Genomic DNA, 56,885 nt, shown 5'->3' on the forward strand with positions numbered 1-56,885 from the left:
ACTACTTCAGCTCCTGCGGCTATGATCCGGACTGAATGGAATCCGCTCTAATGTCATCCCGCTTTAGGGCCGGGCCGGCTCGCGTTCCAGCGCGTTCATCGCGGCGTGGACGCGCGCCTCGGCTTCCTCGCGGGGCAGGCCGGGGGGGACGGGGGCGCCGAAACGCAACGTCGCCACCCCCGGCCGCTTCAGCCCGCGCCGGGGCCAGAGCAGGCCGATATCGGTGGCGATCGGCACGGTCGGCAGCTTCAGCATCCGGTAGAGACCGGCGAAGCCGGGCTTGAGCGGCGGGCTTTCGCCGGGATCGACCCGGGTGCCTTCGGGAAAGATCAGGATCGAGCGGCCTTCGGCGCGGGCGGCGGTGGCGTCGCGCATCATCGATCGCATCGCCTGCGCCGATGCCTCGCGGTTCACCACGATCGCGCCGTAGCGCCGCGCCGACCATCCCCAGAAGGGCAGGCGGGCCAGTTCCTCCTTCAGCACGATCGCCGGGCCGTCCAGCCGGCTTTGCAGGTCCAGCGTCTCCCACATCGACTGGTGCTTGGCGGCGTAGAAGACCGGTCCGGCGGGGCGTTCCCCCTCCACCCGGATGCGGATGCCCAGCAGCCAGCGCACCGTCCAGCCGTGGAACCGGGTCCAGAAGCTGGCGTGGCGGATCATCGCACGCCGCCCGAACGCCGCCGACAGCGGCGTGCTGAGCACGATCGGCACCGACAGGGTGTAGAAGACGACGGCGAACAGGATATTGCGAATGAGGACGATCATGATCCGATCCCCAGCCACAAGGCGACCCGGCGCAGCAAGAATTTATTGTATTCGTTGACCAGCGTGCCGAGCCGCGGCGTGCCCGGCACCCCGTCGCCCAGCACGATGACATGGCTGCCCAGCACGGCGGCCAGCTCCATCCGCGCGCGGGGCAGATGCCAGTCCGAGGTGACCAGCCGCACGATGCGGTAGTCGTGCCTGCGGACCCAGGCGGCGGTCTCCTCCGCATTGGACCGGGTGTCGACCGCCTCCGCGCCCAGATCGATGCAGCAGGCGAACAGGGCGCGCGGCACCTGATAGGTATGGGCGAGATCGCGGGGCCGCACCCCCGGCCCGACCCCGGTGACGAGCATCCGCCGCGCCTGGTGCGCCTGCAACATCGCAAGGCCGCGATCGATGCGGCCCGGCCCGCCGGTGGGGACGACGATCGCATCGCTGGTGTTGTTCTCCAGCGGGCCGGGCAGCGACACGGTGAAGGCGACGAACCCGAAGCACCAGCCGAGCACCAGCAGGGACAGCAAGCGCAGCATCACGCCAGCCGCCCCAGCATGGCGGCCACCGCACGCCAGGCCGCCGCGATCGCCAGCGCCGCCAGCGCGACCGGCAGCACGGCCAGCACCGCCCAGTCGCGCGGGGCCAGCGCGGCACCGGCGATTAGGTCCGACCCCAGCGTGGCGACCGCGGCGTCGACCGGCACCAGGATCGCGAGCGCACCGATGCCGCCGATCGCCGCCCCCGCCAGCACCGTGCCCACGATCCGCCACCGGAACGGGGCCGCCAGCTGGCGATCGGTGGCGCCGAGCGCGTGGATCACCGCGATCGCATCATGCCGGCGCAGCAGGGCGTGCCGCATGGCCCGGCCGGCGATCACGGGGATCGCCGCCGCCGGGAGCAGCACAAGCGCGGCGGCGACCCACTGCAACCGGCGCAGCAGCCCGGCGACGGGGGCCAGCCAGCGATCGGCGCGGTCGATCCGGATCACCGCGACCGCGCCGCGCAGCCGGCGCTCGATCGCGGGCAGGGCGGCGGCATCGTCCAGATCGACATCGATCATGGCGGGGATCAGGGCGGCGATCGGCAGCCCGGCGCCGTCCTCCCCCAGCCAGGGCCGCAACAGCCGCCGCAGCGTGGCGGGATCGACCGGGGTGGCACGCACGACGCCCGGCGTGGCATGCAGCAGGCCGAGCGCGCGACCGGCGACGGCGGCGGGCACCTGCACCGTCAGCCGGGCGCCCTGCTGACGGTCGAGCGTGCGGGCGCTGCCGGCGACGCCCAGCCCGAACGCGGTGGCGACGATCGCCACGAAGACGAGCATCGCCAGCAACGCCGCGAGGGCGCGGTCGCCGCGCGCCTCGGTGGGAAACCACGCGGGTCCCGGCGTCATGCCGGCACCGGCGCGGCGGGATCGGGGATGGCGGCAGGCGGCCGGGCGGCGGGATCGTGCAGCCGCCCCCGGTCCAGCCGCAGCATCCGTGCGCGCGGCAGGCGGGTGAACAGCCGGCTGTCATGCGTCGCCATCACGACCGTGGTGGCATCATCGCCCAAGGTGCCGAGCAGGACCAGCAACCGGTCCGCGGCGGCGGGATCGACCATGCCGGCCGGCTCGTCCGCGACGACCAGCGCGGGGCGGGCGACGAAGGCGCGGGCGATCGCCACCTGCTGCCGCGCCCCCGCCGACAGGGTGGCGGGCAAGGCATGGGCCCGGTCGGCCATGTCGATCCGCGCGAGCATCCCCGCCACCGCGCGGTCGATCTCGTCCGGGGGGAGGCCGGCGACCCGCAGCGGCAGCGCGACGTTCTGGGCCACCGACAGGTGGGGCAGCAGCCGGCCGTCGCGGTGGACCATGCCGATGCGGCGGCGCAACGCCGGCAACCGCGCGCGCGGCAGCGCCGTCACCTCCTCGCCGAACAGGTGCAGCGTGCCGCGGGTCGGCCGGCGAACCAGGCCGAGCAGGTCGAGAAACGAGGTCTTGCCCGCGCCGCCGGGGCCGGTGAGCAGATAGAAGACGCCGGCGTGGAGCGAGACGGTGATGTCGGCCAGCACCTCGGGCGCGGTGTCGCTGTCGGGATCGTCCGGGGCGACCATGGCCGGCACCGGCCCCGGCACTGGCACCGACATCGGCCCCGGCTGGGCGCCGGGCGCCGGTTCCGTACCCGTCGCATGGCGCAGGCCGACATTCTCGAACTGCACGATCGTCGTCATGGATGGCACCAGCCTTCGCACGGGCGGGGCCGCGCTTCAAGCATGGCGGCGCGCTTGATGCTTGCCACGCGCCGAGGCCGCGTGGCACATCATGGCGCGAACGGCCATCATGGCCCCTTCCGTGAGCCATGCACCCCGCCCGATGATCCTCGAATGTCCCGAATGCAGCACCCGTTATCTGGTGCCGGATGCCGCGATCGGCCTGGAAGGGCGGACCGTGCGCTGCGCCAGCTGCCGGCACAGCTGGTTCCAGGCGCTGCCCGACACCGAACTGGAACTGGGCGCGGACCATGTGCTGCCGCCGTCCGATGCCGCCCCGCCCGAGCCGGAGCCCGGCCCGGCCGCCCCCGCCACCGTGGTGCCGACGATGGGGCCGGCAACCGGGAACGCCATCGGGAATGCCATCGGAAACGGGGACTGGGACGATACCGGGGCGGCGTCGCGCGGCGGGCGGGTCGCGGCGGGCAGCGCATCGGGTTCCTATCCGCTGCCGGTGGCGGTGCCGCAGCGGCGGCGACGGCGCCCGGCGCGACGCTGGGCGATCCTGGCGGTGCTGGCCGGGCTGGCGATGGTGGCGGCGGTGGCGGCGATCCTGTGGACGGGGGCGCCGGGCCTCGCCTCGCAATTCGGCCTGTCATTCGGGCCGGGGGAATCGCCGCTGCGGCTGCGCGACAATCCGATCGAGCGGCGCGAGCTGGAGAACGGATCGGAACTGTTCGCGGTGAGCGGGCAGGTGCTCAACCCCTCCACCACGCTGCAACGCATCCCCGATATCCGCGCGGAACTGCGCGATGCGGAGGGCAAGCTGGTCTATAGCTGGACGATCACGCCGGAACGGCGGACGCTGGCGCCGGGCGGGGCGATCGACTTCAATTCCGCCAAACTGGACGTACCGGCCACGTCGCGACGGCTGGAACTGAGCTTCGCGGGCGAGAACTGAGCAGGGGCGAACGCGGATAATATGGCACGGTTTCGCCGATCGGGCATTGCCGGGCCGGATACCCTCTGCTAGGGGCGCTCGCCTACCGGCCGCCGGGTTTCATCCGGCGTGCATGACATGGGCGGCCATGGCGGAATTGGTAGACGCGCAACGTTGAGGTCGTTGTGGGCGAAAGCCCGTGGAAGTTCGAGTCTTCTTGGCCGCACCATTCTCTTCCCCATCCGTATGAGTCGGTTCCCGTGCGGGGTATGACGGGCAAAATCGCTGATTTCGCTTCGATGCGACCATAGCGGTTCTTTCTTACCTACAATCACTCTCATCAATGGCTGACAGGATGGGGTGTTCGACGGGACCGGTAAGGGCCGGTACGCGCATGATCCATCCGTGTCGTGATGGTAAGGATCATGTGATGGACTGGTTTACCCGGGTTGCACCGATCAGGCAGAAGATGGCGATCGTCGTGATGACGATGGTGGCATCGGTTGCGGCGACGGCACTGATCGGACTGGGATCGGCGCTGGCAGGATATCCCTGGGCCGGATTCGCGGCGGCGCTGGTGCTGACGGCGATCGTCGCGGTCGCCGGCATGGCGATGCGTCGGGGCGTGTGCGACCCCTATGTCGGCACCGTCGTGCGCATGGAGGGGCTCGCCGCGGGCGATCTGGCATCGCCGATCGAGTTCACCGAATATCGCGACTGCGTCGGCCGGATGACCAAGGCGATGTTCACTTTCCGCGACACCGCGGTCGCCAATCAGGCCCATGCGAAGGCGCAGGCGGCGATCGTGACGCTGCTGGGCGAGCATCTCGGCCAGTTGCACAGTGGCGATCTGACGACGCGGATCGAGGTCGATCTGCCGACCGACTATGCGGTCCTGAAAGCCAACTTCAACGACGCGGTCGTCGCGATCCGCGACCTGATCGGCGCGGTGTCGGAAAGCGCGACCGCGATCCGTACCGGCTCCGGCGAGATCGCGCAGGCGTCCGAAGACCTGGCGCGGCGGACCGAAAGCAACGCCGCCTCGCTGGAGGAGACCGCTGCATCGGTGACGCAGATGGACGGCCGCCTGCGCGCTTCGGCGGTGGCGGCGACACGGACGGTGGAACGCGCCGATCAGGCGATCGCCACGGTCGGTGGCGGCCGCGCGGTGGCGGACGAGGCGGTGCAGGCGATGGGCCGGGTGTCGGACAGCGCCAAGGGCATCGACTCGGTGATCGAGGGTCTCGACAAGATCGCGTTCCAGACGCGGGTGCTGGCGATGAACGCCGCGGTCGAAGCGGGCCGGGCGGCGGATGCCGGTCGTGGCTTCGCGGTGGTGGCCGATCTGGTGTCGGCACTGGCGATGCGCGCCGAAGAGGAAGCCAAGCGCGCGCGTGACCAGCTGACGGTGACGCAGACCGATATCGTCACCGCGGTCGAGGCCGTCACCAAGGTCGACGGCGCGCTCGCCAACATCTCGGGCGACGTGGCGCAGGTGCACGAACTGCTGGCGACGATGGCGGCGGACAATCAGGCGCAGTCGGCCGCGATCACGGAGATATCCTCGGCGATCGGGACCATGGACCAGTCGACCCAGCAGAACGCCGCGATGGTCGAGCAAACCTCGGCCGCCGCGCGCAATCTGGCGGGCGAGGTCACCCATCTGTCGGAACAGGCCAATCGCTTCAAGATCGGCGAGTCCGCCGCCCCGCATCGCCCGGCCACCCCGGCACGGCCATCGATGGCGCAGAAGATCGCCTATGCCTCGCCCGTCCGGCCGCTGCCCGCCGCCGCCATCCCGGCGATGGTCCGCTCCGAGGACGACTGGAACGAGTTCTGACGACGCGGGAGCACCGGCGGATCAGGTCCGCCGGTGCTCCCCTTCGCCGGTCCCGTTACTGGTCCCGTTACTGGCCCCATCACTGGCGGCACGGCGCAGCAGGAGATAGCCGCAGCCCGCCGCCAGCAGCGATCCCGCCAGCACCCCCAGCTTCACCCGGTCGCCGAGCAGCGGGTCGCCGGGAAAGGCGAGCTGGCCGATGAACAGGCTCATCGTGAAGCCGATGCCGCCGAGCAGGGCGATGCCGTGAACCTGCCGCCACGATGCGCCGTCCGGTCGGGGCGCGAGGTCGAACCGGTCGGCCAGCCAGATGCTGCCCATGATCCCCACCTGCTTGCCGACGAACAACCCGGCCGCGATGCCCAGCACCAGCGGTTCGGCAAAGGTCGCCAGCCCGATCCCGCCCAGCGTGACGCCGGCATTGGCGAAGGCGAACAGCGGCACCACCACGAACGCGATCCACGGCTCCAGCGCATGTTCCAGCCTGACGAGCGGCGACCGGCCGCCGTCCCGGTCGGACAGCGGGATCGCGAACGCCGCCAGCACGCCGGCGACGGTGGCATGGATGCCCGATCGCAGCACGCAGACCCACAGCAACGCGGCGAGCAGCAGATAGGGCGTCAGCGTGGTGACGCCGCGCCGGTTGAGCGCCACCATCAGCGCCAGTAACCCCGCCGCCGCCGCGAGGGCGAACGCATCGAGCCCATGGCTATAGGCCAGCGCGATGATCGCGACCGCGCCCATGTCGTCGACCACCGCGACCGCCGTCAGGAAGACCTTGAGCGACGCCGGCACGCGCGGGCCGAGCAGCGCCATCACCCCGACCGCAAAGGCGATGTCGGTCGCCGCCGGGATCGCCCAGCCGCGCGCCAGCCCCGGCGTGCCGCCCGCGATCGCCAGATAGACCAAAGCCGGCACCGCCATCCCCGCCGCCGCCGCGATGAACGGCAGCGTCCGGGCCGCCGGGGTGGCGAGGCGCCCGACCAGCAGTTCGCGCTTGATCTCCAGCCCGACCAGCAGGAAGAACAGCGCCATCGCGCCGTCGTCGATCCACTGGTGGATCGTCAGCGGCCCGGCCGGGGCGTGGAGTAGCGCGGCATAGCCCGCCATCGTCGCGGACAGGTTGGCGGCGATCATCGCCAGCACCGCCGCCACGATCAGCACGATCCCGCCCGCCGCCTCGCCTTTGAGGAGCCTGCGCAGGGACGGGGCGGGGCGCGGCAGCGGGATCAATCCGCCTTCGCCAGTGCTTCGGCGATCAGTCGGCGCGAATTGTCGATGCCGTAAAGCGCGAAGAAGCTGCCCATGCGCGGCCCCTGTTCCGATCCCAGCAGCGTTTCGTACAACACCCTGAACCAGTCGCGCAGCGCCTCCTTGCCGTAATGCGCCTTGCCGATCTCGTAGACGTGGTTCTGCAGCGTGACGGCGGGGTCCTCGCCCTCGCGCGCGGTGCCGTCCTCGCTGGCCAGCGCCGCGTCCAGGTCGCGCAGCGCCTGCGCCTCCGATGCGGTCGGCGCGCGGCGGTTGAGCGTCGGTGCGACGAAATCGCGGCCATAGGCGACGGCATAGCCGATCAGCTTGTCGAGCGCGGGGTGGGTTTCCGTCGACAGGGCGGGATCGTAGCGATGCAGGAACGCCCACATCGTATCGCGATCGCCGACGCCGGGCAGGCTGGCGAGATTGAGCAGCAGGCCGAAGGTCACCGGCAACGTCTCGTCCGGCACCTTGCCGTCATGGATGTGGTGGACGGGGTTGCCCAGCCGCTGCTTCAAGTCCTGCCCCGCATAATTGCCCCGGAACTGCCAATATTCGTCCACCGCGCGCGGGATCACGCCCATGTGGAGCTGCTTGGCCTTCTTGGGTTCGCGATACGCGTAGAAGGCGAGGCTTTCGTCCGGGCCATAGGTCAGCCACTGGTCGATCGACAGGCCGTTGCCCTTCGACTTCGAGATCTTCTGGCCGTGTTCGTCGAGGAACATCTCGTAGTTGAACCCCTCGGGCGGGCGGCCGCCGAGCACGCGGGCGATCTTCGACGACTGCGTCACCGAATCGATCAGGTCCTTGCCCGCCATCTCGTAATCGACGCCCAGCGCGACCCAGCGCATCGCCCAGTCGACCTTCCATTGCAGCTTGGACAGGCCGCCCAGCGCGGACTGGACGATGCGTTCGCCATCGTCGTCGGTGAAGGCGATCGTGCCGGCGTCCGCATCCAGCACCTCGACGGGTACCTGCAACACGATGCCGGTCTTCGGGCTGATCGGCAGGACGGGCGAATAGGTCTCGCGCCGTTCCGCGCGCAGCGTCGGCAGCATCACGTCCATGATGCCCTGGTAATGGCGCAGCACCAGCCGCAGCGCATCGTCGAACCGGCCGCCGGTGTAGTATTCGGTCGACGAGGCGAAGTCGTAGTCGAAGCCGAACTGGTCGAGGAAGCTGCGCAGCCGGGCGTTGTTGTGCGCGGCGAAACTGTCATGGGTGCCGAACGGATCGGGGATCCGCGTCAGCGGCTTGCCGAGATGTGTCCGAAGCATGTCGCCGTTGGGCACGTTGTCGGGCACCTTGCGCAGGCCGTCCATGTCGTCGCTGAACGCGATCAGCCGGGTCGGCTGGTCGCTGAGCGCGTGGAAGGCGTTGCGGACCATGGTGGTGCGCAGCACTTCGTTGAAGGTGCCGATATGCGGCAGGCCGGAGGGGCCGTAGCCCGTCTCGAACAGGATCGGCGCGGGCGTGCCGTCGGTGGCGGGCTTGCCGTTCGGATAGCGCTTGAGAAGCTTGCGCGCCTCCTCGTAAGGCCATGCCTTGGAATCGTGGGCGGCGGTGCGCAGGTCTGGATCGGTCATGATGCCCCTGCCTCTGCCGCCTTGGGGACCGAAGCGCAAATCCGCCGAAAATTATTTCAACGGGTGGGAACCAATGTCGCCGCCGGGATTTGGTACCTCTTGGTTTTCCGGCCATTCGGAACAGGGATACATTATGATGAAGAAGACGTTCGCTCTCGGTATCGCAGCCGGCCTGATTTCGCTGTCCGCCTGCAACACGAGCCCCACCGAACAGGCGGCGGACAATATCGAGTCGAACACCGAGGCGGTCGCCGACAACCTCGAAGAGGCGGCGGACAACGCCACCACCGACGCTGGCGAGGACGCGCTCGAGAACCAGGCGGATGCCGTGCGCGCGACCGGCCAGAATCAGGCAGAGGACATGCGCACCAACGATCCGGACACCAACCTGTCGAACGGTCTCTGATCCACGACGGTTACCGGTAAGATTCCGGCCGCTCCCAAGCGCGGCCCGGATCGGAAAGGCGCCCGGGGAAACCCGGGCGCCTTTTTCGTTTGTGCCGGCGTCGTAATTCGGAAGCGTGTCGTAATTCGGTGGCGTATCGCTTTCGTTCCGCTCTACATGGCGGAATGCTGCCCTATCCCGCCCTCCACGCCAGCCATGGCGGCATCTGGATCGCGACGGCGGACGGATCGCGCGGCGTCGGCCGGGGGGAGGCGATCCGGATCGCGGCGGATACGCCCGTCATCCTGCTGAACGCGCCGCTGATCGGGCAGCGGCTGGGCTATGCCGAACTGTCGGGGCTGGACCTGCTCGAACTGTTCGCGTTCCTGCATCCGGCGCGCTTCGCGGTGCCGACCCCCGCCGGCCTCGCCCGCGCGGTCGACCTGTCGCCGCCCGAACGGGATGAGGATGTCGCCGCGTTCCTGCTGGAGGCCACCGCCGCGCTGCTCGCGGTGCCGGCGGGGCACTGGCCGGAGCGGGAGGGGGCATGGGCGGTGGCGCAGTCGCTGACCCGGCTGCGCTGGCCATGGGGGCCGGTGATCGGCCCGCGCGTGGCGAAGCCGACGGTCGACGAACGCTGGCTGTTCTCGAAACTGCCCGAATGGGAGGAGGCGCCGCCGCGCCCCGCGCCGCGCACGGTGGAGATCGCGCCCGGTGCCGCCGAGGCGCGGCTGGCCGAACTGACCGGCGGCACGGCGGAGGAGCGACCGGGGCAGCGTGCCTATGCCGCCGCCGTCACCGCCGCCTTCGCCCCGCGCGCGATGCGCGATGCGCCCAATCTGGTGCTGGCGGAGGCGGGGACCGGGATCGGCAAGACGCTGGGCTATCTGGCGCCGGCCAGCCTGTGGTCGCAGGCAGCGGGCGGGGCGGTGTGGATATCCACCTATACCAAGGCGCTGCAACGCCAGCTGTCGGCGGAGACGGCGCGCGTCTATCCCGATCCGGTGCTGCGCGCCGAACGGGTGGTGACGCGCAAGGGCCGCGAGAATTACCTGTGCCTGCTCAATCTGGAGGATGCGTTGCAGGGCGGCTTCGCGGGCCGCGCGGCGGTGCTGGCGCAACTGGTCGCGCGCTGGGCGGCGTACAGCAAGGACGGCGACATGGTGGGCGGCGACCTGCCCGGCTGGCTGCCGACGCTGTTCCGGCGCAACGGCCCCGCCGCGCTGACCGACCGGCGCGGCGAGTGCGTGTATGCCGGCTGCCCGCATTACCGCAAATGCTTCATCGAACATGCCGCGCGCGCCAGCGCGGACGCCGACATCGTCATCGCCAACCATGCGCTGGTGATGGTGAACGCCGCGCGGGGCCGCGAGCTGGCGACGCGGCCGACCCGGTATGTCTTCGACGAGGGGCATCACCTGTTCGACGCCGCCGATTCGATGTTCGCCACCGCGCTGACCGGCAGCGAGACGATCGAGCTGCGCCGCTGGATATTGGGGCCGGAGGCGGGCGGGCGCGGGCGGCGGCGGGGGTTGCAGGCGCGCCTGTCCGACGTCGCCAGTTACGACGAGGGCGGGGCGCGCGCGATCGCCGACGCGGTGCAGGCGGCGCAGGCGCTGGCGTCCGACGGCTGGATCGGCCGGCTGGCGGAGGGGCAGCCGTTCGGCCCGATCGAAACGCTGCTCGCCGCGGTGCGCGGCCTGACCTATGCGCGCGCCGAACAGCCGGGGGATGCGGGGTACGGGCTGGAGACCGAACTGGCCGAGCCGACCCCCGAACTGATCGAGGCGGCCGCCCCCGCCGCCCACGCGCTCGACGCGCTGCTGCGTCCGCTGGTCACGCTGGGACGACGGCTGGAGGCGGTGCTGGCGGAGGCGCCCGACTGGCTGGACGCGGCGGCGCGGGCGCGGGTGGAGGGGGCGATCGCCTCCACCGGCTGGCGCGCGGAGACGGTGGCGGCGTGGCTGGCGCTGCTGGCGCGGGTCGGCGGGCCGATCGATCCCGATTTCGTCGACTGGCTGGCGGTCGACCGGGTGGAGGGGCGCGATTACGATATCGGGCTGCATCGCCACTGGCTCGATCCCACCCGGCCGTTCGCGGCGATCGTGCTGAAACCCGCGCACGGCGCGCTCGTCACCTCCGCGACGCTGACCGGCGGCGGCACCGACCAGGAGGAGCGCTGGGCGGTGGCGGAGGCGCGCAGCGGCGCGCCGCATCTGGCCCGCGCGGCGATGCGGTTCGAGGCGGCGAGCCCGTTCGATTATCCCGCCCAGTCCGAGGTGCTGATCGTGACCGACGTGAAGCGCGGCGATATCGGCAGCCTCGCCAATGCCTATACCCGGCTGATCGTGGCGAGCGGGGGCGGTACGCTGGGCCTGTTCACCGCGATCCGGCGGCTGCGCGGCGTACATGGCCGCATCGCCGACCGGCTGGCGCGCGAGGGGTTGCCGCTGCACGCGCAGCATGTCGACCCGATCGACACCGGCACGCTGGTCGACATCTTCCGCGACGATCCCGCCGCCAGCCTGCTCGGCACCGATGCGTTGCGCGACGGGGTGGACGTGCCCGGCCGCTCGCTGCGGCTGGTGGTGATGGAAGGGGTGCCATGGCCCAAGCCGACCGTGCTGCACGCCGCGCGCAAGCTGGCCGGGGGCGGCTCCGTCTATGACGACCGGATCGTGCGGGCGCGGCTGGCGCAGGCGTTCGGGCGGCTGATCCGGCGGGCCGACGATCGCGGCGCGTTCGTGCTGCTGTCGGCGGCGATGCCGTCGCGCCTGCTGACCGCGTTCCCGCCGGGCGTGCCGATCGCGCGGGTGACGCTGGACGAGGCGGTCGAGCGGGTGGCGGCACGGCTTTCCATGGCCCCGCGCATCGGGCATGGAGAAATCCTGCCCGGCTGACGGAGAGCCCATGAAGACGCTGACCCTGCTCCGCCATGCCAAGTCGGGTTGGGACGACCCCGTCGCCCGCGATTTCGATCGCCCGCTGAACCCCAAGGGGCACAAGGCGGCCCGGACGATGGGGCGGCACCTGCGCCAGGCCGATTACGCGTTCGACCATGTCGTCGCCTCGCCTGCGGTGCGCGTGGTGGAGACGCTGGCGCAGATCGAGGACGGCTATGGCGGATCGCTGGCGGCCGAATGGGACCGGCGCATCTACCTCGCCTCGGCGGCGACCTTGCTCGACATCGTCCACGAACTGCCGGAGATGGCGGGGCATGTGCTGCTGGTCGGGCATAATCCCGGTCTGGAGGATCTGGCGCTGCTGCTGACCCCGGACGACGGCAATCCCTTCCGCGATGCGATCGAGTCGAAATACCCGACCGGCAGCGTGACGCAGATGACGTTGCCCGGCCGGTGGAGCGAGGCGGAGCGGGGCATGGCGACGCTGACCCGCTTCACCCGCCCGCGCGATCTGGACCCGTCGCTGGGGCCGGACGCGGACTGAAAACGATCCGTCGAATCGCCCCAATATAGTTTCATAGCGGCCGCGCAACGATTTTCCGATTGGGTAGTTACGGCAGCGGGCATTGGGGAAACTTTACATGGCGATCCTTCGGTTCTGCGGCCGTGACATCATGGTGTTTGCTTGAATCTCAAGGCTTTGGTCGCGCGGCTGTCGCCGCAGGCCCGTCAGGCGCTGGAAGGCGCGGCAGCGATCACGCTGTCGCGCACGCATTATGATATCGAGCCGGAGCATTGGCTGCTGAAGCTGGCGGAGCCGCAGGACGGCGAGGTCGCGGCGATCTTCCGCCATTTCGATGTCGATGCCGGCCGCGTCGCCGAGAAGCTGAACGCGCTGCTCGACGGGTTCAAGAGCGGCAACGGCCGCCCGCCCGCGCTGTCGCCCCGGCTGGTGCGGATCGCGCGCGAGGCATGGCTGGACGCATCGATCGAACGGCAGGCGGAACGGGTCGGCGGCGGCGACATCCTGCTGACCCTGCTGGCCGACCGCGATACCGGCCCGGCGCTGCGCGAGGCGGTGGGCGACCTGAAACGGGTGCCGGCGGATGCGCTGGCGGCGAACCTGCTGGCGATCACCGGTGCGGCGCGCGAGAGCGGCCCCGCCTCGCCAACCGCCGGGAACGAGGGCGCCAGTGCGGGCGCGCCGCCGATGGCGCAGTCCGGCAAGGCGCTGGACACCTATTGCATCGACCTGACGCAGCGGGCGCGTGACGGCGGGATCGATCCGGTGATCGGTCGCGACACCGAGATCCGGCAGCTCGCCGATATCCTGACCCGCCGTCGCCAGAACAACCCGATCCTGACCGGCGAGGCCGGCGTGGGCAAGACCGCGGTGGTCGAGGGCTTCGCGCTGCGCATCGTCGCGGGCGACGTGCCGCCGGCGCTGCGCAACGTGCGGCTGCTGTCGCTCGACCTCGGCCTGTTGCAGGCGGGCGCGGGGGTGCGCGGCGAATTCGAGAACCGGCTGAAACAGGTGATCGAGGAGGCCAAGGCGTCGCCGCAGCCGCTGGTGATGTTCATCGACGAGGCCCACAGCCTGGTCGGCGCCGGCGGGGCGGAGGGGCAGGGCGATGCCGCCAATCTGCTGAAACCGGCGCTGGCGCGCGGCGAACTGCGCTCGATCGCGGCGACGACCTGGGCCGAGTACAAGAAATATTTCGAGAAGGACGCCGCGCTCAGTCGCCGCTTCCAGGTCGTCAAGGTCGAGGAGCCGGACGAGGCGGCGGCGGTCGAGATGATGCGCGGGCTGACCGCGACGCTGGAGAAGCACCACGGCGTCCGCATCCTCGACGAGGCGGTGACCGCCTCGGTCGGGCTGTCGCACCGTTACATCTTCGGGCGGCAACTGCCCGACAAGTCGATCAGCCTGCTCGATACCGCGTGCGCGCGGGTGGCGATGAGCCAGGCGGCGACTCCGGCGGCGATCGAGAGCGCGACGCGGCGCGGCACCGCGCTGGCGGTGGAGCACGGCATCCTGCTGCGCGAAACCACGGGCGGTGCGGATCATGGCGAGCGGATCGCGGCGCTGGACGCCGAGATCGCCGCCGTCGCCGACGAGCGTGCGGCGCTGGAGGCGCGCTGGGCGCGGGAACGCGAACTGGTGCAGGCGATGCAGGCGGATCGCGCCGCACTGGATGCCGCCGGTGACGACGAGGCGGCCGGCGAATTGCGGGCATCGATCGCCACCCACCGCGCCGCGCTGGCCGACCTGGCGGGTGAGCGGCCGATGGTGTTCGACATGGTCGACGCCCATGCCATCGCCGAGGTGGTGGCGCAGTGGACCGGCATCCCGGTCGGCCGGATGATGGCGGACGAGCTGCGCACCGCGATGGAGCTGGAAGCGGTGCTGGCGGAACGCATCCGCGGGCAGGATCAGGCGCTGGCCGTGATCGCGCGGGCGGTGCGGGTGTCGCGCGCCGGCCTGGCCGATCCGCGCAAGCCCACCGGCGTGTTCCTGCTGGTCGGCCTGTCGGGCGTCGGCAAGACCGAGACGGCGGTGGCGCTGGCCGATACCTTCTTCGGTGGCGCGCAGAACATGACCGTCATCAACATGAGCGAGTTCAAGGAAGAGCATAAGGTATCGATGCTGCTCGGCGCGCCGCCGGGCTATGTCGGGTTCGGCGAGGGCGGGGTGCTGACCGAGGCGGTGCGGCGCAAGCCCTTCTCGCTGATCCTGCTCGACGAGATGGAGAAGGCGCATCCCGGCGTACAGGACATCTTCTACCAGATGTTCGATGCCGGCCGGGTGAAGGACGGGCAGGGCCGCGAGATCGATTTCCGCAACGCGATGATCATCATGACGTCGAACGCGGGGTCGGACACGCTGGAGAAACTGGCCGCCGATCCCGACACGATGCCCGATCCGGCCGGGCTGGTGGCGGCGCTGCGCCCCGACCTGCTGACGCATTTCCGCCCGGCGTTCCTGGGCCGCACCACCATCGTCCCCTATCTGCCGCTGACGCCCGACGTGCTGCGCGAGATCGTCGGGCTGGCGCTGGGTCGACTCGGGCGGCGGGTGGCGGACAGTTTCGGCGCGACGCTGGCGTGGGACGAGGCGGCGGTCGATGCGATCGCCGCGCTGTGTACCGAAACGCAGAGCGGCGCACGCAATGTCGAATCGGTGATCCAGGGCACGATCGCCCCCGATCTGGCCGCCCGAATCCTGGCGGCGCGGGGCGACGGCACCGTCTGCGACCGCATCGAACTGGGCGTCGATACCGCCGGCAGTATCGCGTTAACCTTTAAAGACGGGTTGAACAGTTCATAATCATGTAGCACGTTGGTGCTTCGGCTAAATTACCCACCACCCCCCGAGGAGATTAGTTATGCCGATTTATATGAAGCTTGGTTCGCTGCAGGGCGCGGTGACTGCCGGTCCGTACAAGGGCTGGATCGAGATCGATGCCTATAACTGGGGCTTTTCGGTCGCGGTGCAGACCACCGTCGGCGCGGCGGGCAACCGTCTGTCGGCCGGCAAGGTGACGCCGGGCGACCTGCACCTCGTCAAGCGGCAGGACGACACGACGACCCCGTTCATGCTCCAGGCATTGCAGGGCAAGAACACCGATACCGCCACGCTGGCGGTGACGGTGCAGGCGTCCGAGACGGGCGAGACGAAGTACATCGAATACGTGCTGAAGAACGTGATCTGCTCGTCCTTCTCGACCTCCGGCAGCGGCCAGGGCGGCGAGCCGACCGAGAACATCACGCTCAACTTCTCGTCGGTGGAATTCAACCAGTTCCTCAAGGACGAGGCGAACAACGAGCGCGCCGTGCGCGGCGGCTACGACTTTACCAAGGCCGCCAAGGTCTGATCCGGGTGACGGCGCGGGCGGCAGCGATGCCGCCCGCGTTGCCATCGGCGGCCGCGACGATCGCGTCCGGCACCCGCACGCGATGCCCCGCAGGGAACAAGGTTCATCATGGGTGACCGCGACAGCAACAACTTCCTGCATATCCTGGAAGCGCCGGGGTCGATCGATCAGTACAAGCTGTTCCGCCTGACCGGCGAGGAACGCATCTCCACGCCGTTCCTGTTCCACCTGACGTTGCGGTCGCAGGGCGACATCCCGCCGGCCTCCGCGTGGATCAACGCGCCCATCACCTTTTCGCTCGGCACGTCGGACATGGCCGAATCGCGGCGTATCAACGGCCGCTGCAAATCGTTCCGGCACATCCATCAGAAGGGCAGCTACGTCGAGTTCGCGATCGAGGTCGCCCCGGCGTTCGAGGCGCTGACGCTGACCCGCAACCGCCGCATCTTCACCGACAAAAGCGCGCGCCAGGTGATCGCGACCATCCTCGGCGAGCATCGCATCGCCTTCGACGACGGCAAATACGGGCCGTCGTCGACCCGCCCCTATATCGTCCAGCAGGATGAAAGCGATTTCGCGCTGGTCAGCCGGCTGATGGAGGACGAGGGCGTCTTCTATCACTTCCGCTTCGACGAGGGCGCGGCCCCGTACAAGCACCGCATGTTCCTGGCGGGCGATCCGTCCGGCTATTATGACGGCGATCCGTTCGACCTGTCGTTCCGGCGCGACCATCTGTTGCGTGGTCTGCGCGACCTGCAGATGGGCTATGCCAGCACGCCCGCGAAGGTCGTGACGCACGATTACGATTTCGCCAAGCCCGGCGATCTCAGCCCGGTGACCGCGCCCAGCAAACTGGACTGGGCGGCCGGCAGCGGCCAGATCTATCGATACGCCGAGGATTATACCGATCCCGGCGCCGGCCGCGACCGCGCGAAGCTGCGCATCGAGGGATCGGAAAGCGGCGCGGTGACGATGCAGGGCAGCGGCTCCTATGTCGCCTTCGCCCCCGCCGCGCGCTTCCAGGTCGACGATCCCCGGCTGTCGCCGCGCGAACGGCGGATCGTCGTCCGCTCGGTCAGCCACGACGCGTTCGACCCCTACGGGCAGGACGAGGGCGAGCCTTCGTACGAGCAGCAGTTCGAGGCGCAGCCGAGCGCGCAGACCTTCCGCCCCGAACGCAGCACGCCGCGCGCCTCCAGCCGCGGCCCGCAGACCGCGGTGGTGGTCGACCAGAACGATCCCGACGGCCATGGCCGGGTGAAGGTGAAGTTCCACTGGGACGTGGCGGGCGCCTCCACCTGCTGGGTCCGGGTGCTCCAGCAATGGGCGGGCAACCAGATGGGGGCGCAGTTCGTGCCACGCCCCGGCATGGAGGTGCTGGTCGATTTCGTCGAGGGTCGCGCCGACCGGCCGGTGGTGGTGGGGTGCCTGTACAACGGCACCAACCAGCACAGCTACAAGGTGCCCGCCAACCTGACGCAGGCGGGTTTCCGCACCTTTGGCGAGGGCGGGCTGGCGCACGAGTTCCTGTTCGAGGACAAGGGCGGGGCGGAAGAGGTCTATCTGCGCTCCGGCCGCGATTTCCGGCGCGAGGTGACCAAGGACGAGTTCGCGCACGTGAAGGGATTGCAGGAGGTGACGGTCGACACGACCAGCCGCCTGTTCGCGAAAAAGCCCATCCTGATCGAATCGATGGAAGCGGTGACGTTGAAGGTCGGCGCCAGCACGATCGTGATCTCGCCCGAGGGGGTGTGGATCGATGCGCCGACCGTGAACCTGAACTGCGGCGGCCCGTCCTTCCCGGTCGCCGCCGTCTCGCCGCCCGCCAAGGCGGCGGCGACCGCGGCGATGGCGCTGTCCGGCGGCGCGGCGGCGGCACCGGGCGGCGGCGGGCCGGGCGCCGGGGGCAAGAAGGTCGCCACGGGCGATCCGGTGATGGCGCTGTCGGGCAGCGGAGCCGGGAGTGCCGGTGCCGGTGGTGCGGGTGGGGCTGGCGCGAGTGGTGTCGGCGCGGGTGGGGCCAGCACGCCGGCCGCTGCCGGTGGCGAGGATGCGCGATGGGCGACGCCCCCGATCTCGCCACAGGAAAAGGCGTTCGACGAAGCGAACCAGCGCGAAGCCTATTGGGAATCGCGGATGAAGCGCGGCGATCCGATCGGTGAAACCGCGATCGGCATCGTCAGGAACGACACCGCGATGGGTCAGTTCTCGAACTGGCGGCTGAAGAACTTCATCAAGCGGGCGGACGGCTGGGACATGCCCGAAGCCGTCGCCGATGCGAAGGTGGAGAAGATCGGGCGGGAACTGATGCATGCCCATACCGACCTGATCGAACGCGGCGTGACGCCGACGCCGTCATTGGTCAGTCGCTATCACCACGACGTCTTCGTCGCGAACGGCCTGCCCAAGCGTACCTTCGGCGGCACGGCCGTTACCGGGACCGAGTGGGAATCGGACATGTACGAACAAATCTGGATGAACGAGGCGCGATGATGGGGAGCGTGCGATGCGGGCAGCCACTGGGTGGTTACTGGCGCTACTGGTTGCCGGCTGTTCAGGTGCGGCCATGAAGCAGGAGAAGGTGGGTGGCCACGTCTTCAACCTGCCCGAGCAGGCGTTGGAGGAGGAGAACGTCTTCTTCCTGCCCAAGGATGATTCCGATGGATTTTACTTCGTGCTGGGATCGGAAACCGCCCCGGCCGAGCAGGTTCGGGTGATCGTGGGAACGACTGAAAAATTCTGTAACTTCAACACGCCGCCGGTCATCGATCAGGTGCCGCGCGCCTGTGCGGTCGCCAGGGGGCAGGCACCCCAGCCGAAGACGGGCAGGCTGACCAGGGTGGCGCGGTCGGCCGGCGCCACGGTGAGCCGGTACGTGTACAAGGGCGAGGACGGCGGCGTCGCGGTGTCGTGCCGTTCCGAAGATGGGCAGAGCGGATCGTGCAGCGCGACCTTCGCGTGGCGCGATCTGGTGTGGGATGCGACGTTCGACGAGCAATGGGTGCCGCGGCTGGACGAATTGCGCGCGACGGTGGCGAAGCGGCTGGACGAATGGTCCGGCGATGCGTGAAGGCCGGCGCATGATCTGCGCCCTGCCGGTCGCCGCGTCGTTGCCCGCCAGGCAGGCACCGGCCGCGAGATGCTTCATCGGCATGGCGACGCAGAAGGCGGATGGCACGATCGTCCGGCCATGGCGGGCACCATTTGCAGGCGGGGCGCTCCCCGGGAGTGGCTTCGGCTTCATCAAGCGTTTCGAGGATCGGCATCAATGATGGGTTTCATGCGATCGGTGATCGTATCCGGTGGTCGTCCGGGCATCGGGGTGGCGGCATGATCCGGCTGCGGCTGTTCAACCGGCAGGACCCGTCGCGCCAGATCGACAGCCGCGTGCTGGACGAGGGGGAGATGACGATCGGCCGCGGCATCAAGGCCGACTGGCAGGTACCCGATCCCGAACGCGACATGTCGCGCCTGCACCTGACCGTCGCGGTGCGGGGCGGGATGCTGACGATCCGCGACACCAGCGCCAACGGCGTGTTCGTCGGCAATCCGCGCACCCGGCTGGACCATGACCGGCCGGTTTCCGTATCGCGCGGGGAGAGCATCGTGTTCGGCCCCTATATGATCGTCGCCGAGGAGGATGCCGGCGCGGTCGTCGAGGAGAAGCCGGCGGCGGGGGACGATCCCTTCTCGCTGGCGCGCGACGATGCGGACGCCCCGCCGCCCAAGCCGCGCGATCCGTTCGGCAGCGCGCTGCGCCCCGATCCGATCAAGCTGGACGACGAACCGGGTGACGGTGTCGACGCATGGGAACGCCGGCGCGAATTCAAGGCGGGCGACTGGGACCCGGTGGCACCGCACCGCCGGCCGGATCATACGGAACTGATCGGGACACCCCAGGGCTGGACCGAACCGCCGCCGCCGCCCGCGCGCGAACACGGGCTGGGCTTCGACGCGCCGTTCGTCAGCCCCATCCTGCGCGAACCCGGACCGGCGGTGCCCGGCGACATCGCCATCCCGTCCGACTGGGATGCCGTGCCGGTGACGCCCGCAGCCGCGCCCGCACCCGCACCGGTGCAACGGAGCGAGCCGCCGGTCACGCCGTTGCCAGCCGCGATCGTCGATCCGATCCTGCCGGTGCCGCCCGCGCCGCCGGTGATGGCGGACGATCCGATCCTGCCGGTGGCGGCGCCCGTGGCCGATCCGATCCTGCCGCCGGCTCCCGCCCCGGCCTCCGTATCTGCCCCCGTGTCCGTTCCGGCGGGTACGCCCGCCGCCGGGGACGATGTGCTGTTCGACAGTTTCTGCGCAGGCGCGCGGCTGTCGCCCAATGCGTTCGCGGGGGAGGACCGCGCGCTGCTGATGGAGCGGCTGGGCGCGGTCTATCGGCAGGCGATCCTGGGCGTCGCCGACCTGATGAGCGAGCGGACCGCGCTGAAGAACGATTTCCGCATGGTCCGCACCACCATCCGGCCCGAGGGCAACAATCCGTTCAAATGGGTGCCGCCGCAGCGCATCGCGATCGAATTGCTGCGCAGCGAGGACGGTTCCGGCTACATCACCGGCGAACGTGCGCTGAGCGAGGCGCTGCACGACGTGAAGGCGCATATGCTGTGCGTGCTGGCGGGGATGCGCGGCGCGATCGGCGCGACGTTCGACCTGCTGTCCCCCGCCGAGATCGAGGCGCGCACCGCCAATCGCGGTTTCGTGATGCCGGGACAGCGCAGCGCGGCGGCGTGGAGCGATTATGTCGAACAGTTCGCGGCGCAGCGGCGCGAGGCGGACGACAGCGTGGACGGCCCGATCAACCGGGCGTTCCGCGAATCCTACGAAGACCAACTGCGGCAGATCGACGCACCGGGGCATGGGCGTTGACCGGCTGGTTCAAGCGAAGCGGGGAACGCTGAGACGATGTACTGGAACAACAAGGTTCTCTGGGCGGAGGGAATGTTCCTGCGCACCCAGCATTTCCAGCAGTTGGAACGGTATCTGGATCGCCGGTCGGAAAACGGCCTACGCTGGCTGAACCCGGTCGGCTATGGCTTCGCCGATCTGGAGATCGACGAGGCGTTGCTGCGCACCGGCAAGATCGCGCTGTCGCGCGCGGCGGGGATCATGCCCGACGGCACGATGTTCGACGCGCCGGGGGCGGACGACCATCCGCTGCCGCTGGAGGTGCCGGGATCGCTGCGCAACAGCCTGATCCATCTGGCGGTGCCGATCCGCCGCGCCGGCGGCTACGAGGCGCGGCTGGACGTGGCTGGCGGCCCGCCGCTGCGCTGGATCGGGCAGGAGGTGGAGGTGAACGACGTCATCGCCGGCTCCGATGGCGCCGCGCCGATCACGGTGGCGAAACTGAACCTGCGGCTGATCGACGATAACCAGGAACTGGCCGGGTACGTCACGCTGCCGGTGGCGCGGCTGGTGGAGCGGCGGGCGGACGGATCGCTGGTGATCGATCCCGATTTCATCCCCACCACCGTCAGTTGCGACGTGTCCGCCAAACTGCGCGGCTTCCTGGCCGAGATCAGCGGGTTGTTGCAGCATCGCGGCGCGGCGATCGCGGGGCGGCTGGCCGATCCGGGCGGCAAGAGCATCGCCGAGATCACCGATTTCCTGATCCTGATGCTGGTCAACCGCAACGAGACGGTGATCCGCCACCTCGCCGCGACGGGCGAGCTTCACCCGATCGAGCTGTACCGCGCGCTGATCGCGCTGGCGGGCGAACTGGCCACCTTCACCGAGACGGGCAGCAACCGCCCGCCCGAACTGGGGGCGTACAACCACAACGATCTGCAGGCGAGCTTCACGCCGGTGATCGGGTTCCTGCGCGAATCGCTGAGCGCGGTGTTCGAGCAGACCGCGATCCCGATCCCGCTGGAGGAACGTGCCTACGGCATCCGCGTCGCGCGGATCAGCGACCGGTCGCTGTTCGCGGACTGCACCTTCGTGATCGCCGCGCGATCGTCGATCGATGCCGACCTGCTGCGCCAGAACATGCCCAAGCGGACCAAGATCGGCGGGGTCGAGCGGATTCGCGACCTCGTGAATCTCCAGGTCGGCGGCGCGCCGATCCGGCCGCTACAGGCCGAACCGCGCCAGATCCCGTTCCGCGCCGGCATGGTCTATTTCGAGATCAACACCACGTCGGAGGACTGGCGGCTGATCGAGCGATCGGGGGCGGCGGCGGTGCATGTGTCGGGCGACGTGCCCGATCTTGATCTCGAACTCTGGGCCATTCGCGGACGCGTCCGGTGAGCGGCGGTCGCAACCCCTTCGACCCGCCCGAGGATGGCGACCGCACGATGATCGGCCGCGGTAATACGCCGCCGCCCCCGCCGGGTGGTGACGATGGCGACCGGACGATGATCGGCGCGCCGGCCACCGGCCCGTTCGCGCGACCCGCCACCACGCCGCCGCGCGCCACCCCGTCCGAGCCGCCCCGCCACGAGGCGGCCAGCCCGTTCACCCCCGCCGCGCCGTCGCTGGAAAGCTTTGCCGGCACCAGCACCAACCCGCTGCTTGCGGCAGGCACGCCGCTGATCGTGCTGGCCAATTCGCTGCGCTCCGTGGTGGCGCATGACGACATGGTGCGGCTGCGGCGGACGGTGGTGGACGAACTGCGCCGGTTCCAGACCCGCACCCGCGAATTGTCGGTCAGCGATGAGGAGTCGCGTTATGGTCATTACGCGCTGTGCGCGCTGATCGACGAGGTGGTGCTGTCGACCCCGTGGGGGGCGAAAAGCGGCTGGGGCGCGCAGACATTGGTCGCGACCTTCCACAACGAGGTCGTGTCGGGCGACCGCATGTTCGAGGTGGCCGACGCGCTGGAGGCACGGCCGGGCCGCTCGCCCAACCTGCTGGAACTGATCTATCTCTGCCTGTCGTTCGGGTTCGAGGGGCGGATGCGGCTGGAACGCGGCGGCGCCAGCCGCCTGGTGCAGTTGCGCGACCGGCTGTACGCCGCGATCCGCAACCTGCGCGGGCCGGTCGAGCGCAGCCTGTCGCCGGCATGGCGCGGGGTGGAGGCGGCGTACCGGCCGATCACGCGCGAAATCCCCGCCTGGGTCTATGCCGCCGGCTTCGCGGTGCTGCTGCTGGCCTGTTACGCCGGTTTCCTGTTCCGTCTGTCGTCTTTGGGCGGCGATGCGCTGGCGCCGCTGTCCGCCGTGTATCGCACCGGCCCGGCGGAACTGAACCGCACCGCCCCCGCACCGGCGGGTGACAGCAAGCTGTACCTGACCATCCTCGACATATTGAAACCCGATATCGATGCCGGCCGGGTCGGCGTGACCGACGATCCCGATGCGGTGGCGGTGCGGCTGAAGGACCGGGGGCTGTTCGCCTCCGGTTCCGCCGATCTCGATGCCGGGTACGGTGAGACGATGGGCCGCATCGCGCAGGCGATCCGCATCACCGAAGGACCGGTGCCGGTGACGGGGCATACCGACGACCAGCGGATCGCCTCGCTCCGCTACCCCTCGAACCAGGCATTGAGCCAGGCGCGGGCGGCGGCGGTGGTCACCGCGTTGCAGGCGGCGGGCGTGCCGGCCGACCGGTTGCAGCCGGCGGGCGTCGGCGAGACGCAACCCGTCGCGGACAATGCCGCCGAAACCGGCCGACGCCAGAACCGCCGCGTCGAAGTCGCGATTCCGAAGACCTATGCCGAAGGGCCGACCCGATGATCCGCCCGCATATCCCCTATTGGCTGCGGCGCAGCCCGCCGCGCTGGGTGCTGACCGTCGCCGGACTGTTGCTGGTGGCGCTGCTGATCTGGTTCGTCGGACCGCTGATCGCGATCGCGGGCAAGGTGCCGCTGGGCAGCGCATGGGTTCGCCTCGCGCTGATCGTGCTGGTGTTCGCCGGCTATGGCGCGCGGCTGTGGTGGACGCGCGCCAAGGCGAAGCGGCAGAACCAGGCGATGATCGCCGAACTGGGCGAGACGCAGACGGCCCCCGATCCGCAAGGCACGCTGGCCGCCGCCGACGTCGCCGCGATGGAGGAACGCGCCGCCCGCGCGCTGGAGCTGATGCGCGAGACGCGGGTCGGCAAGAAGGGCGAGTTCGTCTACGAACTGCCCTGGTACATCATCATCGGCCCGCCGGGTGCGGGCAAGACGACCGCGCTGAAGAACAGCGGCCTCGATTTCCCGGTCGCGCAGGCGCTGGGCGACGAGCCGGTGCGGGGCTTGGGCGGCACGCGGACGACCGAATGGTGGTTCACCGATCAGGCGGTGCTGATCGACACCGCCGGCCGCTACACCACGCAGGACAGCGACGAGGCGGTCGATGCGCAGGCCTGGAAGGGCTTCCTCGACCTGCTGCGCAAATATCGCCCGCGCCAGCCGGTGACGGGCATCATCGTCGCGATCTCCGTCACCGACCTGACCGGGGCGGACGAGAGCGCGGCGGTGGCGCATGGCCGCGCGGTGCGCGCCCGGATCAACGAGGTGCAGACCGCGTTCGGGGTGCGGACGCCGATCTACATCCTGCTGACCAAGCTCGATCTGCTGGCCGGCTTCACCGAATTCTTCGACGACATGTCGAGCCACGAACGCGAGCAGGTGTGGGGCGAGACGTGGCCGGTCGCGGATGCCGCCACCGCGCCCATCGGCCATACCGCCGCCAGTCCGCAGGCGCTGGACGTGGCGTTCGACCGGCTGGTCGAGCGGCTCGACGCGCGGGTGCTGATGCGGGTGCAGGCCGAACAGGACATGGCGCGGCGCGGGCTGATCTTCGCGTTTCCGCAGCAGTTCGCGTCGCTGCGCCAGCCGCTCGGCCATATGCTGGCGACGATCACGCGCGAGACGAAGTACGAACCGCGCCCGTTCGTGCGCGGCTTCTATTTCACCAGCGGCACCCAGTTCGGGCGGCCGATCGATCGGTTGCTGGGGGCCTTGTCGGCGCGGTTCGGCCTGCCGCTGGCGACGGGCCGGGCGGAGCCGGCGCGCGGGCGCAGCTATTTCCTGCGCGACCTGCTGACCAAGGTGGTGTTCCCGGAATCCGCGCTGGCCGGGCGCGATCCGAAGGAGGAACGCCGGGCGCGGCTGGTGCGGCTGGGCACGATCGGCGGCGCGGCGGCGGCGGCAGTGCTGCTGCTGGGGCTGTGGACGTACAGCTATTTCCGCAATGCCGCGCTGATCGAGCGGCTGGGCGTGCGCGCCACCGCGCTGGGCAAGCAGGTTGCGGGTCTGCCGCAGGGGCCGGTCAGCGACAGCGACGTGTTGCAGGTGCTGGAACCGCTGGAGGCGGCGCGCGCGCTGCCCTTCGCCTCCACCGCCGCGCCTGACGATCGCTCGCCGGGTTTCTCATGGGGCATCGGCCGCGCGGACAGTTTCCGGGTGCAGGTGGACGGTGCGTATCGCAACCTGCTCAACCGCCAGTTCCTGCCGCGCCTGTTGCTGGGGCTGGAGGACCGGTTGTCGGGTCTTGCCGGCGAGGTACCGGCGGAGGGGCGCGACAATCGCGCCGCGATCTATGCGGCGCTGCGCCTCTATCTGATGCTGGGCCGCGCGCCCGGCGCGCCGCTCGACCGTGCCGGCATCCTCGCTGCGTTCGACGACGACTGGGCGGAACGGCTGCCGGGCGAGGAACAGGCGCCGGCGCGCGCCGCGCTGCACCGCCATCTTGCCACGCTGCTGGCGGGGCCGATGCAGCCGCCGCGCCTGAGCGCGACGGTGATCGCCGACGCGCGCGCCCGCGTCGCCTCGCTCGGGCCGGGGGAGCGGGTCTATGCGCAGATGCTGGCGGACCCGGCGCTACGCAACCTGCCTGAATGGACGCTGGCGCAGGTGCCGGGCGTCGGCACGTCGCGGCTGTTCACGCGCCGGTCGGGCAAGGCGCTGACCGCCGGTATCCCCGGCATGTTCCGGCGGCGGTTCTTCTATCAGAACGTCGTGCCCGCGATCGGGCGATACGCCACCCAGTCGGCGGACGAATCCTGGGTCACTGGCGGGCTGGCGACGGCGGGCGGCGGGCTGCTCGACAGTCGCGCGGGCGCAGTGAAGGATGCACTGCTGACCACCTATCTCGCCGATTTCACGCGGCGGTGGGACGAGACGATCGACGATGTGGTCGTCAGCGGCGAGATGCCGATGGACGAACGGTTGCGGATGGCGGTGCGCCCGCCCTCGCCGGTCAAGGCGCTGTTCCAGTCCTGGGCGGACGAGACGAACCTGACGCCGCCGTCGCTGCGCAAGGGCAAGGGATCGGCGGCGCTGCGGGTCGGATCGATCTTCTCGCGCAACATCTATCGCGGGATGCAGCGCGCCGATCAGGTCGGCAACGCCGCCGCCACCGCGCCCGCCGGCCCGCCGGGGCCGCTGGACGAGGTGGTCGAGCATTTCCGCTGGCTGCGCGAGATGAACCCGGCGACCGGCCCCGCGCCGATCGACGATGCGCTGAACGCGCTGACCGCGGTGGGCGATACCGGCACCGCCGCGCGCTCCGCCGCCGGGCTGGGCGATCCGCTGCTCCAGCGCGACCGGCAGGCGGGCGCGATGGCGGCGACCGCGCGACTGGGACAGGTGGCGGCGACGATGCCGCCGGCCGCCGGACGGCTGTTCAACGGCTTCGTCACCGCCTCCACCACCCAGCTCAACCGTGACGCGCGGACGGGGCTGAAAACGCAATATGCCGCGCAACTGGGGCCGGAATGCCGCAGCATCACCGCGATGGGCTTCCCGTTCCGGCAGTCGCCGCGCGAGGCGACGGTCGACGACTTCAGCCGGCTGTTCCGCCCCTCCGGCCTGATCGACGCGTTCGTGACGACCAACCTGTCCGGGCAGATCGATACCTCGCGGCGCAACTGGGCGCTGACCCAGTCGGGTCGCGCGCTGGGCCTGTCGCCGCAGGCGGTGGCACAGCTGGGGAAGGCGGGGCGCATCCGCGACGTGTTCTTCAAGCCCGGCGACATCCGCCCCAACCTGCGTTTCCTGATCGAGCCGATCCAAGTCGGCGGCGACGCCAGCGCCGTCACGTTGACGGTGGACGGCGCCCCGGCCGCGTTCGACCGCGTCAACCGGCGGGGGGTGGAGATGCGCTGGCCGGGCAATGCGCCGGGCGTGACGATGAGCGTGCAGCATAACGGATCGGCCACCCCCAGCATCCGGCAATGGAGCGGCGACTGGGCGCTGTTCCGCTTCCTGCGCGACAATCCGGTCAGCAACGTCACCGCCAGCGGGCTGGTGGTCAGCGTGACCGATGGCGGGGCGAGCGCATCGTTCCGCATCCGGGTGCTGTCCGGCCCCAGCCCGTTCCGCCTGCCCGAACTGGCGAGCTTCCAATGCCCGGCGGCGATGTGACGGCGGCGGCGGCGCCCATGCCGATCATCGGGATCGTCGGCAAGCTGCCCGCGCATGGCGATTTCGTGCGGCGAGGCGGGCCGGGGGCGGTGCTGACGCGAATCGACGACTGGCTGGACGGCGAACTGGGTGGCGCGGTGGCGGCGGGGATGCCGCTGGATGCGGCGGTTGCCGCGCTCGACGGCTGGCGCTTCGCCTTCGCGGGCACGGACGGGCCGGTGATCGCGGTCGTGGTCGCCAGCGGTGACGGGGTCGGGCGCCTCTTCCCGCTAGTTGCGACCGTGACCTGCGCATCGACGGGACGCGAGGCCGCGGAAACATGGTGCGCGGCGGTGGCGGATGCGCTGGTCGCGGTGCGGGATGCCGGGCAGGGCGCGGATGCGGCGCTGGCGGCGGTTGCGGCGATCGACCCGCCAGGCGATGCGGCGCCGGTGGCCGGCTGGTGGCATCCGGCGGCCGATGCGCCCGCCGGTGACGATGCGCGGCTGCCGGTCGGCGACGCCTTCCGCGCCTTGCTGTCGGGGAGGACGGGATGAAACGGCGCGATCTCGCATTCGTGGCGGTGGAGCGGACCCATGTCGGGCGGGTGCGCAAGCTGAACGAGGACCGTGTGCTGTCGCGCACCGCGCTCGGCCTGTGGGCGGTGGCGGACGGGATGGGCGGGCACCAGCGCGGCGATCTGGCCAGCGGGATGATCGTCGACGCGCTGGTCGCGATCGATCCGATGGATTCGGGGTTCGCCTTTCTCGACAATGTGCAGGACGTGATCCAGCGGGTGAACCGCACGCTGGTCGCCCATGCCCGGCTGTCCGCGCCCGGTACGGTGATCGGATCGACGGTGGTCGTGCTGCTCGCCTTTGGCGGCCATTATGCCTGCCTGTGGGCGGGTGACAGCCGTGGCTACCTGTTGCGTGGCGGGCGGCTGGACCAGATCACGCGCGATCACAGCATGGTGCAGGAACTGATCGATTCGGGCGCGCTGAACCGCGCCGATGCGCCCGCCTTCGGCCGGTCCAACGTCATCACCCGCGCGGTCGGCGTGCAGGACAGCCTGGCGCTCGACCTGCACAGCGGGCCGATCGAGGGCGACGACATCTTCCTGCTGTGTTCGGACGGGCTGACCGGGATGATCGACGATCACGGCATCGCCGATGTGCTGACGACGAGCCAGAGCCTGGACGAGGCGGCGGACCGGCTGCTGGACATGACGCTGGCGCACGGCGCGAAGGACAACGTCAGTTTCGTCCTGATCCGGGCGGATGCGGCGCAGGACGACACGCTGCAACGTTTGCGATAGGTTAGGGCGATAGGGAATGCCCGCGAAGTCGGGCCAATCAGGGGTGTCATGATGATGAATGCAGGTCAGCCGCGCGTCGCGCGGACGGGAACGATGCTGGCGGCGGCGGCGATGCTGGCGCTGCTCGGCGGTTGCGGCAAGAAGGCGGAGATACAGCCGCTGCCGGCCCCGCCGGAAGCGGCACCGGCCGCTCCCGCGACCGGAAATCCCGGCGATATGCCGCAGGCGACGCCCGGCCTCAACCCGACGCAGCGGCTGGCGCGCGTGGTCGATCTGCTCAACCGCAACGACGAGAAGACCGCGCGGGCGGAACTCGACGCGCTGCTGGCGCAGGACCCCGGCCGTCGCGAGGCGAAGGTGCTGGAACAGTCGATCAAGGGCAATCCCTATGCGATGGTGCCCCGCAACAGCTTCAGCTACGTCGTCGCGCCGGGTGATACCTTCATCACGCTTGCGCTCGACTATCTGGGCGATTCCTACAAATTCTATGCGCTGGCGCGGATCAGCGGCATCGCGCCGAACATGCTGAAGCCCGGCGACATCATCCAGATGCCGGGCCGGGTGCGCGAACCGTCACGCCCTGGCGTGCAGCGCTCGCGCCCATCAGTGACGCGGACACGGCCGCCGCGGCGGACCGGCCCGGCGACCGGGGCGGCGCCCGCGACCGGCGCGGCACCCGCCGCCCCGCAGAGCGATCCCGCCACCGCGCTGCGCTATCGCCGGCAGGGGCTGGAGCAGATGACCGCCGGCCGGATCGACCGTGCCGTCGCCCTGCTGGGTCGGGCGTTGCAATATGACCCGGACAACCGCGCCATCGCCGCCGATCTGGCGCGCGCGCGGCGTATCCAGGGCACGGTGCAGACGCGATAAGCGGGGTGACCGGGCGTGGATCACGCGATCCGCGCCCGGTTTCATGGTGCGCTACGGTCGCCATGACAGGATGGCTTTAGCGGACGATGGCGTGAAACCTGCCCTGTCGTCATTGCGAGCGTAGCGAAGCAATCCCGTGCGTCACGCGCCGGGCCCTCGATTGCTTCGCTGCGCTCGCAATGACGGAATGGGGACGGAATGGGTCAGGCCATGATATCCCGCGCTGGCCGATATGGCCGGCGGCCCGGCGGTACTACATCCGGTTGTCGGGGAGTTCACCGGCCAGCGTGCTGTCCTCGTCGTCGTCATGCGCCCAGGTGCGGACGCGTTCGGGTGGGGGCGCGTCGGGATCGGCATCGGTTGCCGCCGGGTCCGGGGTTGGTTCGGGACGGCGGACGCCCTCGACCTGCGCGAGCATGACGGTTTCGGGGGCGGGGGCGGTCTCGGTCCGCTCGGCCGGGGCCGACGGCGGGTCGAGCAGCAGCGCCTCGACCGAATTGAGCCGTTCCTCCATGCTCTGCGCGACCATGTTCACCCCGTCGAACAGCTCGCCGAATTCATCCTTGCGGCTGTGCGAGATGCGGAAGTCGAGATTGCCGCGGGCGATGTCGTACAGCGCATCGCGCAACCGCTCGATCGGGGATTTCAGCATCCGGCCGCTGAGATAGGCGGCGGCGGCCACCGCGCCGAGCGTGACGATCGAGACGAGCAGCAACGCCAGTTCCGACGTGCGCGACGCGGCGCGCAGCGCGGTGGCGTCCACCGCCACGTCGACCTTGCCGAACCCGCGCCCGGCATAGGTGATCGGCCGGACGAAGCGGAACCCCTCGCCCCCCGCCACGGAGGTGACGGTGATGCCGTCGTTCCGTTCCACCGCCTTCTCCCCGGTCGGGGCGCGGTAGGGGCGACCGACCCGGGTCGCATCGCTGGCGGCGCGCACTACCCCGCCGGCATCGACGACGGTGATCCCCCGGATGCCGCGATCGGCGGCGGCGGAGCGCACGAAGATCTCCACCGGCAGCCAGTCCTGCGCTTCCGGCGGCAGCGAGGCGTTGTCGACCGCGCGAAGCGCCGCGTTGTTGGCGACGAACGACGAGATCGCCTGACCCGATGCCAGCGCCACGTCGCGCATCGCGCGCCGCTGCGTCACGATCGCGGTCACCACCGAGGCGCCGAGCACGACGGCGGTGATGAGCGTGAGCAGCACCGCCAGCTTCACCGCGAAGGGAATATACTGGCGCCGCTCGATCGCCTCGCGCGCGACGGTGCGGTTGACCGACAGTTCGCGACGCAACGCCTCCGCCATGCGGTGGCCGTCGGCGAAACGCTGCGCGGGATCGCGGCTCATCGCCTTGCCGATGATGAACTGCAACCCGCGCGGCACGTCGTGCGCCACGTTGGCCAGCGGTTCCGGATCGGCCTGCACGATCTGGGTGGCGAGCGTGGCGGCGTTGACCGCGGGGAAGGCACGGCGGCCCGACGCCAGTTCGTACAGCACGACGCCGAGCGAGAAGATGTCCGACCGCCCGTCGAGATCGCGGCCCAGCGCCTGTTCGGGGCTCATATAGCGGGGCGTGCCGACCACCTGGCCGATCTGGGTCTTGAGCGATTCCTGTTCGAACAGATCGCCCTCGGCGACGCGGGCGATGCCGAAATCGAGCAGCTTCACCGTCTTGCGATCGGGCGACACGATGATGTTCGACGGCTTCACGTCGCGATGGACCACGCCCTGCGCATGGGCATAGCCGAGCGCGAACGACAGCTGGATGCCGATCGAGGCCACTTCCGACGCGGTCAGCGCCCCCGCCTTCATCACCTCCGACAGCGGTTCGCCGTCGAGATATTCCATGACGATGAACGGATAGCCGTCGATCTCGCCGACATCGAAGATGGTGACGATGCCGGGATGCGACAGCGCGCCCGCCGCCCGCGCCTCGCGCAGGAAGCGGATCGAATATTCCCGGTCCTGCCGGTATTCGGCCTTCAGGACCTTCACCACCAGCGCGCGATCGATATGCGGATCATAGGCGCGATAGACGTCGGCCATCGCGCCTTCGCCGATCTGTTCCAGGATACGGTAACGCCCGACGAGTTCCAGCACGCGATTTCCCCCTTCGGCCGACGCGGGCACCCTGTACGTGCGATTATCAGGGGGCGGCGCACTTTGCCAGTGCGACCCGCCGCTTGACGGCCACCATGGGCGATGGCACCCCATGACACCGGTGGGGGAAGCCTGGATGAATGATCGTTTCGCCATCGAGGAACTGCTCGCCCCGATCGCGGGGCCGGATGGGCTGGCGGCCGGGCCGGACGTGCGCGGCGGCGGGTCCAGCGGGTCGGGCCTCTATCTGGCGATCAAGGACGCGCGGAACGAGGCGCGGCTGGCCGAGCGCAACGCGATCACCTCCGGCGATCCCGAGGCGGTGCCGCTGAAGGCGGGCATCCGCGCCTGGGAGACGGTGGCGCAGGGCGGCACCGCGCTGCTGGCGGAAACCAAGGACTTGCAGGTCGCCGCCTGGCTGACCGAGGCGTGGCTGCGCAGCGACGGCTTTCCCGGCGTGGCGGCGGGGTTCGACCTGCTCGCCGGGCTGGTCGAACGGTTCTGGGACGACGGGCTGCATCCGCAGGAGGACGAGGACGGGATCGAGACCCGGGTCGCGCCGCTGTTCGGGCTGTTCGGCAACGGCGATGTCGGCACGCTGCTGCAACCGATCAAGCTGCTGCCGCTGAGCGATCACGAACACCCCGCCGTGGCGTTGTGGACGGTGGAGACGGTGCAGGCGCAGAGCACGCGGCACGAGGACCCCGATCTGGCCGAGGAACTGGTCGAGCGCCGCCGCGCGCAGATCGCTGCGATGGAGGAGGCGATCCACCGCGCCTCGCCGGATTTCGCCACCGAAGCGGCGGCGGGCATCGCGGCGGCGCTGGCCGCGCTCGACCGGCTGATGGCGGCGATCGACGCGCACACGCCGTTCGGCCGCTTCGGATCGCAGGTGTCGCGCCCGCTGGAGGATGCGGCGGCCCTGCTGCGCGTCCATGGCCCCGGCAGCGACGTGACCGAGGTCGAGGCGGTACCGGTCGAGGCGGTGGCGGCACCGGTCGCCGCCCTGCCGGCCGAGGCGGCGGAGGGGGCGATTCCCGTCGCCGCCGCCCCGCCGGCACCCGAACCCATGAACCGCGAACGGGCGCTTGCAACCCTCTTGGAGGTCGCAGCGTTCTTCGAGCGTAACGAACCACAATCCATCCTCGGGGAGAGCCTGAGACATGTGGTGCGGCGGGCGAACCTGTCGGCAGTCGAACTGCTGGCGGAACTCCTGCCGGATGGCGAGCAGCGTGCGCTGTTCCTGCTGCGGGCCGGCATCGGTCGCAGCGAGGGCGGCGGCAATGACGACGGTTACTAACGGGGTGAGAACATGGCCGAGAGCGTTCACGACAAGCTGAAGCGGGTGCGCAAGCCCCGTGTCCACATCACCTACGACGTCGAGACGGAAGGTGCCGTCGAGGTCAAGGAACTACCCTTCGTGATGGGGGTGATGGGCGATTTCTCGGGCGATCCGACCGAGCCGCTCAAGCCGCTGCGCGATCGCAAGTTCATCCAGATCGACCGCGACAATTTCGATCAGGTCATGCAGCGCATGTCGCCGGGCCTGAAACTGCGCGTCGAGAACACGCTGAAGGACGACGGCAGCACCCTGCCGGTCGACCTGAAGTTCGAATCGATGGAGGATTTCGAGCCGGGCCGGATCGTCCAGCAGGTCGAACCGCTGCGCCGCCTGATGGAGACGCGCACCAAGCTGCGCGACCTGATGACCAAGGCGGACAGTTCGGAACAGCTGGAGACGCTGCTGGAACAGGTGTTGCAGGACAGCGGCCAGATGGAGGCGCTGCACGCCGAACTGGGCCGCGGCGGACCGGCCGCGCCGACCCCCGGAAAGGACGCCTGACCGATGAGCGACATCAACCGCGGCGGCCTTGCCTCGCCCGCCACCACCACGACGCTGACCGAGGGGCGCAGCCTGCTCGACGAGGCGATCGGCGCGACCCGCCAGACCGAGCCCGATCAGGTCGCCGAACTGCTGCGCGCCTTCACCGACGAGGCGCTGGCCGGCACCGTCAGCTATTCGCGCAACTTCACCGTCACGATGCGCGACGCGATCGCCGCGATCGACGCCAAGATGTCGGCGCAGCTCGCCGCGATCATGCATGACGAGAAGTTCAAGGCGCTGGAGGGCAGCTGGCGCGGGCTGCATTATCTGGTGACCAACAGCGAGACGGGGCGCGACATGCGCATCCGCGTCATCAACGCCAGCAAGCGCGACCTTGCCCGCGATCTGGAACGCGCGACCGAGTTCGACCAGAGCACGTTGTTCAAGAAGATCTACGAGAACGAGTTCGGCACGCCGGGCGGCGAGCCATATGGCGCGCTGATCGGCGACTATTATTTCGGCGCGGGGCAGGAGGATGTCGAACTGCTGCGCAACCTGTCGGGCGTGGCGGCGGCGGCATTCGCGCCGTTCGTCGCGGCGGCGGGGCCGCAAATGTTCGGGTTCGACACGTTCGAGGAACTGTCCAAGCTGCGCGACTTGAGTGAGAAGTTCCAGGCGGCGGACTACACCAAGTGGCGCGCGTTCCGCGATACCGACGATTCGCGCTTCGTGACGCTGACGATGCCGCGCGTCCTCGCCCGCCAGCCTTATGGCGAGGATACCAAGCGGATCGACGAATTCGCCTATGAGGAGGCGCCGGTATCGGGCAGCGGCGCCACCCGGCCGCTGGCGCACGACGATTATTGCTGGATGAACGCGGCCTATGCGCTGGGCGCGCGGATGACCAACGCCTTCGCCGAAAGCGGCTGGACGACCGCGATCCGCGGCGCCGAGGGCGGGGGCAAGGTCAGCAACCTGCCGACCCACGTCTTCCAATCGGACGACGGCGACATGTCCGAACAATGCCCGACCGAGATCGCGATCACCTCGCGCCGGGAAAAGGAACTGTCCGATCTCGGCTTCCTGCCGCTGTCGCACTACAAGAACACCGATTACGCGGTGTTCTTCGGCGCGCAGACGACGCAGCGGCCTAAGAAGTACGACCGGGCGGAAGCGACCGAGAATGCCGCGATCTCGGCGCGGTTGCCCTACATCCTCGCCTCGTCGCGGTTCGCGCATTATCTGAAGGTGATGGCGCGCGACAAGATCGGCTCGTTCATGGAGGTCGACGACGTGTCTGGCTGGCTGAACCGCTGGATCCTGAACTACGTCAACGCGGCCGAGGGCGGCGGGCAGGAAATCCGCGCCAAGTTCCCGCTGCGCGAGGCGCGGATCGAGGTGTCGCCGGTGCCGGGTGCACCGGGATCGTACAACGCGGTCGCCTATCTGCGGCCATGGTTGCAGATGGAGGAACTGAGCGCGTCCCTCCGGCTGGTGGCACGTATCCCCAAAAAGGCATGACGCCGGCGGGGGGAGCGGCGGGGGCGGGGGACGACGGGGGCGGCGCGGACGTCGCCCCCGTCGATCGCGCACCCGATGCCGGCAAGGTCGCCGGGTTCGATACCGGCCACGCGGCCGGCGCGGTGCCCGATCCGGCGGCGGCGGCGGGGGCGGATCGCTTCATCGATCTGGGCGGTGGCGATCTGGGCGGAGTGCCCCTGCCGCCACCGGATGCCGCGCCCGATCCCGCCGACGAGGCGGCGGCGCGGCGGGCGTTGCGGCGGCGGATCGACCGCGCGGTCGCGGCGATCGACACGATGCTGTCGGTGCAGGTCGACGCGATCCTCGCCCATCCCCGCTTCGCCGCGCTGGAGGCGGCATGGCGTGGCATCGCATGGCTGGTGCAGGGGCTGGGTGCGGACGGCCTGTCACGGTTGCGGCTGTTCGACGCGCGCTGGGCGGAACTGGTCCGCGATTTCGAACGCAGCGTCGATGTGGAACACAGCGCGCTGTTCGACATCGTCTACAATCAGGAATTCGACATGCCCGGCGGCGTGCCGTTCTCCATGATCCTCGCGCTCTATGCGGTGCAGCACCGGCCGTCGCGCGACCATCCGGGGGACGATGTCGGTGCGCTCCGGATGCTGACGCAGGTCGCCGCCGCCGCCTTCGCGCCGATCGTGATGGATGGTGCGCCCGGCCTGTTCGGGCTGGACGGGTTCGCCGAACTCGATCGCCGCCAGTCGATCGCCGCCGATTTCCGCCAGCCCGATTACCTGCGGCTGCACAGCCTGCAACAGCTGCCGGACTCGCGCTTTCTGGGGCTGGTGGTGCCACGGGTGCGATTGCGCGGCAGCTGGCGGGGGCGCAGCGCCGGGGATATCGGCTTCCGCTATGATGCCGACGACCGGCAGGTGTTGTGGGGGCCGGGGGCGCTGGCGTTCGGCGACATCTGCCTGCGCGCGTTTCGCGACCATCGCTGGCTGGCGGCGATCCGCGGCACCGTGCGCGACCGGCTGGAAGGCGGGGTGGTGGCGACGCTGCCCCCAGTCGATTTCGCGACCGACGCACCGGGCAAGATCCTGAAACCCCCGGTCGAGGTGCATGTATCGGAGACGATCGACCGCGAACTGGCCGAGGCGGGGTTCATCGCGATCCGCCGGGTAAAGGACACGCCGTTCCTGGCGATCCACAACATGCCCTCGCTCCACCGCCCCGCCCGCGTGTTCGGATCGGAGGTGGCGCGGGTTAACGAACGCCTGGGCACGATGCTCAACTACATCCTCTGCGTCGCGCGCTTCGCCCATTACATCAAGGTGATCGGGCGCGAGTGGATCGGATCGTTCCAGTCCGCCACCGAATGCGAGGTGCGGCTGCAACGCTGGCTGAACGATTACACCAGCGGCGGCGACGACATGGATTACGATGCCAAGGCACGCTTCCCCCTGCGGGAAGGCCGCATCACCGTGGCCGACATTGCGGGCAAGCCCGGCGCCTATGAATGCCGCGTCGCGCTGAAACCGCATTTCCAGCTCGATCAGGTCGTCAGCGAATTCCACCTCGTCACCACCATTCAGGAGCCGCGCGCGGCATGACCCACCCGTCCGATCCCGAACTCGCCGTCCTGCTCCGCGACGCGCGACTGGACGAGGCACGCGCGCTGGCCGCCGCGCGGGTACGCGCCAAGCCCGACGATGCCCGCGCCCGGCTCGACCTCGCCGATATGCTGATCGTGCTGGGGGAGTGGGACAAGGCGGACAACCACGCCGATCTGGCCGGCACCTACGATCCGTCGCGCGCGGTGGGCCTCGCGCTGCTGCGCCAGCTGATCCGCGCGGCAACGTGGCGCGACCAGAGTTTTGCCGAGCGTCGCCCGCCCGATCTGGTGACCGAACCGGATGCCGGCGTCGTCGCCGCGCTGGCGCTGCTCGCCGGCACCGCGCTGCCCGCCGACGAACCTGCCGCACTGACGGTGACGGTCGACGGACAGGCGCATGACGGGTTCCGCGATCTCGACGACCGGGTGGCGGGCGTGCTGGAGGTGCTGACCGGCAACGGCCGCTATCTGTGGGTGCCGCTGTCGCAGGTCGCCGCACTCCGCCCCGCCAAGCCGGAGCGGCTGCGCGATCTGGTATGGCGCCCCGCCGAAATCGAGGTGACGGGCGGGCCGAGCGGCACCGTCTATATCCCCGCGCTCTACCCGTTCGCGGGCGGCGGGGGCGATGCCACCCACCGGCTCGGCCGCGCGACCGACTGGGTCGAGGAGGCGGACGGGCGGTTGCGCGGGATCGGCCAGCGCGGCTGGCTGGCTGGCGACGATATCCTGACGCTCGACGGATTCGAGGAATTGAGCGTCGCCCCGGATACCGCCGCATGATCGCCGGCAGCCTGCTCGACCGGACCAGCATCCATCAGGCCGGCGATGGCGGCATCGCCGCGCAGCGCGAAAGCCTGCGCCGCGATATCGAGGCGATGCTGAACAGCCGCCGCCACCTGCTCAGCTGGCCGGTCTGGTTCGAGGAACTGGACCGCTCGCTGCTCGCCTATGGGCTCGACGATCTGACCAACGAGAGCCTCGCCTCCGCCGATTTCCGCGCGCGCTTCGTCGAGGAGGCGGAGAAGCAGTTGCGCCGGCTGGAACCCCGGCTCGGCCGGTTCGAGGTGACGGTGCTGCCCAACCGCGACGAACTGGACGCCACGCTCCGCTTCCGCGTCACCGGCACGGTGATGCTGGGGACGACGCGTGAGGAGATGTATTTCGACAGCCATGTCGATCCCGTCCGCGCGCAACTGGTTATCGGGGGCTGACCGGCATGTTCGACGACATATTGCCCTATTACAACAGCGAGTTGCGCTTCATGCGGGCGATGGCGGGCGAGTTCGCCGCCGCCAATCCCAAGGTCGCCAGCCAGCTGCGCATCTCCGCCGACACGATCGACGATCCGCATGTGCTGCGCCTGCTGGAGGGATTCGCCTTTCTCAACGCGCGCACGCGGATGAAGCTGGACGACGATTTTCCCGAGCTGACGACCGCGCTGCTCGATATCCTCTATCCGCATTATCTGCGTCCGTTCCCCGCCATGTCGATCATGCAGGTGACGCCCCGGCCGGGGATGCGCGGATCGGCGACGCTGCCCGCGCGGACCGAGGTGCTGACCGAACCGGTGGAGGGAGAGCCGGTCCGTTTCCGCACCGGTTATCCGGTCGAACTGTGGCCGATCGAACTGACCGCCGCCGCGGTCGGCGGATTGCCGCTGGATGCGCCGCTGAACCGGGCGGCGGGCCATGCCACCGGCGTGCTGCGCCTGTCGCTGGCGTGTCTGGGCGATGCCGATTTCGGATCGCTGGGGATCGACCGGCTGCGGTTCCACATCCACGCCGAACCGCGCGTGTCGCAGATGCTGTACGAACTGGTGGTCGGCGGCACGATCTCGGTCGCGCTGGCGGACAGCGCGGTGGATGCCGATCCCGTCATCCTCGGCCGCGACGCGATCCGCGCGGTGGGGTTCGCGGCGGACGAGGTGCTGTTGCCGCTGGGCGCGGTCAGCGATCCGGCCCACGCTCTGCTCAGCGAATATCACGGGTTTCCCGACAAGTTCCTGTTCTTCGACATCACCGGCATGGCCGCCAAGACCCTGCGCGACGGCAAGCGCACGATGGAGGCGTTCCTGTATCTCGACCGGTTCGATCCGGCGCTGGAACGCCTCGTCACCGCCAGCGATTTCCGCCTGTTCGCCACGCCCGTCGTCAACCTGTTCGAACAGGCGGCGGAACCGATCCGCCTCGTCCCCGGCCGGTTCGAGCATCGCATCATCCCCGATGCCCGGCGGGAGGGGACGACCGAGGTCTATTCGGTCGACCGGCTGATCGTGGCCGACCGCACCGGCCGCGAACAGGCGTACAGCCCGTTCTTCGGTACCGGCGAGGATCGCGGATCGCCGGGGCTGCGCTACTGGCACCTGACCCGGCGCACCGCCACCGCGCCGACCGGGGGCGACGACATGTTCCTGACGCTGACCGATACCGCCGGCGCGGTGGTGGCGGATGCGGATCACGTCGCCTCGATCGACCTGACCTGCACCAACCGCAATCTGGCCGCCGCGCTGCCGTTCGGCGGCGGGCGGCCGAAATTGACGCTGAGTACGGCCGCCTCACTGGTGTCGGGCGCGGAACTCATCACCGCGCCGTCGCCGACCCTGCGGCCGCAGCGCGGGGCGGGGGCCTTGTGGCGGCTGATCTCGCACCTGTCGCTGGGGCAGATCAGCATCGCGGAGCCGGCACTGGCGCTGTCGCTGGTCAAGGAACTGCTGGTCCTGCACGAATATCAGCCGAGCACCGCCAGCCGTATCCTGCGCGAACGGCTGAAGACGTTGACCACCACGGTATCGAGCGCGCGGGCGCCGGCGGGGGGGCATATCGCCTTCATCAGCGGGATCGACGTGATCGCGGAGTTCGAGGATCGTCGCCTGTCCGGATCGGGCGCGTTCCTGCTGGGGACGCTGCTCGATCGGCTGTTCGCGGCGATGGCGGCGATTAACGCGTTCAGCCGCCTGCGCCTGACACTGGCGGGCGACCGCGAGGTCTGGCAGCAATGGCCTGCGCGCACGGGCACGCGGACGCTGGCATGACCCCGCCGTCCGCTCCGTCCGACCTGCCCGAGGGGTTGCGCGCGGAATTCTTCGAGGCGGTGCGGCAGGTGATCGCCGCCTCGGGGATCACCACCGCCGGCCCCGCGATCGGGGGTGACGTGCGCCCGACGGCAGAGCCGGTCCGCTTCGTCGCGATGCGCGGTTCCCGCCATCCCGATGCGGAACTGGGGGCGGCGACGCAAGGCGAGCCGGGCGGACAGGTCCGGATGGAGGCGGCGTTCATGGGGCTGACCGGCCCGATGGGGGTGATGCCCGACCATTACACCGAACTGGTCGTCGCCCGCGACCGCGCGCGGGACGAGGCGTTCGGCACGTTCGTCGATCTGTTCAACCACCGCGCGATCAGCCTGTTCTACCGCGCCTGGGCGAAATACCGGGTGCCGGTGGGGTTCGGCGAGACCAAGGGATCGCTGGCCGATCCGGTGTCGCGGCTGCTGGCGGCGCTGGCCGGCCTGACCGGGCCGGGCGAGGACCCGCGCATTCTGGGGGCGGCGGGGCTGCTGGCGCGGCGGGTCCGCTCCCCCGATGCGCTGCGCCGGACATTGGCCGCGCTGTACGACGTGCCGGTCGAGGTGATCGAGCTGGCGCCGCGCCGCATCCGCATCGACCCGGCGGAACAGACGCGGCTGGGCGGGCGGACGACGGTGTCGGGGGCCTATGCCCGGCTGGCGGTGGATGCGGTGCTGGGCACGAGCGCGGTGGATGTCGCGGGGCGGTTCCGCGTGAAGGTCGGCCCGGTCGACCGCGCGCGGTTCGACGCGTTCTTCACCCCCGCCATGCTCCATGCCCGGATGGTCGCCACCATCCGGCAGGTGGCGGGCGCCACTGCCGATTTCGACATCCAGCTGATCCTGCGCAAAGAGGCGGTGCCCCGTGCCGCGACGGGCATGACGACGCGGCTGGGGCAGACGAGCTGGCTGCTCCACGGCCTGGCGGAGCATGACCGCGCGGATGCGGTGCTGTCCAGCCGGCCGCTCTGACCAGTCATTGAGTCGAAGCGCACTCGCCCCGCCGTCATTGCGAGCGTAGCGAAGCAATCCAGGGTCGAGTGCGTGGCGCTGTGGATTGCTTCGCTACGCTCGCAATGACGGAGAGAGCCTGATGTCGTCGCGCTTCAATCCGCCGCGACGGGGCCGCTCGGCGCGCTGGCGCGGCGGGTGAACCAGACGATCACGACCAGCGCGAGGCACAGCCAGGCCGACAGGCGGAACAGGTCGGTCGAGGCGAGCAGATACGCCTGCCCGACCATCTGCCGCGTCACCGCGCCGGCCGCCTGCGTGTCGGTCAACCCCATCCGGGCGAGCGCGTCGCGCGCCATGGTGAGGGGCATCCCGCTGCCGACCGCCTCCGACAGGCGGCTCTGGTGCAAGGCCTCGCGCCGGTCCCACGCGGTGGTGATGAGCGAGGCGGCGAAACTGCCCGCCGTGATCCGCGCGAAGTTGGAGATACCGCTGGCGGAGGGCAGCCGTTCGGGCGGAATGCGATCGAGCGAGATGGTCAGCATCGCGAGGAAGAAGGTGCTCATCGCGATACCCTGCACCAGCAGCGGCAGCATCAGGTCCTGGAAGCTGGCATAGGTGGTGTAGCCCGAGCGCAGGTAATAGGAGAGGCCGAACGACGCGAACGCCACCGTCGCCAGGATGCGCGCATCGATCCTGCCGCTCATCTTGGCGACGAACGGCGTCAGCAGCACCGCCACCACGCCCGACGGCGCCGCCACCAACCCCGCCCACGTCGCGGTGTAGCCCATCTGTGCCTGCAACCAGAGCGGCAGCAGCAGCGTGTTGGCGAAGAAGACGGCATAGCCGAGGCAGAAGGCGAGCGTGCCGATCGCGAAGTTGCGGCTCTTGAACAGCGACAGGTTCACCGCGGGATTGGCATCGGTCAATTCCCAGATCAGCCATGCGACGAAGCCGATCGCGGCGATCACGGTGGCGACGACGATACGCTCGGAGGCGAACCAGTCGTCGTTCTTGCCCAGATCGAGCACGATCTGGAGCGCGCCGACCCACACCACCAGCAGGATCAATCCGACCTGATCGATCGGCAGCTTGCGGGTTGGCGTCTCGCGCGTCTTCAGCCCGCGCCAGCTGACGAAGCCGCAGAACAGGCCGAACGGCACGTTGATGAGGAAGATCCAGCTCCAGTGGTAATTGTCGGAGATGTAACCGCCCAGGATCGGCCCCATGATCGGCGCGACCAGCGTCGTCATCGACCAGATGCCGAGCGCGGTCGATCGCTTGTCGGGCGGGAAGATTGCGATCAGCAGCGCCTGGCTGCCGGGGATCATCGGGCCGGACACCGCGCCCTGCAACACGCGAAACGCGATCAGCGACGGCAGGTCCCACGCGATCCCGCACAGGAACGAGGCGATGGTGAACAGGATCACCGAGGCGCAGAAGGTCCTGACCACGCCGAACCGGCCCATCAGCCACCCGGTCAGCGGCACCGCGACGCCGTTGGCGACCGCGAAGGCGGTGACGACCCAGGTCGAATTGTCGCTGGATACGCCCAGATTGCCCGCGATCGTCGGCAGCGAGACGTTGGCGATCGTGCCGTCCAGCACCTGCATGAAGGTGCCGAGCGCCAGCGCGAAGGCGGTCAGCGCCAGCGCGCCGCCGGCCAGCGGGGCGGGCGACGCACCCGTGGCGGCGGGAGCGGCCATCAGCGGTTGGCCGCGATGATCTGCCGGATGCGCGCCTCGACCCGCGGGTCGCCGGCGGCGGTCTTTAGCCCGGCATAGGCCTGTCGCCCCGACTGCCCGATCCGGGTGCCCGACGTGTCGGCGGTATCCACCGTCGCCGCGACCGACAGGCCGACGCGCAGGGGGTTGGCGCGCAGTTCGGCGGGATCGAGCATGATCCGCACCGGCACCCGCTGCGTGATCTTGATCCAGTTGCCGCTGGCGTTCTGCGGCGGCAGCAGCGCGAAGGCGTTGCCCGATCCCGCGCCCAGCCCGACGATGCGGCCGTGATAGACGATGTCGTCGCCATACATGTCCGCCGTCACCGTCGCGGGCTGGCCGATGCGCAGGTCGCGCAATTGCGTCTCGCGGAAATTGGCGTCGACCCACAGCCGATCGAGTGGCACCACCGCCATCAGCGGCGTGCCCGCCGCCACCTGCTGCCCGATCTGCACCGTGCGCTGCGCGACGATGCCGGCGATCGGCGCGGCGACGTGCATGTGGCCCAGCGTGATCGCGGCGCGGCGATAGGCGGCGATCGCGGCCAGCACCTGCGGATTGGTGTCGACCGTGGTGCCCTGCACGGTGTTGCGCGACTGCGCCTGCCGGCTGCGGGTGAGCGCCAGCGTGGCAGCGGCAACGCGGACCTGGTCCTGCGCATGGGCCAGTTCCTCGCCCGACACCGCACCCTGTGCCGCCGCGCCCTGGCGGCGCACCAGATCACCGCGCGCCTCGGCCAGTTGCGCCTCCGCCTGCGCCACCGCCGCGCCGGTCTCGTTCACCGCGGCGAAGCTGGTCCTCGTCGCCCGCACCGCGCGCGCCAGATCGGCTTCGGCGGACGCGAGGCCGACATCGGCGGTCGCGGCGTCGAGGTCGATCAGCGGCTGGCCGGCGCGCACCATCTGCGTGTTGTCGGCATGGATCGCCAGCACCGTGCCGGGATCGCGCGCGGTGATCGCCACTACGTCGCCCGCGACATAGGCGTCGTCGGTTTCCTGTTCGGGTTTCGCCAGCAGGAAGTGGAACACCGCCCAGACGATCGCGGCGATCAGGACGACGAGGCCGAGCAGCATCAACCCCCGCTTGCGCGCCCGCGGATTGCCGGCGGGCGGGGTCGGTGGGGCGGGGGTCGGTGGGGCAGGGGGCGATGGCGGCGTGTCGGGTGCCGCAGGGGCGCGGGTATCGGTCATCGGTTCATGTCCCGGGAAGCGTCGAAGCCGCCGCCGAGCGCCAGCACCAGCCGCACCCGCGCCTGTGCGGCATCGGCGGCAAGATCGGCGTCGGCCTGTTCGGCGGCGAGGATGCGGATATCGTTGTCGATCAGGTCGAGCCGGCTGTCGAGTCCGCTCGAAACGCGGATGGCGTTCAGCCGATTGGTTTCGGCATAGCCGCGCACCACCGCGCGCTGCTGCGCCCGATCCGCCTCGGCCGCGCCGATCTGCGCGATCGCGTCCGCCGCCTCGCGCACCGCACCGACGACGCGGTCGTTGTAATCGGCGGTGGCGAGATCGAGCGCGGCGCTGGCGCCCGCCAGATCGGCACGACGGCGACCGGCGTCGAACAGCGGCAGGCTGATCGCCGGACCCACCCCGACCGTGCCGGCGTCGAGCGACAGCAGGTTGCCGATCCCGACCGCCTGGAGGCCGGCCAGCGCGGCAAGGTTGATGTTGGGATAATAGGCACGCTGCGCGACCTGCTTGCCGGCCGCCGCCGCCGCGATCCGGGCCTGCGCGGCGGCGATGTCGGCGCGGCGTGCCAGCAGGTCGGCGGGTACGACGGCGGGCAGCGGCAGCGCGGCGTCGAGCCGCAGCATGGTCGGCCGGATCGTGGCGGGATAATCGACCCCGCGCCCCGCCAGCGCGGCCAGCGCGTTCTTCGCCAGCACCGCCGCGGCGCGAGCGCGGACCAGCGCCTGCTGCGCCTGCGCGAGCAGCGTCACCGACGATTGCCGGTCGAGCTCGCTGGCCAGTCGGTTGCGGATACGGACATCGATCAGCCGCAACGAGCTGGCGCGCGTGGCGATGGTGCGTTCGGCGATGCGGCCCTGTGCCTCTGCCCGGACGAGATCGAGATAGGTCGACACCACCGAGGCGGACAGCGCCAGCCGGGCGGCGGTCAGGTCCAGCACGGCGGCCGCCCCTTGCGCCTCCGCCGCGCGGATTGCCGACCGCTGGCGCCCGAACAGGTCGAGATTCCAGTTGAGGTTGCCCAGCGCGGTGCCGACGAACCGGGTCGACCCCGCAAAGGGCGGCGGGATGGTGTAGCGACCGCTGAGCCGGGCGATCTGGCCCTGCGCATCGAGCGTGACCTGCGGCCCGGTATCGGCCCGGCGTGTCGACAACACCGCCTGCGCCTGCGCGACGCGGGCGATCGCACTGTCGAGCGAGGGGTTCCCCGCGACCGCATCCGCCACCAGCGTGTCGAGCTGCGGATCGCCGAAGCCCCGCCACCAGTCGGCGGCCAGTTGCGGTCCCTGCCCGGTCAGGCCCGGCGTGGTCAGGCCCTGCCCGGTGAGACCCAGCGCGGCAGGGGCGACCGGTGCCACCGCCTGCCGGGTCGCGGGGGCCGCGCAACCGGCGACCATCAGCGCCACGGCGAACACGGCGCGGGTCATACGCAAGGGGCTCCGGCCGCAACGGCGAGGGTGCCGCGCAGCTTCTGGAGCAACGAGATCATCATCCGCACCTCCGCCTCCGACCAGTCGGCAAGCCATGTGTTCCAGCAGGCCACGACGTGCCGCTTGCACCGCAGCGCCACCGCCTCACCCTCCCCGGTCAGCGCCAGCTTCACGCAGCGACGATCCTCGGGCGTACGTTGCCGGGTGATCCAGCCGCGCTCCTCCAGCGTATCGACCAGCCGGGTCATCGCGCCCTTGTCATGGCCCAGATCGCGGGCGAGGTCGGCGGCGGTGACCCCGCGTCCGAAGAAGATCGAGACGAGCGCGGACCATTGAATGCCCGTCAGCCCCTCTGCCGCGAACACCGGTTCCATCGCCACGCCGCCAAGCTGGTGCGCGCGCCGGATCAGATAGCCGATCGAAATATCGGGTGCGAACTCGGAATCGGCATAGAAGGGCATGTCGATGCCTTGGCAATGGTTGCCAAGGCAGTCAATTAACAAAGACGTTAATCGCCGATCAGCCGTCGTCCAGCATCCGCAGCACGGTCGGCAGCATCGCATCGACGACGAGATGGATGGCGGCGGCGTTGGGATGGATGCGATCGGCCAGCACCATATCCGCCCGGCCCAGAATGCCGGCGGGGAAGAAATCGCGACACGTCGCCCCGTGACGCGCGGCCAGTTCCTCGTGGATGCCCAGATGATGTCGGGCGCGGTCGTGCAGGATCGGCGGCGGCGCGACCGTCGTCAGCAACACGGGTATGTCGCAACGGCCGAGCTCGACGAGGATCGCGTCCAGCCCGGCGCGGGTGGTGGCGGGGGGCACCTGTCGCAGCACATCGTTCGGCCCGACCTGCACGATCGCCAGATCGGGGCGCGACGTCAGCCGCGACATCACCGACGGCAGGCGATGGCGGACATCGGCGGTCGTGTCGCCCGACCGGCCGGCATTGATGACGGTGGCGGCGGGATGGACGGCGCGCAGCCGCCGTTCCAGTTGCGTGGCGAAGCCATCGTCGGTCGCAAGGCCATAACCGGCGACCAGACTGTCGCCGATCGCAAGGATCAGGGGATAAGGGGGCATCGTTCCGTCCGGGATAGGGAAGGCGAGATAGGAAGGATCGGGCGCGGGGGAAGGGGGCCGTCCCGCCCCCCGTCAGGCGCGGCGCGATCCCATGCCGCGTTCACGCCCCCACACCACCGCGCCGCTGCGGCGGTTGACGCCGGTCTTGGCATAGATGTTGGCGACGTGGTTGCGCACCGTGTTGCGCGACAGGCCAAGCCGGGCGGCGATCGCGGCATCGTCCAGATCGTCGCAGATCAGGTCGAGGATTTCCCGTTCGCGCGGCGTGAGGTCGGATGGGGGCGCCTGGGTCTGTGGCCGTCGCAGCGTCGCCAGCTTGTCGAGGATCGAGCGGCTGAGCCAACTGGCGTCCTTCATCACCTCGTCGATCGCGCCGGCCAGTTCGGTTTCGGTGCGGCGACGCTCGGTGACGTCCTCGAACGCCCAGAGGATACAGGCGGCGCCGTCGACGTCGATCGTCTCAGCCGCGACGAGGCAATCGATCGGGCCGCCGTCCCGCCGCCGCAACCGTGCCTCGCCCGCGCGCAGCCGGCCCCGGTCGACGATCGCGGCATCGAGCGCGGCGCGCGGGATGTCACCGTCCCACAGGCCGAGTTGGTCGAACGTATGCGCGGTCGCCGCCGCCGCGTCATGTCCGGTCAGGTCGCGGAACGCGGCGTTGACGCGGAAAATCCGCCGGTCCGCGTCGCGGGTGATCGCCATCGCGACCGGCGCCATCTCGAACACCGCGACCAGATGCCGTTCGCTCGCCGCCAGCGCCTGTTCCGCCCGGTGGCGCGGTTCCAGATCGGCGAAGGTCAGCAACAGCGCATCCTCGCCGGTCACGTCGATCGGCTGGCCGGCGAACAGCACCAGCCGTCGCGACCCGTCGGCGACGAGCAGGTCGGCTTCCGCCTGCGGCACGATCTCGCCAGCCGCGATCCGGCGGCGCACGTCGGCTGGATCGGCGAGCCCGCCGAGCAGATCGAGGGCGAACAGCGATCTGTCGTGCAACTGTTTTTCGGTGAAGCCGGTGAGGGCGAGGAAGCCGGGATTGGCGCGCGCGATCCGCAGATCGGCCAGTCCCAGCACCAGGGCCGGCGCGGGGTTGGCCTGGAACATCGCATTGAACCGGGTTTCGGCGTCGAAGCGGGCGGATATGTCGCTGATGACCAGCGCGAGATAGTCGGCCTCGCCCCCGTCCTCGTCCATGATGACGTCGCGTACCTGATGGACCCAGCGCGCCTCGTCTTCCCCGGCGGGGGCGACCTGCACGATCTCGTCCGGAAACGGTTCGCCGGCGAGCAGGCGAAACAACGGATAGTCGCGGTGCCGCAGGGGCCGGCCATCCGCCGCGCGCAGCGAGAAGCGGCCGGCATAATCCTCCGCGGTCGATCCCAGTTCGGCCGCATCGTCCAGCCCGTGCATCCGCAACGCGGCGGGGTTGGCGCCGAGGATGGTGCCGGTCGGATCGAGCAGGATCACGCCGTCCATCAATTGCGCCATCAGCTGTTCGAGATGGCGGAGACCGGGGGCGGGATGGGATGGCATGGCTCATCAAGCGTGCGACGCCCGCACCCGGTTCCACGGTTCGTTACCAGTTCGACTGGTACAGGCATACCATCCGCCGAAGCTGGCCGGGCGGCATGATCTGAACATCATGGCACCGACGACGGTTTAACCCTCACTTGGTAAACAGCGTGAAGGAACGAACATGGGTCTCATCATACTTCTCGTCGTCGGCGGCGTGATCGGCTGGGTCGCCAGCATGGTGATGCGCACCGACGGCCAGCAGGGCATCCTGCTCAACATCGTGGTCGGGATCGTCGGGGCGGTGCTGGCCGGGTTCGTCGTGACGCCGTTGATCGGCGGGGCGCCGATCACCAGCGGCGTCATCAGCATCCAGTCGGTCGTCGTCTCGCTGATCGGTGCGATCGTGCTGCTCGCGATCATCAACCTCTTTCGTCGCGGCGCGGTGCGCTGAACCGGACCGTCCCGTTGCCGGCCGCGCCTATGGCCGGCGGCGGGACAGCCGGTATCATTCCATCCTGATCCCCCGTTCGCCACGGTCGCGGCAACGGGGGTTTCGCCCGTGGCGGCGGCGATCCGGCGGCGGGTGACATCGCGTACACGATGTCGCCGCCGGACCGTTCGCCCGGCCAGTTCGCCGGTAGGCGGCACCGGGTCCGGTCAGCCGGCGTCCTCGGTTTCCACCACGCCGGCCGAATCGAACTCGTCGAACGCATCGCGGACCTCCTCGGCGGTCTGTTCGTCCGCGACTTCCACCGTCACCACGATCGCACCGTTCAGCGGGGCATCGTCACGATCCTCCGCGCTGGGCGCGCCGGCCTCGGTGTCAGAACCCGCCTGTTCCTCGCCGACGCTGTTGCGATCACCCTCGGTGGTGATGAACACGGCGGCACGATCGAGGTCGAACTGCTGGACCAGTCGTTCCACCGTCATCTCGGCATTGCGGCGGGTATCGAACGTGGCGCTGAGCATAACCGACATGAGCATGTCCTTGGCGAATGTGACGACGGGATGCCGACGCGGGAGTCAACCATCGGTGAGCCTCCATGATCCATGGTCGCGGTCGATGATCGTCGTGGCGCGGTCGGGGCGAGGGAACGTCGGCGCGCCCGCTGCGCTTGGGTGATGGGCATCGCGCCCGCCACGCAAGGATGCCTCGACATGCCCGACGCCGATATCGCCCCCGCCCGTCCCGGCCTGTCGCGCCCGATGGCGTTCGCCGCCGTGGCGGCGGTATTGGGGGCCAGCGCCTGGCTCGGCCGGCGCAACGCCCCCGATCCTTCGCACCCCGGCATCCGTCGCTGGTACAAGCGGCTCGACAAGCCCGCCTATACGCCGCCCGATGCCGCCTTCGGCGCGGTGTGGCCGGTGCTGGAGACGGGGCTGGGCATCGGCGGCTATCGCCTGTTGCGGCAACCGGCGACCGATGGCCGCAACATCGCCGTCGGCCTCTGGCTGCTCAACACCGCGATGATCGGCGGCTGGACCGAGTTGTTCTTCCGGCGAAAGGCGCTGGGGGCCAGCGCGGCGGCGTCGGCGGCGATGATCGCGACCGGCACCGGCTATGTCGCGGCGGCTGGCCGCGTCGATCGGCCGGCGGCGGCGCTGGCGGTACCGTTCGTCGCGTGGCTGGGGTTCGCGACCCTGCTCGCCGAACGTATCCGGGAACGGAACGGGGCATGACCCGCGTCACCGTCTGGCATGACGGCGCCTGTCCCCTGTGCCAGCGGGAGATCGCTCTGATGCGGCGGCTGGACCGGTGCGGGGCGATCGATTTCATCGATGCCAGCGATCCCGCCGGTTCGTGCCCGATCGATCGCCGCACGATGCTCGCCCGCTTCCATGCCCGCGAGGACGGACGATTATTGTCCGGCGCGGCGGCGTTCGCGGCGATGTGGCGGGCCATTCCGCTGCTGCGGCCCCTGGGGATCGCGGCGCGCCACCCGCTGGTGCTGGCCGGGCTGGAACGGGCCTATCTGCTGTTCCTGCGCATCCGGCCCCGGCTCCAGTCGATCGTGCGCGACCGGGTGTCGGCATGAGACCGGTGCCCGACCGGCCCGCGCCGGGGCAGGAGAGCGTCTGGTCCTATCCGCGACCGGCGATCGCGGAGCGGTGCGCCCGCCACATCCGCATCGAGCATCGCGGCCTTGTCATCGCCGACACCAGCGCCAGCGTCCGCACGCTGGAGACCAGTCACCCGCCCGGCTATTACCTGCCGCCGTCGGATATCGTGATGGCGGCGCTGCGCCCTTCCGCACGCGGATCGTTCTGCGAGTGGAAGGGGCAGGCGGTCTATTACGATCTGGTGGTCGACGGCACCGTGATCGAGGATGTGGCGTGGAGCTATCCCGTGCCCACCCCCGCCTTCGAACCGCTGCGCGATCATATCGCCTTCTATCCCGCGCCGCTCGACGTCTGCACCGTCGACGGGGTGCAGGTCGTGCCGCAGGAAGGCGGCTTCTACGGGGGCTGGATAACGCCCGACCTCGCCGGTCCGTTCAAGGGCGGGCCGGGCAGCCGCTTCTGGTAGGCACCTATAGATTGGCCTGTTCGTCGGCCGGCAGATCGTCGTTGGGGCGGTAATAGAGCGTCGCGCACTCCTCGCGCAGGCATCCGCCCTCGATGACGAGGTCGTCGCGATAGGCCTTGCGCACGAAATCGAGCGTGTCGACATGCCGCGCCTCGAAATACATCGGATGCACGTCGGCCGCCCCGGCGCCGTAGACGACGCGCCCGACCTTGGACCAGATCGACGCCATCGTGCACATCCCGCAGGGTTGCAGCGTCGAATACAGGGTCGCGCCGCGCAGCTCCATCTCGCCCGTCCCCTCGCAGGCGCGGCGGATCGCCATCATCTCCGCATGGGCGGTGGCATCGGGCAGGTCCTGGGTCTGGTTGCGCTCGGCGGCGATCACCTTGCCGTCCAGCACGATCACCGCGCCGAGCGGTGAGGATGCCGGATCCGATCCCTTCGAGCGGGCGATCTCGATCGCCATGCGCATCCATTTCTCGTCGTCTTCGGTCATCGCTACCTCCGGCACAGGGAACGCAGCGGATGCCGACATGGTCCGCGCTGTCCTATCCCCATGAAAAGATATCGATTTCACATGCCGGTCGCTAATCGCCCGCCCAGTCGTACACGCCCCCCGGATGCGCGGCGACGAAGCGGCGGGGCGGGATGCCGGCGGCGGACAGGGCGGTGGCGAGCGCCAGCCGCGGCGCCTCGCGTGCCTCGTCGGTCAGCTGGAAGGTCCCCCAATGGATACCCAGCGCCTGCTTCGCCGCCACGTCGCGGAAGATGCGGACCGCCTCGGCCGGATCGACATGCTGCGCAGCCATGAACCATCGCGGCTCATAGGCGCCGATCGGGATCAGCGCCATGTCGGGCGCCGCCAGCCGCGCCCGGATGTCCGCGAAGAGCCGGCCGTCGCCATAGCCGGTGTCGCCCGCGAACCAGATCGTGCCGGCCGGCGTCGTCATGTGGTGCCCCGCCCACAGCGCCATGCGCACGTCGGAGGGCCAGCGGTTCGCCCAGTGATGGGCCGGCGTCAGCGTGGTGGATATCCCGCCGCCCAGGTCCAGCCGATCCCACCAGTCGCCGACGATGCATCGGGCATCGGGGATCGCGGCGCGCACGATCGCATCGTTGCCCAGCGGCATCGCCATCAGCGGCGCATGGGCGGCCTGCAACCGGCGCAGCGTCGCGACGTCCATATGATCGTAATGGCAATGACTGAGCAGCACGACGTCGATCGGCGGCAGGTCCGCAAAGGCGATGCCGGGCGCGGTCACCCGCGTCGGCCCGGCGAAGCGGAACGGGCTGGCCCGCTGCGACCATACCGGATCGGTCAGGATGTTGACCCCCGCCGCCTGGATCAGCAGCGAGGCATGGCCGACCATGGTGACGCGGATGCCCGGTACCCGCGCTGCCGGCACCGCTGGCGTCACCGGCACCATCGCCGGCCAGCGTTGCGCCGCGCCCGCCAGCTTCCAGCGCAGCATGTCGCGCAGCCCCCGGTCGGTCGCCGGCTGATCGGGGTTGAAGAAGCGGACGCCGTCAAAATGGTCGCTCGGCGGGCCGGCGTAATAGCGATTCCTCGTCACCATATCAGGGGTAGCGGGTCGGGGGCGGCGGTCAATCCGGCATCGCGAAAACGAGCAATGTCGAGGTCGCCGAGGCACATAGCCGGCCTTCGCCATCGTGCAGCGTCGCCTCGGCAAAGGCGACGCGGCGGCCGATCGACACCACCCGGCCCGCCGCCCGCACCCGTCCGCTCCGGTCGGACAGCCCGCGATGATAGGCGACCTTCAGTTCCAGCGTCGTATAGCCCTGGCCAGCATCCAGATGCGAATGCACCGCGATGCCGCAGGCGCTGTCGAGCAGCGTCGCGGCATAGCCGCCATGCACCGATCCGATCGGGTTATAGACGCTGCGATCGGGCGTCCCCTCGAACACCGCGCGGCCGCGTTCGATCTCGACAAGGTCGAAGTTCATCGTCTCGCCGATCGGCGGGCGCCGGCCCGACGCCAGCATCGCCTGCAACTGCGCCAGGCCGTCGAGCGGGGGGTGTTGGTCGGTAGGCATCGGACATTCTCCTGGGTGCGGCCGGTTCGGCGGGGGGCGGATGATGCGCGTGACGATCCGGTACCGGATCAATGGCTTGCGATGGGCCGTTCGCTAAGGATAGATCGCCGATCCGTATCAATCAGCCCGGAAACGCAAGGATGACGAACAATACGTCGCACGCCGATTCCTCCTTCAGGCAGGATACCCATCCGCAACCCGATGCACAGGGGCAGGCGGCCCTGCTGCTGATCGAAAGCCTGATTCACAGCCTGCTCGACAATGGCGCGCTGACCAAACCGCAGGCGCTGGAGGCCATCGACAGCGCGATGCAGGTCAAGGAGGAGAGCGCCGCCGAGGAAAAGGAGCCGACGCATACCCTTCGCCGGTCGCTGGCCCTGTTGGGTAACATGCAGCAGAGCATCGAGGCGCATTCCGGGCGTTACGATCCGTCGACCCAGGCGGGACCGCAGGTGGCGCAGCCGGGGTAGAAGCTCCGATGCCCGATACCGCCCGTCAGTTGATCGCCCGCAGCGCGGTGGCAGCGGCGGGCGGGGCGGGGCGCAGCAGGTCGTCGACCCGGCTGGCGAGATCGACCTGCCGGAACGGTTTCGCCAGCCGCGCGACATCGGCGGGTACATCCTCCCCCGCGGCGGCATAGCCGGTGACGAGCAGCGCCGGCATGGCATGGCCGCCGGCGCGCAGTTCTTGGATCAGCTGGCCGCCGGTCATGCCGGGCATCAGGTAGTCGCTGACCAGCACGTCCGCTTCCGCGCCCGCGCGCACCGCTGCCAGCGCCTGCGACCCCGATCCCATCTCGATCACCGTATAGCCGATGTCGCGCAGCATGTCGGCGGTGGCGGCGCGGACCAGATCCTCGTCGTCGACCAGCAATACCGTCGCCGCGCGTCGCGCCGCGACCGGCTCGGCGGGTCGCTCGCCCGGATCGGCGGCGGGCTCGTCGGTCGCGGGCAGCCATAGTTCGACGGCGGTGCCCGCGCCCGGTTCGCTCGACAGCGCCAGCGTGCCGCCGGACTGGGCGGCAAGGCCGTGGACCATCGACAGGCCGAGGCCGGTGCCCTTGCCCACGCCCTTGGTCGAGAAGAACGGCTCGGTCGCCCGCGCCAGCGTCGCCTTGTCCATGCCGACACCCGTGTCGGAGGCGACCAGACGCACATAGGTGCCGGGTTTCAGCCCCGGCGGACCGCCCCGGTCGACGACGCTGTCGGTGACGGACAACGTCAGCGTGCCGCCGCCCGGCATCGCGTCGCGCGCGTTGATCGCCAGATTCAGCAGCGCGAGTTCGAGCTGGTTGGGATCGACCCGCGCCCGCGACAGATGCCGGGGCACGTCCAGCACGACCCGGATCGAGGGGCCGAGCGAGCGGCGGATCAGGTCGACGATGCCGTCGATCAGCGCGCCGATATCAACCGCGCGGGGTTGCAGCGCCTGCCGCCGCGCGAACGCCAGCAACCGCTGCGTCAGCGTCGCGGCGCGTTCCGCCGCCTGAAGGGCGCCGCCGACCATCCGCTGCGTCCGCTCGTCGTCGCGGTGGCGGCGGCGGACGAGGTCGAGGCTGCCGACGATCGGCGTCAGCAGGTTGTTGAAATCATGCGCGACGCCGCCGGTCAGCTGGCCGATCGCGTCCATCTTCTGCGCCTGCAGCAGTTGCGCGTCGGCATCCTTGCGGTCGGTGATGTCGGAGACGACGCCGGTTATCCGCACCGCGACGCCGCCCGCATCGTACCGGACGCGGCCCCTGGCGACGATCCAGCGGTGCTGGCCGGTGACGTAGATGATGGCGCATTCGATATCCAGCGAACCGGTTTCGATCGCGCGGTCGAACGCGGCGGATACCGTGTCGCGCTGCGCCGGATCGACATGACCCAGAAACGTGTCGACGTTCCAGTCCGGCAATGCCTCGGTATAGCCGAAGATCTCGTCATGGCGCAGCGTCCGCCGGGCGAACCCGGTGGTCAGGTCGATATCCCAGCTGCCCATGCCGGCGGCCTCCAGCGCGATCTCCAGACTGTCGCGGGCCGCCGCCAGTTCCTGCGTCCGCTCGACCACCGCGCGTTCCAGCATATCGGCGGCGTCGCGGACCTCATATTGCCGCGCCCGCGCCTTCAGGGCGGACCGGATCGCCCCCAGCATCGCCTCCGCGTGCAGCGGCCGTTCGAGCAGCACCACATTGCCCAGCGCGTCGAGCCGCCTTGTGGCGGCGGCCGGCCGCGGCCCGCGCGCGCCATTCGCCAGCACCACGAACGGCACGTCCGCCCAGGCCGGTTGCGCCGCCACCCAGGCGAACAGTTCGGTCATGTCGCCGACCGTCAGCGCCTCCTCGGTCACCAGCACCACGCCCGCGCCGTCGCGCAGCCGGTCGACCAGCATCGTCTGGTCGGCGCAGATGTCCGCCGGGATACCGTGACGGCCCAGCAGCTCCGCCGCGATCGCCGCATCCCGGCCGCGCGGCGCCAGGATCAGGACGCGTTCGGGCATCTAGCGCTGCGCATCCAGTGCGCCGATCTGGCTGGCCATCAGCGTCTTCCCCTCGCCGGAGAAGGTCGGCACCCCGGTCAGTACGCCCTGGAACTGGCGCAGCGGTTCGCCGAGCTGCAGGCCGTTGCTGCCGATCTGGAATTCCCGGATCGTGCGTTCATGCCTGGCGGTGCGCGTCTTGATGACCGAGATCGCCTGCCGCACCTCGCCATGCGCCTCGAAATAGCGGAGCTGGACGACGGTATCCGACAGATAGCTGAGATCGACGTCGGAGCGGATATCGCCCATCACCCCGTGCAGCCCCAGGATCAGCAGGCTGACGACGCCCTTCTGCCCCAGATAGGTCAGCATCTCATGCATCTGGAGAACCAGGAACTGTTCGTTGGGCATCGATTGCAGATACGCGTTCAGGCTGTCGATCACGACGACGCTGGCCCCCAGTTCCTCCACCACGGCCCGGACCGCGCCGGCGAATTCGCCCGGCGACATTTCGGCGGGATCGACCGCGCGCAGATCGAGCTGGCCGCTCTCGATATAGGCGTCCAGGTCCATGCCCAGTGTCCGGCTGCGCGCCAGCAGCGTCGGCAGCCGCTCGTCGAACAGGAAATAGGCGGCCTTCTCGCCCCGCTTCAGCGCGGCCAGCATGCATTGCACGGTCGAGGTCGTCTTGCCGACGCCCGCCGGCCCGGTCAGCAGCGTCGAGGTGCCGGGCACCAGCCCGCCGCCCAGCAGCGCGTCGAGCGCGGTCGATCCGGTCGATACCGCCGGCCCCGCTTCCCGCGTCGCGTGGTCGGAGGCGACGAGGCGCGGATAGATGCACAGGCCGCCGCGCTCGATCTCGAAATCGTGATAGCCGCCGCGATAGCGCACGCCGCGCATCTTCACGACATGCATCCGGCGCCGCTGCGCCCCGAACCCGGACAGCGTCTGTTCGAGCGAGATGACGCCGTGCGCGATGCTGTGCAGCTGGAGGTCGCTGCCGCTGCCGCTCTTGTCGTCGAGGAACAGGACCGTGCATTGCCGGGTCGAGAAGAAATGCTTGAGGGCGAGGATCTGGCGGCGGTAGCGGATCGGGCTCTGCGCCAGCAGCCGCAGTTCGGACAGGCTGTCGAGCACGACCCGGCTGGGGCGCAGTTCGTCGACCTTCGCCATCACGTCGCGGATCGTCTCGCCCAGTTCCACCTCGCTGGGGTGGAACAGCGTCTGTTCCTGATCCTCGCCCAGCCCGTCGGCGGGCACCATCTCGAACAGGTTCAGGGCGTCGAGCGTCCAGCCGTGCGTCGCCGCGACCGCGCGCAGTTCGACTTCGGTTTCGGCCAGCGTGACGTACAGCCCCGTCTCCCCGATTGCCGCACCCGCCAGCAGGAAGCCGAGGCCCAGCGTGGTCTTGCCGGTGCCCGGCGTCCCTTCGACCAGATACATGCGGTGCGGGGTCAGCCCGCCGTTCAGGATATCGTCCAGTCCGGCGATCCCGGTGAGCGCGGGGCCGGCAGGTGCGGGTGACAGCGAGGCGTCCGATGCCGACAATGCGTCTTCCCTCTCCTGGCCATGGCTGGGTGCCGGGCCGATATTCAGGGCCTTATGCCGCGCCCGGTTCGGCTTGTCGCGATATAAGAGTCTGTTCGCACACGGTCCGTCGGCAAATCGTAGGCATGGATTGATCTTCCTGGCCTCGTGCCGCGTTGACCGCGCATGGCGAAACTGGGCGACTGGATCGAACCGCATCCGCACGGCATCTATGTCCGCCCCGCCGATGCGTGGGTCGACCCGTCCGAACCCGTGCCCCGCGCGCTGGTTACCCACGGCCATGCCGATCACGCGCGCGGCGGCCACGACCGCGTCTGGGCGACGCCGGAAACGCTGGCGATCATGGACGCGCGCTATGGCCCGCAGACCGGGGTGCCGGTCGCCTATGGCGAGACGATCCGGCTGTCCGACGGCAAGGGGGGCGAGGTCGATGTCGGATTCGTGCCCGCGGGCCATGTGCTGGGATCGGCGCAGATCGTGCTCGACCACCGTGGCGAACGGGTGGTGGTGTCGGGCGACTACAAGCGCCGCCCGGACCCGACCTGCGCCGCCTTCCAGCCGGTCAGATGCGACGTGTTCGTCACCGAGGCGACGTTCGCGCTGCCGGTGTTCCGCCATCCCGATACGGGTGACGAGATCGACAAGCTGATCGCGCGGCTCCACGCCAATCCCGATCGCTGCATCCTGGTCGGCGCCTATGCGCTGGGCAAGGCGCAGCGGGTGATCGCCGAGCTTCGCGCGCGGGGCCATGATGCGCCGATCTATATCCACGGTGCGCTGGCCCGGTTGTGCGCGCTCTATGCCGATCACGGCGTCCGGCTGGGCGAACTGATCCCGGTGGCGGACGTGCCGAAGGCGGCGATGGCGGGGCATGTCGTGATGTGCCCGCCCGGCGCGCTCAACGACCGCTGGTCGCGCCGGCTGCCCGATCCGATCACCGCGATGGCATCAGGCTGGATGCGGGTGCGCCAGCGCGCGGTGCAGAAGAATATCGAGCTGCCGCTGATCCTGTCGGACCATGCCGACTGGGACGAGCTGACCGAGACGCTGACGGAGATCGCGCCGAAGGAAGTATGGGTGACGCACGGGCGCGAGGAGGCGCTGGTCCACTGGTGCATGACCCGCCA

Annotated in this window: 50 protein-coding genes and 1 tRNA gene (1 of these 51 running past the window's edge); 32 read left to right on the plus strand and 19 right to left on the minus strand. The window is 69.9% G+C overall.

Features of this window, described 5'->3' with window-relative positions:
- Positions 1-63 precede the first annotated feature (63 nt).
- From IFT82_RS13045 to IFT82_RS13060, 4 genes are read right to left on the minus strand one after another with little or no spacing between them, the layout of a single operon-like run.
- Entirely contained in the window at positions 64-765 is a 702-nt protein-coding gene (locus IFT82_RS13045; protein WP_199860493.1) for a lysophospholipid acyltransferase family protein, read from the minus strand.
- On the minus strand, positions 762-1,298 hold the full coding sequence (locus IFT82_RS13050; protein ID WP_192127435.1) for an ElyC/SanA/YdcF family protein: 537 nt from the start codon (positions 1,296-1,298) through the stop codon (positions 762-764). The genes IFT82_RS13045 and IFT82_RS13050 overlap by 4 nt, the downstream gene beginning before the upstream one ends.
- The gene (locus tag IFT82_RS13055) at positions 1,295-2,149 is read right to left on the minus strand and encodes a permease (RefSeq protein WP_192127437.1); all 855 of its coding nucleotides are present in this window, start codon (positions 2,147-2,149) and stop codon (positions 1,295-1,297) included. The genes IFT82_RS13050 and IFT82_RS13055 overlap by 4 nt, the downstream gene beginning before the upstream one ends.
- Complete coding sequence (locus IFT82_RS13060) at positions 2,146-2,967, minus strand: cell division ATP-binding protein FtsE (RefSeq protein WP_342355110.1); 822 nt, start codon at positions 2,965-2,967, stop codon at positions 2,146-2,148. Before IFT82_RS13060 ends, IFT82_RS13055 begins: the two co-directional genes overlap by 4 nt.
- A 109-nt stretch (positions 2,968-3,076) precedes the next feature.
- Between IFT82_RS13060 and IFT82_RS13065 the strand changes: the two genes are divergently transcribed.
- The 3 genes from IFT82_RS13065 (at position 3,077) to IFT82_RS13075 (ending at position 5,726) form a co-directional block, all read left to right on the plus strand.
- Complete coding sequence (locus tag IFT82_RS13065; protein WP_244646743.1) at positions 3,077-3,907, plus strand: MJ0042-type zinc finger domain-containing protein; 831 nt, start codon at positions 3,077-3,079, stop codon at positions 3,905-3,907.
- Positions 3,908-4,028: 121 nt separating this feature from the next.
- A tRNA-Leu gene (locus tag IFT82_RS13070) sits at positions 4,029-4,115 on the plus strand.
- A gap of 201 nt (positions 4,116-4,316) precedes the next feature.
- Positions 4,317-5,726, plus strand: coding sequence for a methyl-accepting chemotaxis protein (locus IFT82_RS13075; protein ID WP_192127439.1), 1,410 nt, complete (start codon positions 4,317-4,319; stop codon positions 5,724-5,726).
- Positions 5,727-5,747: 21 nt separating this feature from the next.
- Here IFT82_RS13075 and nhaA read toward each other — a convergent pair whose 3' ends face one another.
- Both nhaA and IFT82_RS13085 read right to left on the minus strand, forming a co-directional pair.
- Complete coding sequence (nhaA, locus tag IFT82_RS13080; RefSeq protein WP_244646744.1) at positions 5,748-6,959, minus strand: Na+/H+ antiporter NhaA; 1,212 nt, start codon at positions 6,957-6,959, stop codon at positions 5,748-5,750.
- Positions 6,956-8,566 carry a lysine--tRNA ligase gene (locus tag IFT82_RS13085; protein ID WP_192127440.1) on the minus strand — a complete coding sequence of 537 codons (1,611 nt, stop codon included), beginning with the start codon at positions 8,564-8,566 and terminating at the stop codon, positions 6,956-6,958. Before IFT82_RS13085 ends, nhaA begins: the two co-directional genes overlap by 4 nt.
- 133 nt (positions 8,567-8,699) lie before the next feature.
- Here IFT82_RS13085 and IFT82_RS13090 point away from each other — a divergent pair, with 133 nt between their 5' ends.
- From IFT82_RS13090 to IFT82_RS13160, 15 genes are all read left to right on the plus strand, one after another.
- The gene (locus IFT82_RS13090) at positions 8,700-8,972 is read left to right on the plus strand and encodes a hypothetical protein (RefSeq protein ID WP_342355111.1); all 273 of its coding nucleotides are present in this window, start codon (positions 8,700-8,702) and stop codon (positions 8,970-8,972) included.
- Between the two features lie 164 nt (positions 8,973-9,136).
- Entirely contained in the window at positions 9,137-11,851 is a 2,715-nt protein-coding gene (locus IFT82_RS13095) for an ATP-dependent DNA helicase (protein ID WP_192127444.1), read from the plus strand.
- 10 nt (positions 11,852-11,861) lie between these two features.
- Positions 11,862-12,398 (plus strand): SixA phosphatase family protein, encoded by a 537-nt coding sequence (locus IFT82_RS13100; RefSeq protein WP_192127447.1) that lies wholly within the window; start codon positions 11,862-11,864, stop codon positions 12,396-12,398.
- A 141-nt stretch (positions 12,399-12,539) separates the two neighbouring features.
- Entirely contained in the window at positions 12,540-15,182 is a 2,643-nt protein-coding gene (gene tssH, locus IFT82_RS13105; RefSeq protein WP_192127449.1) for a type VI secretion system ATPase TssH, read from the plus strand.
- A 58-nt stretch (positions 15,183-15,240) separates the two neighbouring features.
- The gene (locus IFT82_RS13110) at positions 15,241-15,729 is read left to right on the plus strand and encodes an Hcp family type VI secretion system effector (protein ID WP_192127451.1); all 489 of its coding nucleotides are present in this window, start codon (positions 15,241-15,243) and stop codon (positions 15,727-15,729) included.
- A 108-nt stretch (positions 15,730-15,837) separates the two neighbouring features.
- Positions 15,838-18,222: a type VI secretion system Vgr family protein gene (locus IFT82_RS21205; protein ID WP_192127453.1), complete on the plus strand. Its 2,385-nt coding sequence runs from the start codon at positions 15,838-15,840 to the stop codon at positions 18,220-18,222.
- A gap of 13 nt (positions 18,223-18,235) precedes the next feature.
- Positions 18,236-18,799: a hypothetical protein gene (locus IFT82_RS13120; protein ID WP_192127455.1), complete on the plus strand. Its 564-nt coding sequence runs from the start codon at positions 18,236-18,238 to the stop codon at positions 18,797-18,799.
- 10 nt (positions 18,800-18,809) lie between these two features.
- Positions 18,810-19,001: a hypothetical protein gene (locus IFT82_RS13125; protein ID WP_192127457.1), complete on the plus strand. Its 192-nt coding sequence runs from the start codon at positions 18,810-18,812 to the stop codon at positions 18,999-19,001.
- A gap of 58 nt (positions 19,002-19,059) precedes the next feature.
- A complete protein-coding gene (gene tagH, locus IFT82_RS13130) occupies positions 19,060-20,604 on the plus strand; it encodes a type VI secretion system-associated FHA domain protein TagH (protein ID WP_192127459.1) in 1,545 nt (514 codons plus the stop codon).
- Between the two features lie 36 nt (positions 20,605-20,640).
- Complete coding sequence (tssK, locus tag IFT82_RS13135; protein WP_192127461.1) at positions 20,641-21,987, plus strand: type VI secretion system baseplate subunit TssK; 1,347 nt, start codon at positions 20,641-20,643, stop codon at positions 21,985-21,987.
- Entirely contained in the window at positions 21,984-23,414 is a 1,431-nt protein-coding gene (gene tssL, locus IFT82_RS13140) for a type VI secretion system protein TssL, long form (protein WP_192127462.1), read from the plus strand. Before tssK ends, tssL begins: the two co-directional genes overlap by 4 nt.
- Positions 23,411-27,031, plus strand: a complete 3,621-nt coding sequence (gene tssM, locus IFT82_RS13145; protein WP_192127465.1) for a type VI secretion system membrane subunit TssM — start codon at positions 23,411-23,413, stop codon at positions 27,029-27,031. Before tssL ends, tssM begins: the two co-directional genes overlap by 4 nt.
- Positions 27,013-27,567, plus strand: a complete 555-nt coding sequence (gene tagF / locus IFT82_RS13150) for a type VI secretion system-associated protein TagF (RefSeq protein WP_192127467.1) — start codon at positions 27,013-27,015, stop codon at positions 27,565-27,567. Before tssM ends, tagF begins: the two co-directional genes overlap by 19 nt.
- On the plus strand, positions 27,564-28,328 hold the full coding sequence (locus tag IFT82_RS13155) for a PP2C family protein-serine/threonine phosphatase (protein ID WP_192127469.1): 765 nt from the start codon (positions 27,564-27,566) through the stop codon (positions 28,326-28,328). The genes tagF and IFT82_RS13155 overlap by 4 nt, the downstream gene beginning before the upstream one ends.
- A gap of 48 nt (positions 28,329-28,376) precedes the next feature.
- Positions 28,377-29,198: a tetratricopeptide repeat protein gene (locus IFT82_RS13160; RefSeq protein WP_192127471.1), complete on the plus strand. Its 822-nt coding sequence runs from the start codon at positions 28,377-28,379 to the stop codon at positions 29,196-29,198.
- 253 nt (positions 29,199-29,451) lie between these two features.
- On the opposite strand, the gene IFT82_RS13165 is transcribed toward IFT82_RS13160, so the two are convergent.
- The gene (locus tag IFT82_RS13165; protein WP_192127473.1) at positions 29,452-31,299 is read right to left on the minus strand and encodes a protein kinase domain-containing protein; all 1,848 of its coding nucleotides are present in this window, start codon (positions 31,297-31,299) and stop codon (positions 29,452-29,454) included.
- A 136-nt stretch (positions 31,300-31,435) separates the two neighbouring features.
- Between IFT82_RS13165 and tssA the strand changes: the two genes are divergently transcribed.
- The 8 genes from tssA to tssG are packed head-to-tail and all read left to right on the plus strand — an operon-like array spanning position 31,436 to position 40,253.
- Positions 31,436-32,599: a type VI secretion system protein TssA gene (gene tssA / locus IFT82_RS13170; protein ID WP_192127475.1), complete on the plus strand. Its 1,164-nt coding sequence runs from the start codon at positions 31,436-31,438 to the stop codon at positions 32,597-32,599.
- Positions 32,600-32,611: 12 nt separating this feature from the next.
- Positions 32,612-33,142: a type VI secretion system contractile sheath small subunit gene (gene tssB / locus IFT82_RS13175; RefSeq protein ID WP_192127477.1), complete on the plus strand. Its 531-nt coding sequence runs from the start codon at positions 32,612-32,614 to the stop codon at positions 33,140-33,142.
- Between the two features lie 3 nt (positions 33,143-33,145).
- Positions 33,146-34,645 carry a type VI secretion system contractile sheath large subunit gene (gene tssC, locus IFT82_RS13180; protein ID WP_192127478.1) on the plus strand — a complete coding sequence of 500 codons (1,500 nt, stop codon included), beginning with the start codon at positions 33,146-33,148 and terminating at the stop codon, positions 34,643-34,645.
- Complete coding sequence (gene tssC, locus IFT82_RS13185) at positions 34,642-36,219, plus strand: type VI secretion system contractile sheath large subunit (protein ID WP_192127480.1); 1,578 nt, start codon at positions 34,642-34,644, stop codon at positions 36,217-36,219. The genes tssC (IFT82_RS13180) and tssC (IFT82_RS13185) overlap by 4 nt, the downstream gene beginning before the upstream one ends.
- Positions 36,216-37,001, plus strand: coding sequence for a type VI secretion system accessory protein TagJ (locus tag IFT82_RS13190; RefSeq protein WP_192127483.1), 786 nt, complete (start codon positions 36,216-36,218; stop codon positions 36,999-37,001). The genes tssC (IFT82_RS13185) and IFT82_RS13190 overlap by 4 nt, the downstream gene beginning before the upstream one ends.
- Complete coding sequence (gene tssE, locus IFT82_RS13195; RefSeq protein ID WP_192127494.1) at positions 36,998-37,432, plus strand: type VI secretion system baseplate subunit TssE; 435 nt, start codon at positions 36,998-37,000, stop codon at positions 37,430-37,432. The genes IFT82_RS13190 and tssE overlap by 4 nt, the downstream gene beginning before the upstream one ends.
- Positions 37,433-37,437: 5 nt before the next feature.
- Entirely contained in the window at positions 37,438-39,252 is a 1,815-nt protein-coding gene (tssF, locus tag IFT82_RS13200; RefSeq protein WP_192127500.1) for a type VI secretion system baseplate subunit TssF, read from the plus strand.
- Positions 39,249-40,253 carry a type VI secretion system baseplate subunit TssG gene (gene tssG, locus IFT82_RS13205; RefSeq protein WP_192127502.1) on the plus strand — a complete coding sequence of 335 codons (1,005 nt, stop codon included), beginning with the start codon at positions 39,249-39,251 and terminating at the stop codon, positions 40,251-40,253. Before tssF ends, tssG begins: the two co-directional genes overlap by 4 nt.
- 134 nt (positions 40,254-40,387) lie before the next feature.
- Here tssG and IFT82_RS13210 read toward each other — a convergent pair whose 3' ends face one another.
- The 6 genes from IFT82_RS13210 to IFT82_RS13235 form a co-directional block, all read right to left on the minus strand.
- A complete protein-coding gene (locus IFT82_RS13210; protein WP_192127505.1) occupies positions 40,388-41,938 on the minus strand; it encodes a DHA2 family efflux MFS transporter permease subunit in 1,551 nt (516 codons plus the stop codon).
- Entirely contained in the window at positions 41,938-43,146 is a 1,209-nt protein-coding gene (locus IFT82_RS13215) for an efflux RND transporter periplasmic adaptor subunit (protein ID WP_192127507.1), read from the minus strand. Before IFT82_RS13215 ends, IFT82_RS13210 begins: the two co-directional genes overlap by 1 nt.
- Positions 43,143-44,570 (minus strand): efflux transporter outer membrane subunit, encoded by a 1,428-nt coding sequence (locus tag IFT82_RS13220; RefSeq protein WP_192127509.1) that lies wholly within the window; start codon positions 44,568-44,570, stop codon positions 43,143-43,145. Before IFT82_RS13220 ends, IFT82_RS13215 begins: the two co-directional genes overlap by 4 nt.
- The gene (locus IFT82_RS13225; RefSeq protein ID WP_192127511.1) at positions 44,567-45,034 is read right to left on the minus strand and encodes a MarR family winged helix-turn-helix transcriptional regulator; all 468 of its coding nucleotides are present in this window, start codon (positions 45,032-45,034) and stop codon (positions 44,567-44,569) included. Before IFT82_RS13225 ends, IFT82_RS13220 begins: the two co-directional genes overlap by 4 nt.
- Positions 45,035-45,092: 58 nt before the next feature.
- Entirely contained in the window at positions 45,093-45,659 is a 567-nt protein-coding gene (locus tag IFT82_RS13230; protein ID WP_192127513.1) for a GDSL-type esterase/lipase family protein, read from the minus strand.
- A 72-nt stretch (positions 45,660-45,731) separates the two neighbouring features.
- A complete protein-coding gene (locus tag IFT82_RS13235) occupies positions 45,732-47,189 on the minus strand; it encodes a PAS domain S-box protein (RefSeq protein WP_192127515.1) in 1,458 nt (485 codons plus the stop codon).
- 163 nt (positions 47,190-47,352) lie between these two features.
- On the opposite strand from IFT82_RS13235, the gene IFT82_RS13240 reads away from it, so the two are divergent.
- Positions 47,353-47,622 carry a GlsB/YeaQ/YmgE family stress response membrane protein gene (locus IFT82_RS13240; RefSeq protein WP_192127517.1) on the plus strand — a complete coding sequence of 90 codons (270 nt, stop codon included), beginning with the start codon at positions 47,353-47,355 and terminating at the stop codon, positions 47,620-47,622.
- A 206-nt stretch (positions 47,623-47,828) separates the two neighbouring features.
- On the opposite strand, the gene IFT82_RS13245 is transcribed toward IFT82_RS13240, so the two are convergent.
- Entirely contained in the window at positions 47,829-48,149 is a 321-nt protein-coding gene (locus IFT82_RS13245; RefSeq protein WP_192127520.1) for a hypothetical protein, read from the minus strand.
- Positions 48,150-48,329: 180 nt separating this feature from the next.
- Here IFT82_RS13245 and IFT82_RS13250 point away from each other — a divergent pair, with 180 nt between their 5' ends.
- Genes IFT82_RS13250 through IFT82_RS13260 form a run of 3 tightly spaced genes read left to right on the plus strand, consistent with a single transcriptional unit; the run spans position 48,330 to position 49,698 of the window.
- Positions 48,330-48,851: a TspO/MBR family protein gene (locus tag IFT82_RS13250; protein WP_244646745.1), complete on the plus strand. Its 522-nt coding sequence runs from the start codon at positions 48,330-48,332 to the stop codon at positions 48,849-48,851.
- Entirely contained in the window at positions 48,848-49,207 is a 360-nt protein-coding gene (locus tag IFT82_RS13255; protein WP_192127522.1) for a thiol-disulfide oxidoreductase DCC family protein, read from the plus strand. Before IFT82_RS13250 ends, IFT82_RS13255 begins: the two co-directional genes overlap by 4 nt.
- Entirely contained in the window at positions 49,204-49,698 is a 495-nt protein-coding gene (locus tag IFT82_RS13260; protein WP_192127524.1) for a DUF427 domain-containing protein, read from the plus strand. Before IFT82_RS13255 ends, IFT82_RS13260 begins: the two co-directional genes overlap by 4 nt.
- Before the next feature lie 4 nt (positions 49,699-49,702).
- On the opposite strand, the gene IFT82_RS13265 is transcribed toward IFT82_RS13260, so the two are convergent.
- From IFT82_RS13265 to IFT82_RS13275, 3 genes are all read right to left on the minus strand, one after another.
- The gene (locus tag IFT82_RS13265; RefSeq protein ID WP_192127526.1) at positions 49,703-50,194 is read right to left on the minus strand and encodes a nucleoside deaminase; all 492 of its coding nucleotides are present in this window, start codon (positions 50,192-50,194) and stop codon (positions 49,703-49,705) included.
- A gap of 91 nt (positions 50,195-50,285) precedes the next feature.
- Positions 50,286-51,272: an MBL fold metallo-hydrolase gene (locus IFT82_RS13270; RefSeq protein ID WP_342355116.1), complete on the minus strand. Its 987-nt coding sequence runs from the start codon at positions 51,270-51,272 to the stop codon at positions 50,286-50,288.
- Between the two features lie 31 nt (positions 51,273-51,303).
- Positions 51,304-51,753: a PaaI family thioesterase gene (locus IFT82_RS13275; protein ID WP_192127530.1), complete on the minus strand. Its 450-nt coding sequence runs from the start codon at positions 51,751-51,753 to the stop codon at positions 51,304-51,306.
- 140 nt (positions 51,754-51,893) lie between these two features.
- On the opposite strand from IFT82_RS13275, the gene IFT82_RS13280 reads away from it, so the two are divergent.
- Positions 51,894-52,223 carry a hypothetical protein gene (locus IFT82_RS13280; RefSeq protein ID WP_192127532.1) on the plus strand — a complete coding sequence of 110 codons (330 nt, stop codon included), beginning with the start codon at positions 51,894-51,896 and terminating at the stop codon, positions 52,221-52,223.
- Positions 52,224-52,248: 25 nt separating this feature from the next.
- Here IFT82_RS13280 and IFT82_RS13285 read toward each other — a convergent pair whose 3' ends face one another.
- Positions 52,249-54,231: a PAS domain-containing hybrid sensor histidine kinase/response regulator gene (locus IFT82_RS13285; RefSeq protein ID WP_192127534.1), complete on the minus strand. Its 1,983-nt coding sequence runs from the start codon at positions 54,229-54,231 to the stop codon at positions 52,249-52,251.
- Positions 54,232-55,758, minus strand: a complete 1,527-nt coding sequence (locus IFT82_RS13290; RefSeq protein WP_274602242.1) for an ATPase domain-containing protein — start codon at positions 55,756-55,758, stop codon at positions 54,232-54,234.
- Positions 55,759-55,923: 165 nt separating this feature from the next.
- On the opposite strand from IFT82_RS13290, the gene IFT82_RS13295 reads away from it, so the two are divergent.
- A protein-coding gene (locus tag IFT82_RS13295; RefSeq protein WP_192127536.1) for a ligase-associated DNA damage response exonuclease crosses the window boundary here: on the plus strand, positions 55,924-56,885 show its 5' portion. It continues 52 nt past the right edge of the window; only the first 962 of its 1,014 coding nucleotides appear in the window; it begins with the start codon at positions 55,924-55,926; the stop codon falls past the right edge of the window.

This window comes from Sphingomonas sp. CFBP 8760, from assembly GCF_014841615.1.
Taxonomy (GTDB): Bacteria; Pseudomonadota; Alphaproteobacteria; order Sphingomonadales; family Sphingomonadaceae; genus Sphingomonas.

Bases quoted from the DNA above. Each gene is read 5' to 3' on its own strand.
- IFT82_RS13060 (WP_342355110.1), bottom strand. From the start codon at position 2,967: ATGACGACGATCGTGCAGTTCGAGAATGTCGGCCTGCGCCATGCGACG.
- IFT82_RS13110 (WP_192127451.1), top strand. From the start codon at position 15,241: ATGCCGATTTATATGAAGCTTGGTTCGCTGCAGGGCGCGGTGACTGCC.
- IFT82_RS13250 (WP_244646745.1), top strand. From the start codon at position 48,330: ATGCCCGACGCCGATATCGCCCCCGCCCGTCCCGGCCTGTCGCGCCCG.
- IFT82_RS13125 (WP_192127457.1), top strand. From the start codon at position 18,810: ATGATCTGCGCCCTGCCGGTCGCCGCGTCGTTGCCCGCCAGGCAGGCA.
- IFT82_RS13255 (WP_192127522.1), top strand. From the start codon at position 48,848: ATGACCCGCGTCACCGTCTGGCATGACGGCGCCTGTCCCCTGTGCCAG.
- tssA (WP_192127475.1), top strand. From the start codon at position 31,436: ATGAATGATCGTTTCGCCATCGAGGAACTGCTCGCCCCGATCGCGGGG.
- IFT82_RS13160 (WP_192127471.1), top strand. From the start codon at position 28,377: ATGATGATGAATGCAGGTCAGCCGCGCGTCGCGCGGACGGGAACGATG.
- IFT82_RS13055 (WP_192127437.1), bottom strand. From the start codon at position 2,149: ATGACGCCGGGACCCGCGTGGTTTCCCACCGAGGCGCGCGGCGACCGC.
- IFT82_RS13280 (WP_192127532.1), top strand. From the start codon at position 51,894: ATGACGAACAATACGTCGCACGCCGATTCCTCCTTCAGGCAGGATACC.
- tssE (WP_192127494.1), top strand. From the start codon at position 36,998: ATGATCGCCGGCAGCCTGCTCGACCGGACCAGCATCCATCAGGCCGGC.
- IFT82_RS13275 (WP_192127530.1), bottom strand. From the start codon at position 51,753: ATGCCTACCGACCAACACCCCCCGCTCGACGGCCTGGCGCAGTTGCAG.
- tssF (WP_192127500.1), top strand. From the start codon at position 37,438: ATGTTCGACGACATATTGCCCTATTACAACAGCGAGTTGCGCTTCATG.
- IFT82_RS13045 (WP_199860493.1), bottom strand. From the start codon at position 765: ATGATCGTCCTCATTCGCAATATCCTGTTCGCCGTCGTCTTCTACACC.
- tagH (WP_192127459.1), top strand. From the start codon at position 19,060: ATGATCCGGCTGCGGCTGTTCAACCGGCAGGACCCGTCGCGCCAGATC.
- tssK (WP_192127461.1), top strand. From the start codon at position 20,641: ATGTACTGGAACAACAAGGTTCTCTGGGCGGAGGGAATGTTCCTGCGC.
- IFT82_RS13085 (WP_192127440.1), bottom strand. From the start codon at position 8,566: ATGACCGATCCAGACCTGCGCACCGCCGCCCACGATTCCAAGGCATGG.
- IFT82_RS13215 (WP_192127507.1), bottom strand. From the start codon at position 43,146: ATGACCGATACCCGCGCCCCTGCGGCACCCGACACGCCGCCATCGCCC.
- IFT82_RS13075 (WP_192127439.1), top strand. From the start codon at position 4,317: ATGGACTGGTTTACCCGGGTTGCACCGATCAGGCAGAAGATGGCGATC.
- IFT82_RS13095 (WP_192127444.1), top strand. From the start codon at position 9,137: ATGCTGCCCTATCCCGCCCTCCACGCCAGCCATGGCGGCATCTGGATC.
- tssC (WP_192127480.1), top strand. From the start codon at position 34,642: ATGACGCCGGCGGGGGGAGCGGCGGGGGCGGGGGACGACGGGGGCGGC.
- tssC (WP_192127478.1), top strand. From the start codon at position 33,146: ATGAGCGACATCAACCGCGGCGGCCTTGCCTCGCCCGCCACCACCACG.
- tssG (WP_192127502.1), top strand. From the start codon at position 39,249: ATGACCCCGCCGTCCGCTCCGTCCGACCTGCCCGAGGGGTTGCGCGCG.
- IFT82_RS13235 (WP_192127515.1), bottom strand. From the start codon at position 47,189: ATGCCATCCCATCCCGCCCCCGGTCTCCGCCATCTCGAACAGCTGATG.
- IFT82_RS13100 (WP_192127447.1), top strand. From the start codon at position 11,862: ATGAAGACGCTGACCCTGCTCCGCCATGCCAAGTCGGGTTGGGACGAC.
- IFT82_RS13245 (WP_192127520.1), bottom strand. From the start codon at position 48,149: ATGTCGGTTATGCTCAGCGCCACGTTCGATACCCGCCGCAATGCCGAG.
- IFT82_RS13220 (WP_192127509.1), bottom strand. From the start codon at position 44,570: ATGACCCGCGCCGTGTTCGCCGTGGCGCTGATGGTCGCCGGTTGCGCG.
- IFT82_RS13285 (WP_192127534.1), bottom strand. From the start codon at position 54,231: ATGCCCGAACGCGTCCTGATCCTGGCGCCGCGCGGCCGGGATGCGGCG.
- IFT82_RS13230 (WP_192127513.1), bottom strand. From the start codon at position 45,659: ATGCCCCCTTATCCCCTGATCCTTGCGATCGGCGACAGTCTGGTCGCC.
- IFT82_RS13240 (WP_192127517.1), top strand. From the start codon at position 47,353: ATGGGTCTCATCATACTTCTCGTCGTCGGCGGCGTGATCGGCTGGGTC.
- IFT82_RS13065 (WP_244646743.1), top strand. From the start codon at position 3,077: ATGGCCCCTTCCGTGAGCCATGCACCCCGCCCGATGATCCTCGAATGT.
- IFT82_RS13190 (WP_192127483.1), top strand. From the start codon at position 36,216: ATGACCCACCCGTCCGATCCCGAACTCGCCGTCCTGCTCCGCGACGCG.
- IFT82_RS13090 (WP_342355111.1), top strand. From the start codon at position 8,700: ATGATGAAGAAGACGTTCGCTCTCGGTATCGCAGCCGGCCTGATTTCG.
- tssM (WP_192127465.1), top strand. From the start codon at position 23,411: ATGATCCGCCCGCATATCCCCTATTGGCTGCGGCGCAGCCCGCCGCGC.
- IFT82_RS13210 (WP_192127505.1), bottom strand. From the start codon at position 41,938: ATGGCCGCTCCCGCCGCCACGGGTGCGTCGCCCGCCCCGCTGGCCGGC.
- IFT82_RS13260 (WP_192127524.1), top strand. From the start codon at position 49,204: ATGAGACCGGTGCCCGACCGGCCCGCGCCGGGGCAGGAGAGCGTCTGG.
- IFT82_RS21205 (WP_192127453.1), top strand. From the start codon at position 15,838: ATGGGTGACCGCGACAGCAACAACTTCCTGCATATCCTGGAAGCGCCG.
- IFT82_RS13225 (WP_192127511.1), bottom strand. From the start codon at position 45,034: ATGCCCTTCTATGCCGATTCCGAGTTCGCACCCGATATTTCGATCGGC.
- IFT82_RS13120 (WP_192127455.1), top strand. From the start codon at position 18,236: ATGCGGGCAGCCACTGGGTGGTTACTGGCGCTACTGGTTGCCGGCTGT.
- IFT82_RS13155 (WP_192127469.1), top strand. From the start codon at position 27,564: ATGAAACGGCGCGATCTCGCATTCGTGGCGGTGGAGCGGACCCATGTC.
- tagF (WP_192127467.1), top strand. From the start codon at position 27,013: ATGCCCGGCGGCGATGTGACGGCGGCGGCGGCGCCCATGCCGATCATC.
- IFT82_RS13265 (WP_192127526.1), bottom strand. From the start codon at position 50,194: ATGACCGAAGACGACGAGAAATGGATGCGCATGGCGATCGAGATCGCC.
- tssB (WP_192127477.1), top strand. From the start codon at position 32,612: ATGGCCGAGAGCGTTCACGACAAGCTGAAGCGGGTGCGCAAGCCCCGT.